Origin of the sequence: Fibrobacter sp. UWB13 (assembly GCF_900177805.1) — a bacterium.
GTDB lineage: Bacteria > Fibrobacterota > Fibrobacteria > Fibrobacterales > Fibrobacteraceae > Fibrobacter.
Genome location: NZ_FXAX01000006.1, coordinates 57,672 through 115,342 on the forward strand (window position 1 = coordinate 57,672; position 57,671 = coordinate 115,342).

Here is a 57,671-nt window from a genome sequence, read left to right on the forward strand (position 1 = left end):
AACCTGCGCCGTTCACATCGCGACCCGGGTCTTCGTTGCCATAGTAGCCGCGGTGATGCGGTCTTGTCGGAGCGTTAGCGCCATTGCGGTTGAAACCGACAACGTAGGACTTCTTATTGCTGTTATCGCCGAGAAGGAATGCAATATTCTTTTCGATGGCTTCATCGTAAGAATCGTCTTTTGCAAACTTGGCGTAAAGGGCGTAGAGGTATGCGCCGCCTGCCGGAGAGCGAGTCGGGAATGTACCCGGGCCCTTGGCGTCCTTGTTGAAAATACCCTTGCTGTCCGTGACGTTGAGGTACATGTTGTCGAGGTAGTTCTGCACGCCGGCGTAGTCACCGAGCGGGTTCCACCCGAAAATAAATTCACCGAGAAGGTCCGAGAGCGGGCTTGCATCCGGGTAGCTGAAGCGGGAGAATCCGTTTTTGCCGAAGTCAATCTTGTCGTAGAAATTCTTGGCTTCGGTCTTGTAAGTTTCTTCCTTGGTCGTGCGGTAAAGTTCCAATGCGGCAAGGAACGGACCGTCTTCCCAAATGCCGTTCCACCAGCTGCTTTCGTAGAATCCCTGGGAATTCGTAACGCCCTTGTGCTTCTTGGAATAGGCAAATGCAGTCTTTGCGGCCTTCAAGTACTTGGCGCGTGCAGATTCATCGGGGTCGATACGAGCCATCACGGCGAGCATTGCTGCAGCCATACCCGGCGTGTAGGCGTCATTGGCGTTTCCTGTGATTTCGCGCGGTTCGCCACCGTCACCAGTACCGAGCTTGCTCATGGCACCTGCAGTCACCCACTTCATGTGGTCCTGGTTGCCGTTTCCCTTCACGGTCACGAAGTTGTTTTCGTCGATTGCTGCCTTGACCCAGAAATCGGCTTCATAGCGGAGTTCTTCAAGGAGGTCACGCACGTCGTTAGGCTTGCCGCCCTTGCGGGTGTAATCCTTGCTAGCCTTATAGTCGGTGTAATCGCCAGTGTAGAGGTCGTAAAAGCCTGTCGTAAATTCGGCAAATGCGAGTGCCAAAACGTATGAGGAGTAACCTTGGGACTGACCGTACATCACGTGGTCGCCGCAGTCGAACCAACCACCGCTCACGTCTTTGCCGTTGTAGCTATCCTTTGTAAAGCTGGTCGGATTATTCGTGCCGTCCAAGATCCAGTTCGGACCTTGACCAGAGCGCTGCGCTCCAAAGAATCGTGTGGTCATCCATGCAGCTTCGACGTAATCGTCCGTGCTCAAAGCAGCAAAGCTATCGGTGAATGCGAGGCCAAATACAGCAAGGCCTGCTAAAAAAGACTTTTTTAACATTGTCATCCTCTAAGGTTTCCCATCCACACTGTAGCGTCCACAATATAAAATTTTATGGAAAATTTTCACGCAAAATAAAATTCACTTTTGGGGAATGTATCAAAATGCGCCGTTTATGTAACTTTTTCAATGCAATGAAAAAATATGTTGCGAAAAATTGACAAACGTTTTATATTAATCCTTGGTGTGGGGCTATTGTTTAGCCCTTTTTGTGGTGGGATGTTTTATGAAACACGTCGTTTCTATTTTCGCGTGTGCTGGTCTTTTTGTTGTTGCCAATGCACAAGTTTCTCTTCAGACAGCCTCTGGTGCTTTAGAATCGGCCTATGCCGAATGGGCATCTGATGGTTCCGATAGCTACAACGTCTATTATTCGGGCGCTGGTGCTAGTGACGTCAAGGTGGATGCTCCGCTCATCCGCAAGTACGGTTCCAAGTACCGTGTCGATGTGGTTGGCCTCAAGGCGGGTAACTACACGCTTAAGGTCGCATCTGTAAAAGGTGGCAAGGAAACTGCATCGACAACTTCCAAGTCTTTGACGGTCAAGGCGCATGACCGCGCTGGATTCGCGTTTAGCAACGGACATGTTCCGGGCGCCTATAACGCAGACGGTACGCTCAAATCGGGAGCTGTCGTCCTCTACATTTCGGAATCGACAAAGAACACGGTCAAGCTGGATGTCGTCACGAGCAACAAGGGCGCCGTTACGGAAAGTGTGGGCCTCCAAAATATCTTAACTTCGTTCAAGAAGGGCTATGATAAGCGCCCGTTGGTGATTCGTCTCCTGGGAAATGTGACGGACCCCGAAGTGACCGACAAGGGCGACATCACCATCGATATGGGCAAAAAAGAGGGCCTTTCGATGACTGTTGAAGGCATCGGTAATGATGCGACTGCAAATGGCTGGGGTTTCCGCGTCAAAGGAACCCAGGATTTGGAAATCCGAAACATCGGCATTATGAATGTTGATTCCGACGAAGGCGACAACATCACGCTCCAGCAGGATAACCAGTATATCTGGGTCCACAATAATGACTTTTTCTACGGCCATGCGGGTAGCGACAAGGACCAGGTCAAGGGCGATGGCGCCTTGGATTGCAAGCTATCGACTTATGTGACCTTTAGCTACAACCATTTCTGGGATAATGGCAAGTCCAATTTGCTCGGCCTTAAGGAAGGTGCCGATGGGGGCTATTACATCACGTATCACCATAACTGGTACGATCATTCCGATAGCCGTCATCCGCGTGTGCGTTACTACAGCGCCCATGTGTACAACAACTATTACGATGGCAATGCCAAGTACGGCGCTGGTTCTACGCTCGGTTCGTCCGTGTTCATGGAAGCAAACTACTTCCGTAACTGCAAGTATCCGATGATGACCTCGTTGCAGGGAACCGACGTCTATGCAAGCGGAACCAAGCGCGATCCGACGAACAACGGTACGTTCAGCAAGGAAGCGGGCGGTACAATCAAGGCTTACAACAACCACATGGAAGGCTCTTACACGTTCATTCCGTATGGTGCAAGCAAGTATGTTCTCAAGGGTGCGGAAACTGCAATTGGCGATATTGATTCCAAGGTCGATTTTGACGCTTATGTGGTTAGCAGTCGCGATACTCAGGTGCCGTCTAGCGTAAAGTCCTATTCGGGCGAAAATACGTACAACAACTTCGATACGGACAAGTCCATCATGTACAGCTACACGGCAGATTCTCCAGAACAGGCTGTGGCGAACGTGCGTGCCTACGCTGGCCGTTTGCAGGGGGGCGATTTCAAGTGGACCTTTGACAATTCTGTTGACGATGCGTCTTCGGACGTGAACCAGGCGCTCAAAGACGCTCTCATGGCTTATAAGGGTAGCAATGGGGAAGTGGTGGAATATTCTTCGTCTAGCGTTGCGCCGCAGTCCTCTTCCTCCAGCGTCATTCTGAGCTCCTCGAGCGAATCTCCGAAGTCTAGCTCTAGCAGCGTGAAGGTTGAAAGTTCAAGTTCTGCAAAGTCTTCGAGTTCTTCTGAAACCCCGAATTCTTCGTCCAGTTCCGTGGTCTCTTCGTCAAGTGAAAAAACGCAATCTTCCTCTAGCTCCAGTAGCGAAAAGGTTGAATCCTCGAGCTCTTCGGAAGGGACTATCGGTCTCGCAAATGTGATGCCGACGGTATCTCGCGAAATCTTCTACGATTCCCGCACGTCTAGCCTTGTCATCGGAACCTCAGACGTCATCCGTTTGGATATCGTCGGTATCGATGGTAGTCGCGTCAATTTTGCTGGTTACACGAATGTAGGATACGCACGTGTTGTTGACTTGAGCATGCTTCGCGCTGGCGTTTACATCGTCCGCTTCAAGACCTCTCTCGGCTTGCAGACCATGAAGTTCGTGAAGAACTAGTTATTGGTCATTGGTTGTTAGTCATTAGTCTTTGGTTGAAGGATCTTTTGGGGGCTTAAAAAAAACTATTGACCATTGACTGATGACTACTGACTTTAGTAAACATTTTTAATCAAAATGCCGTTTTTTGAGCGTTTTTGAATGTTTCCAAATTAATTACAACTATAGTAACCCCATATTATATATCTTTCGCTTGGGATTTGTGATTGCGGAGATTGGGTGAACCCAAAAGGATGTTTATGAAAAAAGTCTTCGCATTATTGACGTGCGCTGCCGTGACCTCTGCCATGGCAGTGACTGCTAGCCGTGTTGGCCCTGTGAGCACATACGGTGAACTCGTCGCAAATGGTGGCAAGCTTTCTGGTTCTTGCCCGGAATACTCTCAAAAGGCTGTTCAGGTCAAGGGTATGAGCCTCTTCTGGAGCTCGGGCAACACCTATTCTACCGACTTCTACTCTGAAAAGGGCATCAACCGTTTGGTTGACGACATGGGTATCGAAGTTGTGCGTTTTGCTCTTGGTGCCGCTGACGAAAAGTTCAATAGCTCGGGCCGTTCTTACACGACGGGTGGCGAAGGCTTCCAGAAGGCTTTGCTCAAGTCTGTGGTGAACGCTGCTATTGACAAAGACATTTACGTGATTATCGACTGGCACATCGAAAGCTCTGACGGTTTTACGTCTGACGCTGTCAAGTTCTTTGAATACGCAGCCAAGGAATATGGTTCCTACAACAACGTGATTTTCGAAATCTGGAACGAACCGACCGGAAGCATGGAAGCCGTGAAGCAGCATGCCGATCAGGTTATTCCGGTTATTCGTAAGTATTCTAATAACCTCATCCTCGTGGGTAGCCCGGGATGGTCCAGCCAGCCGAATGCTTGCGCTTCCGCAGGCATCAACGACAAGAACTATGGCTGCACGCTCCACTTCTATGCCGCAACTCACTATATGGGCGATGGCGGTTACAACAAGGCTGCAGAAACGGCTATGGCTGCAGGCGTGCCTGTGTTTGCTACCGAATGGGGTACCGTCAATGCTAACGGTGATGGCCAGCCGGATGAAGGCTCCAGCAACAAGTGGGTAGAATGGATGGCTCAGAAGGGCGTGTCCTGGACAAACTGGAACGCTTCTGCCATGAACGAAACTTCTGCTGCATTTGCTAATGCCGTGTTCGAAAATGGTTTCACTTACACCAATTCTGGTAAGTATGTGAAGGGCAAGCTCGGTGGTGCAACTTATAAGGATTGCGGCCTCCAGAATGGTTCTGCTTCTGAAGAAAGTGGCTTCTCTGCTGGCGTTGCCAATGGCGCTACGACTTCCATTCTCGATGACATGGAAGATGGCGACCGTTATGGTTACCTCGGTGGTGCATGGGCTGCTGTTGAAGACCAGGAAAACGGTGGCGCAAGCTCTATTTCTAACGAAAAGATTGAAGATGACTTTGGCAACACGACCTATAAGGTTGTCTACCCGGTCAGCGGCGATACCAAGAATACGTCCAAGTATGTTGCTGCCCTTAAGGATGTTAAGATCGGTAAGGGTTCCCTTACTTACGGTCCGTACATCAAGATGTTCCTCACGCTTTTGAAGGAACCGGCAAAGGATTCCCCGAAGGCTTATGCAGATTTCTCCAAGTGCAAGACCATCAAGTACAAGTACAAGGGTGCAAGCCATAACTTCGCAATCGAAACGACCGATGTTACCGACTACAACTATCACCGCGTGAACAAGGACGCTTCTGAAGGCTGGAAGGAAGTCGAAATTACGACGGACATGTTGAAGCAGGAAACTTGGGGTGATGATTCTCGCTCCAAGCCGATCAAGATGGAAAATGCAACTCGTCTTTCTTGGGAAATCAAGGGCCTCGAAAAGGTTCCGGACGATATGAACCAACCCAAGTATCCGTACCTCTATGTGGATGACGTGAAGTGCGATGGTCTTTCCTTCACTGCTGTTAGCGGTGGTGCTAGCGAAACTCCGAAGTCTTCTTCTAGTGCTGCAGTTGGTCAGAGCTCTTCTTCTGTTGTTGCGGGTTCTTCTAGCAGCGCAAAGGCAGTCTCTTCTTCTAGCGCAATCGTTCCGGGTTCTTCTGCTACGGTAACCTACAAGACTGTTGTCGATATCGACGATGTTGAAGATCTTGATGAAGTTCTCAAGACGACTGGTACCTGGTACGCTTACACGGATAAGGAACCGGGTGGAAAGTCCTCTATTTCTAACGTCTATGACCAAAAGCTTGGCGGTTATGTGGTTGCCTTCCCGGGTACTGAAGATCCGACGAATGGCACTAAGGGTTATGTTGGCTTGAAGGACATCAATTGGGATCAGGGAACTTATACTGAAGCTCCGTTTGTGGCTCTCGGCCTCAACACGAATGCTGATACCTCCAAGGGTATTGACTTGAGCAAGTGCGGTGCTATCAGCTACCGTTACAAGGGTTCCGCTCATACCTTCAAGGTTCAGGATGGTTCTGTGACGGACTACGCTTACCACGAATATCCGCTTGATGATTCCCAGGTTTGGAAGACCATGGTCATCAATGTCGAAGACATTGCTCAGCCGAACTGGACTCAAGATCCGAAGGACCTCAACTGGGGTGCTATCAAGAAGATGGCTTGGGAAGTCATTGGCTACAAGGGTATTGTCTATCAGCCGACAATCAACTACCTCTATGTGGATGATCTCAAGTGCGTCGAAGTGCCGAAGGTCGGCTTCAAGACGGTTGCTCGCGCTGCTAGCGGCATCAAGGTCGGCTTCAAGGGCAATATGCTCAACGTGAACTTCAGCAAGGCTGGTGAAGCTCGTATCCAGGTGTTCGACATGATGGGTCACGTTGTTGACAGCCGCGTTGCTAACGTCTCTGCCGGTGCAAACCAGTTCTCTCTCAAGAACATGGCTAACGGCAACTACGTTGTGCGTGTGATGATGAACGGTGCAGCAAAGACTGCTCGTATCTCCATCAAGTAAAGACTGATAGCGCTCCTTCACGGAGCGCTTAAGTAACCATCAAAAACGCCCCGGACTTTTAGTCCGGGGCGTTTTTGCATTTCGTCATCCTGACTCCTGTCATCCTCGACCGTCAGGGAGGGAAACCATTATTTTTCGTTATACAATTGCGGGAGGAGCCGGGTTGTCATGCCGGACTATGTTCCGGCATCGCCTTACTCAGAACCTATTGCAAATCGCGCTGCAGCACTTCGCACTTCGCTTTTGCCCATTCCTCGAATGTATCGTCGGCGAGGTGATCCTTTGCCTCTTGCATGAGGTGCAAGTAGAAGTGCAGATTATGGATGCTGGCGAGCGTGTAGCCGAGCGATTCGCCTGCATGGTGCAAGTGTCGCAGGTAAGCACGGCTGAAGTTGCGGCAGCAGTAGCAGTCGCAATTCGGGTCGACCGGCTTGTCGTATTCTTCGGCGTGGCGGGCAGCCTTGTAGCGGAGCACGCCTTCGCTTGTGAAGAGCATGCCGTTGCGGGCGTTGCGCGTGGGCATCACGCAGTCAAACATGTCGACGCCGCGACCAATCAATTCCAGCAAGTTCCACGGTGTTCCGACGCCCATCACATAGCGCGGATGGTCTGTTGGCAAGTAGTCGGTGCAGAAGTCCGCAATCTCATACATTGTTTCGGTCGGTTCGCCGACAGAAAGTCCGCCCATGGCATAGCCATCGGGGCCGAGTTCCGCGATGCGTTCGATGGCCTGCTTGCGCAAATGTGTGTGCATTCCGCCCTGGATAATGCCAAAGAACTGCTGATCGTAACCGTGGATGGGCGGGTGTTCTTTGAGCCATTCCATTGCTTCGGCGGTCCAGCGGAGCGTGTAGTTTAAGCTGTGTTCCGCTTCCTTGACCGTGCTCGGGTAAGGTGTGCATTCGTCGAGCGCCATGATGATATCCGCGCCGATTTCGCGTTGGGCGTTCATCACGCTTGCTGGGCTAAAAAAGTGCTTGGAACCGTCCAGAATGCTTCTGAATTCAACGCCTTCGGGCTTAATCTTGCGCAAGTCCTTCAAACTCCATACTTGGAATCCACCGCTGTCCGTGAGCACAGGGCCGTTCCAGCTCATGAATTTGTGGATACCGCCTGCGGCCGCAATTTTCGGCGTTGTGGGGCGCAAGTACAAATGGTACGTGTTAGCGAGGATAATCTGAGCCTTGATGTCTTCCTTGAGTTGTGCGGGCGTCACGGCCTTAACGGTCGCTTCGGTGCCCACCGGCATAAAAATCGGCGTTTGGATGTCGCCGTGGTCGGTGTGCAAAACACCCAGACGGGCCTTGGATTTCTTCGACGTCTTTTTCAGTTCAAAACGGTTCATGATTGCAAATGTAGAATTTTATGGGGTAGTGTGGAAGGGCGTCAATGCAAATAAAAAAGACTCGATTTTCATCGAGTCTTTTTCTGCGGTCGGACAGACTTGAACTGTCATGAGATTGCTCCCACTAGCACCTCAAGCTAGCGTGTCTACCAATTCCACCACGACCGCGTGGTCCTTAGCGGAACGAACACAAAGATAGTATAATTTTTTGATTTTGGAAACTCTTGTTGCAAAAATAATTGATTTTTTTTTGACATTGTCACCCCGGATTTATTCCGGGGTCGGCGTACGCATTTTTAGTTGCGTTTTAAACTAAATGAAAAAAGACTCGATTTTCATCGAGTCTTTTTCTGCGGTCGGACAGACTTGAACTGTCATGAGATTGCTCCCACTAGCACCTCAAGCTAGCGTGTCTACCAATTCCACCACGACCGCGTGGTCCTTAGCGGAACGGCACAAATTTAGTTTAAATGTTTGATCTTGTAAAGGGGTTTGTGCGCATTTTTATAAAAAAATTTTAAACCCCTTCAACGAGCTTATCAAACACCTGTCCGCGGACTTTGTAATTCTTGAACAGCCCAAAGCTTGCGCATGCGGGGCTCATAATGACCGTACCGCCTTCGCCAATGTTCAAGCTGTCTGCAAAAGCTTCTTCGAGTGTGGGGAAGATGGCTGTCTTGATTCCGGCTTCGTCTACGCCTGCCTTTTTCAAGTCGGCGAGCATGCGTTCTGCCGTTGCACCGATGAGTGCCACGCGCTTCAGGTTCGGGCGCTGCTTTACGAGAATCTCTGAAAGTTCCGTGAAGTCGGCATTCTTTTCAGAACCGCCGAGAATCAACGCAAACGGACGCTTCATGCTGCCGGTTGCTGCAATCGTAGCGTCTGGGCGAGTGGCGTAGCTGTCGTTATAAAATTCAATACCGCGTTTTTCTCCCTTGAATTCCATGCGGAAGGGGAGTGTCTCGTAGCTCTTGAGTGCTTCAAACGCATCGGCGACTTTTACGCCCAAAGCTTTGCAAGCGAGCGTTGCTGCAGCCATGTTTTCGAGCTGGTAGATGCCGCGCACTTTGCAGTCGGCGAGGTACAGCGTCACGCCGTCAATCGTAAGTGTAGCGCCGTCAATTACGGCGTCTCCGTCTCCATTGCTTGCGCCATCGGCGAGGCTTACTGCATACTTTGTCTTGGCAGGACTTTCCGATGCGATTTTTGCGGTCGGTTCTGCGTCTTTCAGATAAACGCATGTGCCTTCGCGCTTTTGCCAGCGCACAAGATTTGCCTTTGCATCGCGGTATTCTTCAACGCTTTTGTGCCAGTCCAAATGTTCTGTTGAAACGCGCAATACTACGCCTACATCCGGCGATACGGACAAAGTCATAAGCTGGAAACTCGAAAGTTCCAAGATGCTAATACGGTCCGGAGTCTCGTCTTCGAGTAAGTCCAATGCCGGCACGCCAAAGTTTCCGCCGATGGCGTTCGCTTTGCCACATTTGTCCAAAATGTGGCTGATCATGCTCACAGTAGAACCCTTGCCGAGTGTTCCCGTGACACCTACGGTTGTTTTTGATTGAGTTTGTTCTAAAAACAGCTGAATCTGGCTCGTCATGAGCCCGCCGTTCATCTGGAACTGGAACAGCTCCTTGCTCATCGGATAAACGCCCGCTGAACGCACAACGGTCACGCAGTCCTTGAGTCCGTCCAAATAGTTTTCGCCGCTGCTAACCTTGACGTTTACGCCTGCGGGCACATCCGGGAGCGTCACCGGGTTCTTGTCCATCACGACAATATCCTTGACGCCTTCGCGGAAAAGGTAACGCAACGTGCTCTGGCCTTCAACGCCAAAACCCAAAATTCCAACCGGAGAAACGAGTGTGTTCTGCATAAAAATCCTTGATGTAATTCCAATTAAAATTTAGCAACCCTTACCAAATGTGGGCGCTCAGATAATCAAAAACAAAAAAATCCGCTCTCTTTCGAGGGCGGACTTCTGAATGCGGTTTGACCGACTTGAAACCAAGTCAATCTAAACTTTTACTTTGCGGCTTTCTTCTTGCCTTTCTTAGCTTTCGGAGCTTCTGACGGAGCAGCAGCTTCAGGAGCCGGTGCGGCTTCGGTCTTTACTTCGGCAGCAGGTGTGGCCGGAGCTTCAGCCTTGACTTCAGCGGCAGCCGGTGCTGCAGGAACTGCTTCAGCCGGAGCGTTGAATGTAGCCGGAAGTGTCGGAATTTCCGGTGCCTGTTCGGCAGCGCTTTCGCGTGTTGCCTTCTGCATAGCGGATTCTTCGACAGCCTGATCCTGCTTAGCCGTGATGAGACCAAGAGCAAAAACCACGATGAAGAAAATCACAGCAACGACACGAGTCAACTTCTGGATGAAGGTCGCTGCGCCAGCGGTAGAAAATGCAGATTGCGAAGTCATACCACCGATTCCTGCCAAACCGCCCATCTTGTCGTTCTGGACGAGAACGAGGAGTGCGAGGAAGAAGCAGAGAAACACGTGGAGGACGATCAATACCCAAAAGAGAGTTGTCATTAGTGACGTTTCCTTTCGTTAAAAGTTACTTAGCTTCAGCAGCGTCGATGATTGCCTTGAAGGTGTCAGCCTTGAGGCCTGCACCACCGATAAGACCGCCGTCGATGTCCTTCTGAGCGAGGAGGCCCGGAGCGTTTGCACCCTTCATGGAACCACCGTACTGGATGCGCATGCCTTCAGCAACAGCTTCGCCGTAGATTTCCTTCACGACAGAACGTGCGTAAGCCTGAGTGTCCTGAGCCTGTTCGTCCGTAGCGGTAACGCCGGTACCGATTGCCCAAACCGGTTCGTAAGCGAGAACGCACTTTGCAGCGTCTTCAGCAGAAACGTCCTTGAAAGCACCCTTGATCTGGAGGCCGAGGATTTCCTTGAGGATGCCGCCGTTGCGCTGGTCGAGAGTTTCACCAATGCAGATGATCGGCTTGAGGCCAGCTTCGAGAGTCTTCTTGACCTTGAGGTTCACGGTTTCTTCCGTTTCGTGGAAGTACTGACGCTGTTCGGAGTGACCGATGATCACGTATTCAGCACCGATTTCCTTGACCATGTCAATGGAAACCTTACCCGTGTATGCGCCCTGGTCCTTCCAGTGGATGTCCTGGATAGCGAGCTTCACGTTCGTGCCCTTGATGACGTCTGCAACCTTAGCAGCGGCGAGGTAGGTCGGAGCGATAACGACTTCGGTCTTCTTCACGTCCTTGACGGCTTCCACGATATCCTTAGCGAGCTGAACGGATTCGCTAACGGTCTTGTTCATCTTCCAGTTACCAGCAATGATATACTGACGCATAATTAACTCCTTGAGAGGTTTAAAATTTAACGCGCGTAAATGTAGAAAATTTTTGAGTTTTGACGAGTGTTTGCTCGCATAGACTCTTGTAATTTGCATAAAAAAAAGCCCCTCGGCGGTTCAACCAAGGGGAGCAGTGCTTTTTTAGTTCATAGTCATTAGTTATTGGTTGTTAGAATAACTGTTGCGGCTTTACCGCCAATATAAACTAATGACTACTGACTATTGACCAACGTCAAACACTAGTGATCGTACGTGCTCGAACGGCTAGAAGACGGCGGAGGAGATCCACCATAGCGGTCGCCTTCGATCTTGTCGAGAACCTTTTCGCCTTCGTAACCCTTCAGACGAGCCTGTTCCGGATACTTCCAGAAGAGACGTGTGATGAGTTTACCTTCACGAGTGAAGTATTCCCAGACCATGCCATCAGCAGTTTCGTGGTCGGGAGGTCCCCACAGGAGGTTCACCATGTCGGTCGTCATGCCTTCTTCGATGTACCCCTGCTTGAATGTGTTCTGCAAGTGCTTGTCGATGCCCATGCTTTCCTTGGAAATGAAGTACTCGCGTTCGTATTCGTTTTGGCCGACGCCGCGTTCAATCAGCACAGGCGACGAATACTTGCTGTTCGTACATCCAAAGAGCATGAGTGCACCGAAGGATATAGCGCACAGATGTGAAAATTTCATTGGATCTCCTTGTATTTGATGACCACAAAATAAGAATTTATTGCGCGAGTAGCTAAATAATTTTTAGATTTTACACTGAAATGAATAAGATTAACGCTTTGTTTAAAATTATTTTACTTAATGTTGCGTTTTTGGGCGCCTTGAGCTTTGGTGCTGTCTGGGTGGACCAGTCTAGTTTGGTCGGATTGCGGTATGGTCCGAATTTGTCTTGGGGAGGCATGGCGAATTCTCCGATTGTCTGGGGACAGTGGGTGCCGCAGGCAAATGTCGGTATGCAATACACGTGGCTTGAACCCTTGCAGCCCTTGAATTACGGTGAATCTATTGGTCTTGCTTCGTCGTACCTCAAGATGGACGCCTCTATTGAGCTTTCTCCGTTTTACGGTGGATTCCGTGCAGGACTTGGACTTAGGCCGTTCCAGATAAACCCACAAATTGAATTTGGTTTTGCCTACGAAAGCTATTTTTATTTCAAGTCCAATCTCGAAATGGTGAATGCCGATGTCAAGGGGAAGGGGCATATCGCAGAGACCTGGAATTCCGATTACATCTTCGATCATGTAGGCAAGTCGGATTCGTCCGATTTTGACTACGCACAGCTTTTTGACATGAGCGTTGATTTTAGCTACTACTTACCCCATGGAGGCGTTATCGGGCTTGGCGCTCATTATGTGTTGACCGATATTAGCACAGATTTCGAAGGTAAAAGCTACGATTACGAACGCAATATTCCAGTGTTCAGCCGCGACTACATTGTTGAATTTCAGAGCTTTGGACGCTTCCCGGTATCAGATTTTATATCCATCCTTTACGAAGGCTGTTATATCAAAACGGGACTTTTACGCAGTGGTGGTAGCGTAAAAAAAGAATCCTTGAGCTACCGAATGGTGCTTCTTGGAACTCATTTCACATGGAATGAGGGATTACGTAATTTTATTGTCAAATTTGGTGGCTGGAGCCGCGATAAAAAGCGCTTTTACAATGGTTCATTCGCTCAGCAGCTTTTGATTCAGCTTGAGTATAAGGGGTATTTTTCGTTCCCCTTCCACAGCAATTTTTCCAAATAACTTAGGCACCGGGAGCAAAATCTTTGGTTTGACAGGTTTTTGCACCGGGTCCATTTCTAGAGCCTGGGCAGGGTAGGCGGATCGAATCCAAAGGCTTCCGCTGTAATCTTCGCTAGACATGCTTGCCAAGGTCGGGAGCATGTCGCCCGCAAAGGACTTCCAGTTCGTGATAGAAAAATAGCGGGGTTTCTTCGGGGCTCCGCGCATTACGGCTTTTTCCGGATTGGGGAGGGTGTCAACGACTAGACTCCACCAGGTATTCGAAACTGCCGTTGAAAATACATTGGGATTTTGCTCCAGTTTTGTAGAGTCAGGGCACTTGAAATAACCGTTTGCCAAAAGTTCCAAATCGTCAAGCTTGAGCGGTGTATTGCCGATGTTTTCTCGGAGATGATGGAGACCCAGCTGTCGTTTGATTTTTCCTCCTTCGAATTCCATGTAGCGAAATTTGCCGGCTGTAATGTAATTGAACGGGCGGCTGCCGCTGGAATTTACAAAGAAGGTGTCGAGAGCATCGTTGTGATGTCTCCATTCGATTTTGATGTTAGTCTTGTTTTTTTCCTCGTTTACGAATTTCCCTTCGACATTGATAATCATGGCTGAATTCGTTAAGAGGTGCGGGCAAACTTTTTGCAAGCTGCTGTTGGCCATTGTTGCTACGGCTGAAATACAAATGGCGAAAGCTGTTAATTTTATGCCTCTAATCATAAAATCGAATATAGATAAATTTTTGTATAAAAGAAAACCCCGACCCATCCCAATGGCTAAAAGGAAAGGTCGAGGTTTGTGTTTTTCAGGAAGAAAATGTTCTTTGTCATGCCCGCTACTGAGCGGGCATCTCCTTGTTAAGCTTCTTCTTGGATCGCTTCGCCTTCTCCGTCGTCGCCAAGATCGACGGCATCGTTTTCACCGAGCTTGAAGAGTTCCACGTCCTTCATGCTTTCACGAATCTTCTGTTCGATTTCGTTGCAGAGGTCTACGTTGTCCTTCAAGAACAGGCGTGTATTTTCACGACCCTGACCGATGCGTTCGTTGTTGTAGCTAAACCAGGAACCACTCTTCTGGATGATGTCCAGTTCGCAGGCGAGGTCGAGAATGGAGGCTTCGCGAGATATACCCACACCGTAGAGAATGTCGAATTCGCACTGGGTAAACGGAGCGGCAACTTTGTTCTTCACAATCTTTACGCGGGTGCGGTTACCGATGACTTCTTCACCGTTCTTGATAGCGGCGATACGGCGGATGTCGATACGCTGCGTAGCGTAGAACTTGAGCGCGTTACCACCGGTGGTCGTTTCCGGGTTGCCGAACATCACACCGATCTTCATACGGAGCTGGTTGATAAAGAGCATGCAGGTGTTCGACTTGGAGAGAATGCCGGTAAGCTTGCGGAGTGCCTGGGACATGAGACGAGCCTGGAGACCGACGTGGTTGTCGCCCATTTCGCCGTTAATTTCTGCCTGCGGTACAAGAGCTGCAACGGAGTCCACGACGATGATGTCGATAGCGCCAGAACGCACGAGCGTTTCGGCAATGTCGAGAGCCTGTTCACCGGTGTCCGGCTGGGACACGAGGAGCGATTCGATATCGACACCGAGCTTGCGGGCGTAGACCGCGTCAAATGCGTGTTCAGCATCGATGAATGCAGCAACGCCACCAAGCTTCTGGGCTTCGGCAATCGCATGCAATGCGAGAGTTGTTTTACCGGAAGATTCCGGTCCATAAATTTCGATGATACGTCCGCGGGGGAATCCGCCTACGCCGAGAGCCATGTCGAGCTGGATGCAACCCGTCGGAATGACCGGGATATCTTCGACTGGCTGTTGACCGAGGGCCATGATGGAACCTTTACCATAATTCTTTTCGATTTGGGCAATTGCCGCTTCGACTGCTTTGGCTTTTTCGCTGGAAAGGTTGCTGGTGGGTGTTGTTGTTTTCTTAGCCATATAGGACTCCGTTTTTTATCTTTTTTCTGTTAATATACTAATTAGTGAACTTTTGTGCAAGTGCTTTTTTGACCATTCAGTAAAAAAAGAAGCTTGCTCATTATCATATACACGCTTTTTTCACGGATTTGTTCACGGTTTCCTGCAAAAATTTCGCAAAAAGCTTCATTTTGCAAACTATTGGCGACACACATCCAAACCGTACCGACGGGTTTTCCTGGTTCTGCTCCGGTGGGTCCCGCGATTCCCGAAGTGGCGACCGCCCATTCGCAGTGGAATTTTTGGCGAGCGCCTTCTGCCATGGCTTTAACGGTCTGTTCGCTGACTGCACCGTATTTTGCCAAGATTTCCTCGTCCACACCCAGCAAGTCGTGCTTGACTTCGTTTTGGTAGGCGACGATTCCACCCTTCAAAATCGCAGAAGAGCCCGCTTCGTTGACAATGCTCGATGCGATAAGCCCGCCCGTGCAGGATTCCGCCGTTGCCATCATCTCACCGCGCTTGATCAGTTCTTCCTTGATTTTCATGGCTAGTTCGTGAATTTCGTGTTTGATATTGATTATCTCGTTCATCGTTATACCCATAAGTTAAAAACATTAAATGTCAAAAACAGACAATTTGATGGATTTCTTAAAAAATGTTATTCCTGCATTTCGCTTTGTCATTCCCGCCTCCGAGTGGGAATCGCCATTTGCCGCAAAAATTAAATAAATTCAAGCTCTTGCAACTCCAGGCTCTGGCGCCGCTCGTATAAACTTTTTCTATATTCGCCGTCAATGACTTTAAAAACCACCATAATGGCGCTTTTTATGCTTTGTGCCTCGCTTTTTGCTCAGGCTGTAGCGCCCTCTGTTGCCCCCGATACGGCTCAGGGGCGTGCTGCTGTATCTGCTGGTGGTAATGTCGAAACATCTGTAGCCGATGAAGACGATGAATCCGAAGACGAGGAGCCTACGGAAGCTCCTGCCGAAGCTGATTTTGAAGTCTCTACGACTCCGCTTTTAAGGGGCAAGACGGGGATTGAAGCTATTGATACGCTTCCCGTGAATGAATGGGACATCCCGACAAAGCGCAATTCTCTCAAGTACGCGATGCTTTTCAGCCTTCTTCCCGGTGGTGGTCAATATTACACGGAACATTACGTCCGTGGCGGGTTCTTGACGGGCATCGAGGGTTTGCTGATTTATGACGTTTTCTTCAACAGGTCTTATCAAAAAGATCGTCTTTTAGATCGTGCCCGTCCCTTCCAGGATTCAGTTCTTTATTTCTCGTCTCGGCTTTTGAATGGTCCTCGCGATAGTATTCAGTATTATCATGGAAAGCGTGTGGAATTCCTCGAGCGCGTGCGTGCCCAGAGTGACAAAAAAATGGAACAGGAGGATGTACGTAAGGCAGAAGTCGCATGGCTTATCGGCATACACCTTTACGGCATGTTTGATACGTTTGGAATTTGGTTCAACAACAACCATCGAAGCACGGAATATCGTGATATGAAGACTGCGATGCTGTGGGCGCTGTTGCCCGGTGGCGGACAGATTTTTAATCGCGATTTTGGTAAGGCGGGCCTAGTCTATATGGGCATTCTTGGCGCTGTGGCGAGTGTAGCCACTTCGCAGAACATGGTCAATTATTACCTTGATCGTAAGCACTTGATTGAAAGGGAGAATACGTCATCTGAAGAATATGACCGCATCAAGGAACGTGTGACGTACTATCGAAAGAACCGCAATACGTATATTTGGGGTGGTGCGTTAATTTACTTGTACTCTATCGCCGATGCCGCTGTTGATGCGCTTCTGAGCGATTTCGACAGCCCCTTGCACATGGCTCTTCTTCCGAATTTTGAAGGCGGCGCCCAAGCCGTCATGACTTTGGATTTTTAAGCCTTTTCCATCTTGAGCGAGGGCATTGGTATGCCGTCGTGAATTTTCGTAAACGTTCCGTGGTACATCCCGTCTGCATTACGAGTAAATTCAAAACGTGTTACCATGGCGTACGTAAACATTCCCTCAACGAAGACCTCGTCTGGCAGTCCGCAGCGTGAATGCTGCAATGAGGCGATTACGCCTGCGTGCGTGATGCACAGGAATTCTCCATCGTCTGGGAGTGAGTCCAAGAACTTTCCTGCACGCTCGTCGATGTCATAAAAATTCTCGCCCTCGGGGAACCTGTATCCACGGAGGTTGCTCGTCCAAGCGTGCATCTCTGAACGGGGGACTGCAGTCAGCTTTTGACCTTCCCATGTTCCGAAATTGAGCTCGATGATAGCGGGTTCCTTTTCGACAGGGAGTTCTAGCAACTTGGATGCTTTGTCTGCAAACTTGGTGCAGCGGATAAGCGGACTCGAAAAAAGACGGGTCGGCTTTGCTTCTGCTTCAACCAAGGCTTTGAGGGCCTTGTCCGATTCTTCTTCGAACGTGGGGGAGACGTCAAAGTCCAGTCTTCCGTAGCAAACATCTTTTGGGTTGTATGGCTTAGTATGTCGAATCGTCCAAAGAATCATAGATAGGCTCTTAGGTGATAGGTCGTGGGGTTTAGGGCAAAAAAAAAACGCCCTTGCCGGGCGCAATATAAAAAATCCTAGGCTACCTGAGCACATAAAGATCCGCAAGTCCGTTGCTGCTTTCGCCCTGGCGAGTTGCCCGCAAATAATCATTGCGCAGGGCCTAGGACTACAAAATATAGAATCAAAACGCTATTTTTTCAAGGGTTTTATGTTATTTATGAAACGAATCACCCCATATAATACAAACTCTGTGTGATAACTCTCAAAAAGTGGTCGAAATTACCCCGATTTTTGTACTTTTCTTCGTAACTAATGTTTTACTGTTAAATATTTGTTACTATATTCAGTATTAGGTGTTTGAGGTAGTAGACTTTTTTTGTTGGGGTCTGTTATGAAAAAAGGAAATTTAATTTTGAGAACAGTTTTGAGTACTGTTTCGGCCGTACTAGGGCTGGCAGTATGCGCTTCGGCTGAAGATGTGCCGGAGGTTGAACGCGACACCGTCTTATTGTCTCCGCTTCATTTTGAAAAGGATGGTGCCGCCGTTACCGATGAAACCGAGAACCAGCGCCTCTGGAATGAGCTTATGAAGTATAAGCTCTGGGGCACCGATTCTGTTATCTTCAATAAAGGTCTGTTTAGAATCGCTGATCCGAGTGGCTATACGGGAACGGCCAAAGGTAAAGTCTATTTCCGCAATGGATACCACACGCTAGGTGGTCCGATTGTTTCTGGTAACGATATTGAAATCAGTTATCCTGGTATGGGTGCCAATTTCGACTCCCTACTGGTTGGACCGGTTCGTGCTGGGTGGCTTGTGCTTCCGGGTTGGTATGACGCTGCTGGTGTGAAGTATGAAGGAACTTATTGCTTTGAAGGACAAGTCTTCTTTGATTCCCCAGATCGCTTTGCAAATACAAATGGTGATGCTGCCACAGTAATGAGACGCTTTATTGCAAATGTTCATAAAAGTGGTGGTAAAATTTATGCGGACTGGGATAAGGATATGGCTGTCCCTGGTATGACTGATGTTGTTGTTCCTGGTTTGCCTGATTTGTTTGTTAACAAGGATGCTAACGGTAATCCTTTAGAAGCCCTTGATGGTCATTTTTCTGATTGCCCTGAAGAAGTCCCTCAACCAGAAAAGAGTCTTTCCGTTCCTGAATTAGATTTGTCGGGAATTTCGTGGGAACCTGCTGTTACTTTGACTGAACCTTACGAAGAAACTAAATATATTCAGGTTCCGCCTATTACCGCTGCGGATTTAGCTCAATCACCGAAGCACGTTTGGTTTGACAAGTATGTGGAGAAAATTCAGGCTTCTAGCCATACGGGTAAAAAGCTCTATATCTTGATGCCTTCGAACAAACAGAATGCGAATAAAAAAACAGGCCGCTTGACGCGTGTGTTCTCAAGGGATGGCTTTGATTTTAATAATTCTGCCAATGACTTGAGAATTCAGGTTGTCTATGTCAATGATGATGCTACTTGGAACGAAACAACCCAATCTTGGGATAACTTTGATTTGAGCAAGGCTACGGTTGTCCCGGATTCTAACTATGCGGGTAATCTTTTGTTCTATACGCCTGCTGATGTGAAATGGATGCCGTTCAAGGCGAGTTCTGGAGAAGCAGGTGACGGCGCTCATTTCCAGGGAACATTTATTACTTCTGGTACGTTCATGATTTATGACCACTTAAGCATTGCTGGTCAGCTGATTGCTGGCAAGTGGCTTTGGTTTGAATCTGAATTTAATGGTGAATTCCATTACGTTCCGTTCAACTCTCCCGAAATCAAGACTGACGTCTTTGTCAAGGACGTCTTCAAGGAAGATGATAAGACTTGGTATGACATGCAGTTCTACTTGACCGATACTGCCCATACCGAAGTTTCTTTTGACTACTGTTTCGCCTTCTTCGGCATTGATGCGGATACGACTGGCGGTAAGTATGATAGGTACAAGAGCTCTACAGGTACTTTTGCTGAACCTGCTGATTTGGGTGAAAGTGATGATGAACATGTGATGCCGCTTTGCAGCAAGGGCGAATCGAGACATATTGTCATCAAGAAAGGTCAGCGTCGCCCGACGGTGCCGAAATACTCCGCTTATCTCAAAGTCATTGAAGATGATAAAATCGAAGATGATGAATACATGTTGTTCAAAATCATGAACTTGAACGGTGCCGTCATTTCTGGTAATAAGTTCGATGGCGGTCTCTTGGTCAAGATCATGGATTCCGATAACAAGCCTCCTAAGTTTGTCGATTTGGACAAGCTCAATCTCGCTGTTCCTGAAAATGCAACGAAGGCTAGAGCGGGTAAGATTAAGGCTTCCGACGAAGAAAATGATGGATTCAAGTTTGAAATTGTTGGCGGCACAGCTGAGGATTTGTTCGAGATAGATCCGTCTTCTGGTGTAGTGACTATGAAGGCTGGTGTCGAACCGTTCGATTATGAAACTTGGAAGGATGCTGGAACAAAGTACAATATCGAAGTCGAAGTCTGCGATGAAAAGGCTACGGGATATAGCGCAATGCTTTGCGATAGCCGTGTGTTCAAGATTAGCATTACCGATGTCAACGAAACGCCTTACTTTACCTATAAGGCTACCGACAAAAAAGAAATTAAGATTGCTGAAGATCAGCCGTTCTCGACTGATGCTGTCAAGTTTGCAGATACGGACATCCACAATACAGACGGCTTGTTTACAAACAACGAGGTTATCGCCATTAATGGTGATACCGATTATTTCGATGTGACCCCTGCTGGCTATATTTATCCGAAAAAAGGTGTTGTTCTCGATTACGAAACGAAGAACTCCTACACCATTACGTTGCGCGTTCGCGATGCAACGGTTGATGACAATGGCAAACTTGTGTATCCGGATCTTTATGACGATATGGAATTTACCATCGTTGTAACGGATGTTGATGACGGTCCGAAGTTTGACTATAAGGCTTACAATGGAACCGTAGATGAAAATTCCATCGCGGGCACTGAAGTCGATATGGATAATGCCATTAATGCCACGACAACTCAGACGGGTGCCGTGATTACATACAAGCTGTTGGATGAAACCGGATCGTTTGAAATTGACCCGGGCACGGGTGTGATTACTGTGGCAAAGGGCGCTGTGCTTGATTATGAAACCAAGAGCACCTACGAAATGAAGGTCGTGGCTTCTGATGAAGACAAGTCCAAAAAGAATCAAATCGTGCAGACGGATACGGCAACGGTTGTCATCAAGCTTAACGACTTGAATGAAAAGCCGATCTTTGTCGAACCGACCAAGACGTTGACTTTCCCGGAAAATAAGAAGGGATACGAAATTGGTACGCTTACCTTTGATGACCTTGATACGGCATCGAAGTTCCGCAACAACAAATTTGAGTGTCTCGAATGCGATGAATTGGGCTTTAATCTGAATCCGGAAACGGGTGTTCTGACAACGACTCGCAAGTTTGACTATGAAACTGAACCCAAGACATACGAGTTGACCGTAATTATCCAGGATGCTTCGGAAAGGGCTGACCTTGTCGCTACGGGTACGATTACCGTTGAACTTACGAACGTCTACGAATTTACGGAACTTGTATATACTGTTCCGGAATCGGATTCTGTCGGTACGTCTTTCAAGAAGTCTCTTGAAGTGGATAATGTCGAAGGCGCTAACGGTGACCTTAAATTCTACATCCTCGATGGTTCTAAAGAAGTAAGTGCCACCAAGGAATTCAAGCTGAATTCCAAGACGGGAACCTTCTCTGTAGCATCTCCGCTGGATTATGAAACGACAGAATCTTATTCTGTAAGAGTTCGCGTCAAGGATACTGAAGGCGGATACTCCGATACGACTGTGACTATCAAAGTCATTGACGTCAATGAAGCCCCGTCTGTTGTGGTTGATACAATCTACGTGTCCGAAGACCAGGTCATTAAGGATCCGTTCAGCACTGTTAAGACGGACAAGGATGACCCGGATACCAAGAATGCTGATTTCCGCAACAACGTCTATGAAAATACGGACAAGAACGATGTCGTCTTTGTTAAGTCTAATGGCGATGTCATTCTCCTGAAGCCCGTCGATTACGAAGTGGATTCCGTCTATACGATTATGGTCCGCGTGACGGACAAGGACGACAAGACTCTGACTTCGACGAAGAAGGTCGTGGTCAAGGTTAAAGACGTCTATGAAAAGTCTGTCGTCGAAATCACTCGCGTCGAGAATAAGGATTCTGTCTACCTCAAGCCGACTACAATTTATGTGAACGATTCCATTCTGAATGTCGAATGGACGAGGGATGGCAAGTTTGCCTCTAGTGTCGATACGGTTCAAGAAGGTTGCCACCTCATTATCAAGACGTACAAGGACCCGACCAAGAACGACCCGGGTGCAGACACGGTTGAAGTTTGCTACAGCACCGCTGCTCCGATTGTAACGGTTTCCGCCAATGGTGAAGATGTTACTGCAGATAACATTTATACCGTTGTCGAAAAGGCTACAAAGAATGATAGCGCCGTCTATGTGAACGAGAAGAAGAACGATATCAAGGTAACGGTCAAGGATACTGCTGCCAATGTGTCTAAGTCGTTTGTTGTGAACGTAAGCCTCGATACGGTTTCTGTTTCGTCTAAGGAATTCAAGAATGTGCAAAAGATTGCTGATACTGAAGTTGCCCGTAAAAAGGATCCTGCTTCGGGAATCACTTCTGTTCCTGAAAATGGCGATTACTACAAGAACTCTTATACCGAAACGGTTAACGGCGTTAATGTGACGGTCTCTTACTACACGGATAAGAATGGTAAGGATGTCAAGAAATCTGTAATCACTTCTTCGGGTAAGACGAAGGATATTGCCGTTATCGAAGTCTCTTATACGACGAAGATTGATGGCAAGGACGTTACAATCTCGTACTATGCAGATGCCTCTACTGGTGAACGCGTGACTCTGAATACGGGGCTCACGGATAGTGAATCTGTACTTTCTGCGGATGGCGAAGACGTTACTGGTTCGTACAAAGTATCTTATACCTATGAAGATAAGAAGGGCAATACTGTCGAGGTCTCGTACTTCTTGGACGAGAAGGGCAAGATTGCTAAGAACAACGAAGGTAACATTGGCTATAACGTCAGCTACACCTATGTGAACATCTACGGCAATTCTTCGACGAAGGATGTATTCATTGTTCTTGACCAGAAGGGACCTGTCGTAAAGATCGAGTCTCCGACTGAAGATCAAATCCTTACATCGAATTTTGCAAATGTCAAGTGGACGGTCAATGGCATCGAGCAAGATACGCTTAATGTTCAGGGCCTTGACAACGGTGTGAATACGATTATCCGCGTGTTCCGTGACAAGGCGGGTAACGAATCTCGTGATTCTGTTCATGTCATGGTCAAGAACGTCAAGAACATCAATATTGACGTTGAAAAGCCGGTAACGCTTGTCAGCCGTGATTCTGTTGAAAAGTACTACAAGGAAAATCCGCCCAAGAAAGACCAGAACTACGGTGTGACATTCTATAACTACAAGAAGGGTGAGGAAACCGAAGCTCTTGTGGGTATCGACGGCAAGGCTAAGGATGGCTCTGGTGACGTTCCGTATCCTGGCTTTGATGGTCACCTCGGACCGACTCTGGCAGTCGACGCTCGTGTGCCTGTCGTAAGTGCTGTGGGTGGACTGGCAACGCTGGACGATATCGTCATCAATGGCGGTATGATTGCTCTGGACGGTGTGGATGCAGCCAACAGTAGAAAGGTTTCTGTCGAAGAATACGTTGAGAAGTATTGCACGGACGAATTTAAGAAGTCCATGACTTCGGACTATAGCAAGATGAACCTCTACTGGACGACGCTCAAGGTTAAGATCTGGGTGTACTCGAACACGGGTGTGTTTGCGGATTACTACAGCTTCGATTACGACCTTGACGATCCGGATTATGTGAACGATGCTGGTCTTTTGAAGTTCTACTTCGAAATGAAACCCGATGAAAATGGTGACGTAAGGACTAAGGATGGACGTCTCTATGGTACGGGCGCCTACCTCTTCAAGACCGAAGTCAAGATGACGTCGAAGCTCCGTTGCGATCTCCCGACGAGTCCTGACGAGGATAGTTCTAACAAGAAGAAGAACGCCGTTATCAAGTCTAGCGATGAACTTCTCAAGTCGTTCGGTTACAGACGTCCCGTTAATAAATAGTTGAAACGATTGTTAATAAATTGAAGTTTGACTGTCACCCCCGGTTCTCTTGCCGGGGGTGTTTTTGTGACCATTCATATAATACGCATGATACGCTTTTCGCAGAATAGTAGCTCAAAAACGGCGGAAATGGTATTTTTTTCTTACATTTTTACAAGATTTCATATTGCTTTCGTGAACCTCGTTACTATATTTCATAGTAAAAGTGTTTGGATGATTTGGGAAAGAAACTGTGACAAATTTCTGGAGTGGATTTTGTCGTAGCAAAAGGAGCATAAGGATATTATGTGGTTTGGCAAATTAAGTCTTAAAGCTGCAGCCCTGGTCTTGGCCGGAGCATTCTCTTCTGCATTTGCTGAGGTTGGTCCGTTAGATATTAGTGCCGATGACTGGAATTACCTCTCCAACTTTAAACTTTGGGGAACTACTGGTATTGATACCCGTAATAGACCTGAATTTTATGATTCTAGGTTCTACGATCGTAAGAACGAAAATGATTTTAGCGGCTACACAGGTGTTGACCCCGATACGCTTGGTTGGGTTGGTACCGCTAAGGGCGATTTGACAACAGATGAAGTTGGGTGGTTTGATGGTCCTGTTATTGTTGGTGGTGCAGTAACTGTTCCGAGTGATTATGCGGAAAGCCGTAGGGCATATCTTTTGACTGGTCCTATTCGTACTACGGGTGGCATAGGTAGTGCTAGGTCTAGAGGTACCATATGCCAGGGTGCAAATAGAGCTTCATCGGGTGCTTGCGCTAACGTTCCTGAAGTTCGTTCAAATTTGAGTGTTCCTGGATTGACTGGTGCAACTTTGTCTGGAACATATAATGTTAGTGGCAGAACTGTTCTTAATGTGAGTTCTTATTGCGATGATAATCAAATTTGTGATATCTTCTTTGATAAGATTTCTTTTGGTAATGATAGCCGATTGGTTGTTCAAATGCCTGCAGAGGGGCAGCCTACACGTATTTTTGTAAATAGCATTAGTTTTGGAACTCATCCTGAAATTGTTGTGGCTTATCAGGGAAAAGGTGACTTAAAGCTGGATGAATACGATGGCAACTTGCTGATATATTCTAAAGGTGATATCAACTTTGATAATACAGATAATGTGCCTATAATGGGTACAATTGTTAGTAAGGGGACTATAAAACTGGGACGCAATATGATTTTTGCGGGACAGTTTATTGCTAATAAAATTGAAGTTGGTAACGAAATTAAAGCAGAAACTTTTGTCTTTAAAAAGTTTGACCCGAAGATTGAACTTTTCATAGGAAACAAGTCTAAAAAGATTAAAGAAGGCGATAATGTTTCTTTGGATGTTGTGCTCAGTGAAACTTCTAAAAATGATGTGACGTTTAATTATTGCTTCTATTTCCAATCTGCAGCTGGCGTTGATGGTGTTTATGCCGGGCATAAGGATGTTGATACTAAAAATCTCCCGATTTGTGGAACATCCACAACCAAAGCAACAATTCCTGCTGGAAAAACGAGTGCCACGGGAATCAATATCAAGCCTTTGGTTGATGGTCTTGTTGAAGAAGATGAACAGCTTTGGTTCCAAATCAGTGACCTTAAGGGTGCGGAAACGAATTCGGATTATGAAGCCAATAAGGGGTACAAAATCTACATTGTAAGTAATGATGCGGCTCCGACAGTCTCTAGCGAGCTTGTTATTAATGTCAATGAAGATGACTTGCATCAATTTACGGCGTCTGAATTCAAGTTCCTGCATGCAACACAAAAATTTGCATCCGTTATTATTACGAGTCTTCCGCCTTCGACAAAGGGTGTAATTGCTAAATTAGATAAAAATGGTACAATTACTCTTAATGATGGATCTAAGGCAACTCCTATTAAATTGGAGTCTACGGGTACTACTATTACTGTTGCTGATTTAACTAAGCTTGTTTATCAGCCTGCTGCTGATGACTTTGGTGACAACTATACGACTTTCAAATATAAAGTTGTTGGCGATGGAGTGGGTGACAATACATCTATCGAGTATAAGGCTACGATTAATGTCATTCCGGTAAACGATCAACCTTCTGCCAATAATTTCAATTTTTCTGTCGCTGAACATCCGACCAAGGATGCTATCGTTGGAACGGTTACTCCGAAGGATAAGTCTAACGAAATCGATGTGGATACCTATGTCTTCACGAAGGTTTCTGGCGACTCCAGATTTGTTGTGACATCTAATGGTACGGTAAAGGTAAATGGTAGTGTTTCGTTCAATGCAAAAACCGAAAGTAAGTTTGTCATCAAGGCTACGGTTAAGGATGATGCCGGAACTGAAAAGACGAAGATTGCAGGTCCTTTGACTTCTGATCAATTCACAATTACAATCAAAATCAACAACGAAAACGATGCTCCGGTTATTGCCGCTCAGACGTTCTCGATTCCTGAAAAGAATACCGATGGCTCTGATTGGCCGAGTGGTACGCTTGTTCCCAAGGGAACTGTAGTTGCAACGGATGATGATGGTGATAATTTGACGTTTACAGCACCGTCAGATGTTCCGTTTGGTTTCAAGAAGGGAACGAACCAACTCATTGTTACGGATGGTAGCGCACTCGATTACGAAAAAAAGACTTACTATACCTTTAAGGTAACTGTGACGGATGGCAATGGTGGTTCCGCTTCGGCAAACATTACAGTGAACATTACGGATGTGAATGAACCGCCTCCACCTCCTGATGTGAAGAAGGAATATTCCATAAAGGAAAATTCTGCAAAGGGTACTACTTTGGGAACCTTTGTTGTCAAGGATTATGATAAAATTTCTGGAAAACTTGAAACTCTGAAGTATACATTGACTGGTGCTATTACGGGTGCCGCTGGCGCTACGACAACTTTAAAGAACAAGACCTTGGCTGATATCTTTGAAGTTGTGGAAGTTGATGCTAATGGTGGCGATAGGGAAGTGGCAATTCGTGTCAAGAATCAGGCCTTGCTCGATTACGAAGCCCTCTACAATGCTTCTAATAAGACTACTTATCCTGTGACCATTACCATTAAGGATAATGCTAATCCGGCTGTATCTGTTTCGACCAAGATTGCTATTCAGGATGTGAATGAAAAGCTTACTGCAAATGATGCCGCTTTTGTCTTGAATGAACATTCTCCGGTGGGTAGCCCGGTTTGCGCGACGTATAACGCTGATGGCGACTGCAAAGTTGTTGCAAAGGTAACTGCTGAGGATTTGGATATTTATAATCCTGCATTTAGAGATTTCACATTTGCAATTTCTAAAAACAATTCCGGAACTATGGCTACTGATGCCAAAAAGTTCGGTGTAAATCCGTACGATGGTAGCTTGTACACTACAGATGATTTTGATTACGAAACTGGCAAACATTCATTCAAGTTCTTGGTGACTGTTTCTGATGGTCAATTCTCTGATGACGCCGAAATTACCGTAACGATTAACGATATCGAAGAACCCAAGATTATTGTGAATACAGAAGGTTCGGCTGTCGTTCCTGAAAATACAGGAACAGGTACCGAAGTTGATAATTTTGCGGAAATTGATGATGAAAATGTAAGACAGCAGTTAAGTACTATTGTTGGTAAGCCTACCTATGACATTGATGATGCGGCTAGTGCCAATGCTGCGGGGCTGTTCCATATTGATGCCCGTTTGGGTTTTATTACCGTAGAAGATGGTTCAAAGCTTGATTTTGAAGCTTTGTACCCCAAAAATACATATACTGTTGCTATTGTTGCTAAGGGAACGGATAAGTATGGTGCTTCTGTTGTGGTTAATATCAATAGAACTATTGTCGTGACGGATGTTAACGAAAAGCCGACGATTGAAAATACGGACCCGATTAAGGTTCCTGAAACGGCTACCAGCAAGGACGGTTCTATTGGTCAAATTGAAGCTTCTGATCCGGATTTCTGCTCTGTAAATAGCACGTATTCTTGCAAGAATGGGTTGCATGAATATGGTTACAATAAGTTGACTTATAAGGTTGAAGAAGTTCTCCCAGTTGACGGAAGTACAGATTTCCCATTTGATATTGATCCTAACACGGGTAAGATTTCTGTTGCCGTTGGTAAGGAATTGAACTATACAAAGCAAAGCGAGTACAAGTTCATTGTCAAGGTAATGGACCGTCCGTTGATTGCTGGTGTGCCTTCTCAATCCGCCACAGCCGAAATGACCATCGTTGTTACGGATGTGAATAGACCGTCTAAGTTCGAAGTGGTGACTAACCCCTATGAAGTTGAAGAAAATGTTAGCGTCCCGACGGTTTTGGATGGTGGTAATATTGTTATCTATGATGAAGACGCGGCTGATGTGAATAAGCTCAAAGTCACCATTACTGATAATGATGCAACAGCAGCTCTTGATGCTGCAAAACTTTTCAAAGTCGTTCAGGTGGGTAAGACTGATGCAGAAACGCTTTTGAGCACGTTTGTGATTCAGACCGCTGATGACTTGGATTACGAAGAACTCTACAAGAAAGTCGAAAAGGATGCTGTATTCAATATTACTTTGACGGTTGAAGATACCGAAGGTAATAAGACTTCTCAGGATACGAAAATTCGCGTGATTGACGTGAACGAAGAACCTGCATTTACTAAGACTTCTTATACCTTTAGCATTGCTGAAAATACGACTGAGACGACTTCGCTGGGCGTTGCTGAAGCTACTGACCCGGATAAGTACAATACCAAGTTTAACACGTTGTCTTTCTCGCTTAAGGGTGAAGAAGCCGCTCTGTTTGATATTGACGAACGTTCTGGCGAAATCTTTACGGTCAATAACGCAAAGTTTGATTACGAAACCAAGCGTCAATACAGCTTTGAAGTGGTCGTTAAGGATAAGGATTTCACAAAGAAGGTTCCTGTAACGGTCAATGTCACGGATGTTTCTGAAGGACCTAAGTTCACGGATATTCCGACTTTGACGGTTGATGAAAATACTTTGAAGGGTACTAAGGTCGGCGAAATCTTGGCTACGGACGATGACTGCAAGGCTTCGTTTGCTGCAACCTGCAAAAAGCCGACGTATACTATTACAGCCTCTGACGTAGCCCCCAATGATTACAAGGCATTTACGTATGTTGACGGTGTCATTAAGGTCGCTAAAGACAGTATTTTGGACTTTGAAGGACAGAGTGAATATACCGTTCATCTCGTGGTAAAGGATGGTTCTGATCCGACACTTTCTGATGGTGTTGACGTTAAAATCATCATCAACGATGTGAACGACGCTCCGACTTACGAAGAAAAGGAATACGTCTTCGAAATTCATGAAAAAGCACCTAAGGGCGAATTTGTCGGTTCCGTTGTTGCTGATGACCAGGACCACTGGGCTGTTCTCCACTATGCGCTTACGGATTATGAAGCTAACTCTGGAGACGCTTCCATCTTTGATATTGATGAAGAGGGCAATATTTACTTGTCTTCTAAGTCTTTGAACTATGAAACGCAGAAGCAGTATCAAGTTTGGGCTACAGCCACGGATAATGGTAAAGACAAGGGCTTTGAAAATTATAGTGCAACGACTCTTGTTACCATCAAGATTATTGACGACCCGGATGGTCCGGAAATTATTGATGATGGCAAGAAGAGCTATGATGTTAAGGAAAACACCGTTGAAGAACCGATTAAGGATACGGAAATCGCTTGCTACGAAGTCAGGGATGAAGACAAAGGTCAAGTTGCAACTCTCGTTCCTTATGTGACGGACAATGGTGACACGGATGCAGACCGTCTGTTTGATGCAAAAATCAAGAAGAACGGCTCCAAGTACGAACTTTGCCTTATTGTAAATGATGTTAAACGCTTGAATTACGAATCGATCGCTCATACTCATTCTATCAATGTGAATGTGATGGATGCAGATAAGCTGACCGCTCATGTTACCAAGACCATCAATCTCATTGATGTGAACGAAATGCCTATTATTTCGGGTAATGCAACGTTCTCGTTCTATGAAAATAAGGGCAAGGATTATGTAATCGGTCGACTCTATTCTGATGATGTCGATACTTCCAAGGTATTTACTCAGAACAAGTTTACCGCTATTGGCGGCGATACGGAACTCTTCGATATTACTGAAGATGGTAAGATTATTACTAAGCGTAATTTCGACTACGAAGAAGAAAAGAACCATACATTCGAACTAGAAGTCGCTCTGTCTGATAAGGATGTCAAGACGGCGTATCCGAAGCTTACCACGACGACGACGATTCAGATTACGCTTAAGGATTTGCCTGAAGTTCCGGAAATCACAAGTAAGGAATTCGAAGTCAAGGAAAACTCTGATCCTGACGTCCTTATCGGGGTAGTTGAATCGAGTGACCCGGATGGCAACGACAAGCTGCTGTTTGAACTTGCCGAAGAAAGCCCGTATGTGATTGTCAAGCCGAATGGCGAAATCCGAGTTAAGGAAGGCGCCGATATCGACTACGAAAAGATGCAGGAATTCACAATCACGGTAACTGTCAGGGATGAAGATGGCCTTGAATCCGATGGCGATATTGTCATCAAGGTTATCGATGAGAACGAAGCTCCGAAGATTGAACCGCAGGAATTCACGTTCCCTGAAGATTCTAAGCCGGGTACCAAGAAAGGTCCTGTCGAGGCTAAGGATCCGGATACGAAGAATCCGAAATACAGTGACTTGAAGTTCTATCCTGTCGAAGAAAATGAAAAGTTCGAAGTCAAGCCGAATGGTGACATCGTCTTGAAGGGTGAACTTGATTATGAAGATGAAAAGTCTTATGTCATTACGGTTCGTGTGACGGATGGTGAATTCGAAGATACGACGGATATCACGGTCAATGTCGGCAATGTCATTGAAAAGTCCGATGTTGAAATTACACGTGCTGAAACCGGCAATTCTGTCTACCTGAATCCGAAGAAGGATGAAACGATTTACACGAACAAGGATGTCATCTCTGTGGAATGGAAGCAGGATGGCAAGACGATGTCCAGTCTGGATTCCTTGAAGGAAGGCTGCCAGTACATTATCAAGTCTTATAAGGCTCCGAATAAGGATGTTGCAGGTGCCGATACGATTGAAGTGTGCTATAGCACCGCTGCTCCGATTGTCGATATCGATGCTTCTAAGACCAAGGTTACTGCAGAGAACATCTATACGATTGTTGAAAACGTCGATAAGAAGGACTCTTCTATTTACGTGAACAACAAGAATAAGGATGTCAAGGTTTCTGTGAAGGATACGGTTTCTGGGTATTCTGAATCCTTCAAGGTCGATGTTGTCCTGGATACGGTTGCCGTGTCGAGCACCACTGTGAAGGATATGGTGGATATCTCCAAGTCCGAAATTAAACTGGAAAAGAATCCGAAGTCCGATGTCTATGAAAAGCCGATTGGCGACAAGACCAAGGTTTCTTACGACAAGGTCGTGAATGGCGATACGGTTACGGTTTCTTACTATGTTGACGAAGATGGCGAAATCGTCAAGACGGCTGTCTTTGATGAAGATGGCAAGAAGACGATGACCGAAGTCATTGAAGTGTCTACCGAGGTTGAAGTCAAGGGCAAGAAGGTCACTGTTTCTTATAAGGCTGATGCTGAAACGGGCAAGATTCTTTACGCAGACTCCGAAGGCAACTTGATGGTCGAAACTCCGAAGAGCTCTTCTAGCAAGAGTGATTCTAAGGATAAGGACGAAGTTGACCTGAAGACCGGTGTGGGCGCCTTTACCGTCACCTATGATGCAAAGGGTGAAGAAGGTAACAAGACGATAGTTTCTTACGTCATTGACGAAAAGGGCAAGGTCGTAGCAAATGACGAAGGTGATAGAGGCTATCTTGTGACTTACACCTTTACCAATAAGTACGGCAATACTGCTGAAAAGTCGGTCTTCATGGTGCTTGATAAGCTTGCTCCGATTGTCAAGATCCTCTCTCCGAGTGATGGCGAAGTTGTCTTTGCAAACTTTGTCGATGTAGACTGGTGCATTGCTATTGACGGCGACGAAAAGAACTGCGTCAAGCAAGATACTTTGAACTTCCAGAGTCTTGAAAGAGGCGTAAACACGATTAAGCGTATCTATCGCGATAAGGCCGGTAACGAAACTATCGCAGAAATCAACGTGATGATGAAGAAGGCTAAGGATGTCAATATCAACCTTGAAAAGCCGATGGTTATCGTTTCGATTGATTCTGTGAACAAGTACTATGAATCGAATCCGCCTGATGAAGATCAGAGATATGCTGTTAGCATCCTGAACCCGAAGACTCAGAAGGAAAAGGAAGTTGTTAAGGGCAATGTCGATGAAGTCAAGAAGGGTTCTGGTGATGAACCGTATCCGGGTTACGATGGTCATATCGGTCCGACGGTTACGATTGACATGAAGTTGCCGATTGTAAGCGCTGTGGGCGGTCTCGCTACTTTGGACGATATCATTATCAACGGCAATATGATTGCTGTGGATGGTGTTGATGCCGATGGTAGTGAAAAGATCTCTGTAAACGAATACGTTGAAAAGTACTGCTCTTCTGAATTCCAGGAAGAACTGGGCAAGGACTACAGCAAGGCAAGACTTTACGCAACAACGGCTCGTGTAACGCTCTGGTTCTACACGACGGGTGGTGTGTTTGTCGATAAGTACCAGTTTGATTACGAAGTGGATGATCCGGATTATGTCGATAAGGCTGGTCTCGTGAAGTTCTTCTTCGAAATGAAGCCGGATATCAATGGTGAATTGAGAGACAAGTCTGGACGTCTCTACGGTACGGGTCCGTACATCGTAAAGACCAAGGTCGATCTCCGTTCTCAGCAGCGTTGCGTGGTTCCGCCGATTACAGAAAAGTCCAAGGTTGGCGATGTGCTGAAGTCTAGCGATGAAATGCTGAAGCGCTTTGGTTATCGTCGTCCGGTGCTTCGCGGAAACGAAAAGGGCTCCAAGTCTTCTTCCAAGAAGTCTTCCTCGAAGAAGAAGTAAGGCATAAAGCTTAGATTCAAATCCCGGTCCTTCGACCGGGATTTCTATTTTTTGGCAAAAAAGAGGTTATCACATGGGTGTCGAAGAACGTTCTACATTGGTGTTTGCAAGTGGTGTCGGTCGAATCAAGGAAGAAAAGCCAAAGGCTGTCCGCCCGCAAGGGGATGGCGTAGTCCGCATTACGCTGAAGCGTCTTGGCGGTGGCAAAATGGCAAGTGTTGTTTCGGGCGTGCCGATGGAAGAAGACGAGCTTAAGGATTTAGCCCGTGTGTTGAAGCAGAAGTGCGGTGTTGGCGGTTCTGTCAAGGATTTCAATATTGAAATCCAGGGCGACAAGCGTAACGTGCTAAAAGCTGAACTCGAAAAAAAAGGCTTTACAGTTAAGCTTGCGGGCGGCTAGTATGTTTTACATCATCTTTTGCAAATTCTTGCCCAAAATTTTTGCAAAAAAAGTAAATTTATTGTAAGAAAATAAGTAAAGAGGTCTTATGTTTAAGCAACTGTCTTTGTTGAGTTTGCTGCTTGCTTTAATCGTTCCTTCGAACGCCTTGGCTGCTAAAGCTGGACAAGTTCGCCATGTCGATCCTACTGCCGAAAAGAGTAAGGGTAGCTGTGCAGATGATGCTACATGGAAAGTTGTGACTGTTGGCAGTTTTGATCCTAAGACCTGCTTTAAGACTTCTGATGGTGGCGCTGTCGAATTGCAGTTGAATGGCGATAACAGCAGTATCAAGATAGCTGAAAATTCGGTTGTTTTTTTGGATTCCCTTGTTGAAAAGAATGCAGACGGTTTCTACGTCACTAAGCCTCATATCCAGAAGGGATATATTGGTTTTAATGTCGAAAAGAATAAACACAATAAGGTGGACTTCAGTACGGGGACGGCTGCGGCTTCAATCCGTGGTACGAAGGGCTTTATCGGTGGTGACTCCCTTTCGTTCATGGCTAGCTTGGAATCCGGTAAACTAGCCATTTTCCCAACAGGTCAAGATTCCCTTGCTATTAGCCAAGGTGAAACTGTAATTGGCAGGGAAAAGTTTATTATCCTAAAGCTCAAGTCTTCAGGCGATATGGAGTTTGCGAAAAAATTGATTAAACTCCTTGCGGATACGACAAAGTCTATCGATGAACTGGCAGCTGCTGCCATCGCCGCAGACCAGGCATTCCAAGAAAAGCTTGCTGAGAAAAAAGCGGCTGAACAGGAAACGCAAGTCGCTGTAGATACGACTCAAAAAGCCGAAGAGGTAAGTTCGTTAAAGGCTCCTCGAATTAGCTATACCGGTTACGACTCCTTGCGTTGTGTTGCAAATGTTTCTATAACGGATGTTCCGAAGGATACAGAAACGATCGTGCAGACGCTCATGGACGGAACTCCGATATCTGAAGTCAACGTGAAAAATAGTTCCTCAAAGCGCTTGAAATTGCAGAGTGGCGTTCATGAATATGAATTTATTGTAGAAAACAGTATTGGCCGTAGCAGTGTCCAGCAAACGCTTGGCTGCTATCCTTTAAAGCCCTTCTCTATTAAGGTCTTTGGTCTTCCACATGAGCACTTGCAGATTCCGCCTCCGCCTCCGGGAGTTGAAGATGTCATTATGGAGACTTTGCAATTCCAGATTCGTATTCCTGAAAACGATCCGAACTTTTTGAATAGAGTCTTGGTGCGTCAGGACGGAACGGTTATTCTGAAGGAAACTTTGTCCCAAATCCAGAATCTTGATTACCAGATTCCTGTTGAGCTGAAACGCGGCCACATGAACCGCTTTGTTATCGAAGCAATTCACAAGAGCGGTTATGTTGTCAAAACCACTAAGGTTTATGAGGTTGAAAAATGATTTCTAGGCAACTCGTTTTAGCTTCTTTTGTTGCAATTCCTGCTTTTGCGCAGTCCGTTGTGGATTCCGCTGAAGCACCTCAGTCAAAATCTTCTTGGTCTGTAACCGGATCTGTTGGTGCTGAATTTGGTTACCATTCTGTGGTAACGGGTAAGAATGAAACTGATTCAGTTTTTTTCAGTGGCAATGATTCTATTTATCCGGGCCAAAAGTACCGAAATTATTTCCAGGTGCCTGGTATCTTTGGGGCATGGAATGCATTTGTCCAGATGGAATCCGCTTCAGGACAAAAAATTGAATTTGCTTTAGATGCATCTAGCGATAAATGGAATCGTTTTAATCCGAGGTTTGTACAGGCTTTGTACGAAGATCGCCATCAAAAATTGGTTTTGGGCGACCAGTTTGTTTTGGGCGGTGACTTGTATTTGGCGAGTATTGATTTATTCGGTGCTAGTTATGATTTTAAGTTGAATCCGGATAATTCTAAAAATCCGTTGCTTGTGTTCAGCGTATTTGGCGGAGAAAACCAAGCGCCTAAACTGCCCGGCGAAAAAGACCCGGATCAGTACAACAAGTATACCGAGCTTGATGAAGTCGAAGCTCAAAAAATGTTGATTGGCGGAAAACTCCTTTGGAATGCAACGAAGGATTTTGATGCTACGATCGGTTTTATTGGCAGCAAGGATTACTTGGAAGATCCGTATTTCCGTGATGGATTTTCTCGGGATGTAAATCTTTCCAATCCGATGTTCTCTTCGAGGACTTTCTTTGGAGAAGTGAACGGTGCTGTTCTTGGCGGTCGCGGAAAGTATAATGTCCAATTGGGCTTTGGCGGTACCGATACCGTGAATGTCATTGCTCACCGGGCTGTGAACTCTGTGTTTGAAAAGGCTGGGTTGGATGTTTCTCGATTTGCTCAGTTGCGCCGCTTGATGAACAATACTTCGCAGGTAAACCGCATGAACCGCGATGAATTGGAACTTATCTTTGGCGACAATACCGAGATGAGTGTTGACGACATGCGTAAAGAACTCCTTCGCGTATTAAGTGTTGCACAAGGGGCTTTGAAGAAACATCGCAATGAAAACAATGATGATCCGACGGATTGGACGGCTCAGAATCTCGCTCTTTCGGGTTCTTACAACTGGAAGAAAAAATCGACGATGATTGACGCCTACTTCCGTTTTGTGGGGCGCAACTATTACAGTGCGGGTTCTCCGGACTTGTTGCAGAATTCTCGCCAGTTAGGGTTCAAGCTCGACCAGACGATTAAGGATTTCTGGAAGTTGAACTTTGGCTACGAATTGAATATTGAAAATGCATCGGGGCATGGAGATGCTTATAACGTATTCGGTTTTGCCGAAGGCTCTAAGCTTGGGCTTTTGCCTGGTGCCGATGATGATTGGCTCGAAAAGCATGAACGGGATGTTCCGAGAACGCTTTACATTCATGATTTTAAATTGAAGAATACCTTTAAGGTTCGTGATTCTATCGAGGTCACAGCTCGTTATGCTCTTAATTATCGCACTCGTAGTACCCCGCGGAGACTTCGCGGCAATTTCTTTGCTAATTCGGGAATTTATTCGGATTCCTGGTTTGACGTTCAGAAGGGAAAGCCGACAATCGATGTGGATACGGGCAAAGACACGATCCAGATTGACTCTGCTCGTTGGGCAAAGTATGCCGCTTTGCAGGGTGAGGAATATTTAGCCTCGCAGTTTGAAGAACGTTTGGCTAAACATACTGTTGAACTTACGGCTACATTCAAGTTCCCTAAAAATGTATTGAAGATTGGCGGTGTCTGGACTTATCGTACTGATATGTCGAGATTCAATGAGAGAGACTTGCTCAATGGTTTTGATTTCTCTGACGAAACTTATGGACTCCTTGGTTACTATTTCCATGGTGGCGATTACTTGGATGCCCGCTATCCGATTTCTCTTACGACGACGCTTGACTGGCTTCGCAATACGGTTGCCTTGACGCCGAGATTCAGGACTTATAATCGTAATGATATGGGTGAATTTGAATGGACGCTCTTGGATAATGCTTCTTTCAGGTTAAAGCCCGGATTCTTGGATCTCATGTTGCACGGAAAAGTTCGCCAGAATTTCATGAGCCGCAAAGAAGATGGCAAGGATGTTGACGAGATGGAAATGGATTTGGATTTCTCGGCTGGTTTGAAGTTCCAGTTTACGGAAAGACTTGGAACCGAATTCATGTTGGGAACTTTCGTCAACTACCGTCCTGATAGCGAATCTGAAGATTACCGAGATATTTACGGAAGCGTATCCGTTAATTACGATTTCTAGTTATGCATATTGGTTGCCATCTCTCGTCTTTGGGAGGCTTCTTGGCGATGGGCGAGACTGCCCTTTCCATTGGAGCCGATACGTTCCAATTCTTTACGCGTAATCCGCGTGGCGGTGCCGCAAAGCCTTTTGATAAGGCAGATGCCGAAGCTCTGAATGCTTTTATGGATGCCCATAGCTTTGCGCCGATTCTTGCCCATGCTCCTTACACGTTGAACGCTTGTGCGGCTGATCCGTCACTTAGGCAGTACGCTCAAGACGTGATGAAGGATGACTTGTTCCGCATGGATCATTTCCCACGAGCAATGTATAATTTCCATCCCGGAAGCCATGTGAAGCAAGGTGCCGAGGTCGGAATTGAACTTATTTCCCAGCACTTGAATAATATTCTGCATAAGGATTTGAAGACAAAGGTGCTGCTGGAGACGATGGCAGGGAAGGGGTCCGAAGTAGGGCGCACTTTCGAGGAGTTGCGGGCGATAATCGATCGCGTAGAACTCAGCGAAAAAGTTGGCGTTTGTTTGGATACATGCCACGTATTTGATGGTGGTTATGATATTGTAAACCATCTGGACGATGTGCTTGAATCTTTCGACAAGGTTATTGGACTCAAGCGTCTGCATGCTGTTCATCTGAATGATAGCAAGAATCCTATGGGTAGCCACAAGGATCGTCATGAAGTGATTGGTGGCGGAAATATTGGGCTCGAGGCTCTTGTGAACGTGGTAAATCATCCGTCGCTGAAAGGACTTCCGTTCTATTTGGAAACTCCGAATGAGTTGCCCGGCTATGCACAAGAGATTGCCTTGATGCGCAGTCGTGAACGCTAAAAAAGTTGAACTTTTTTACGCTTATACCTTGACAAAAGAATAGAAATCATCTATATTTGTGCCCGTCGATGCTTCATAGCTCAGTTGGTAGAGCCCGCGACTGTTAATCGCGTTGTCCTTGGTTCGAGTCCAAGTGAAGCAGCTCAAAACCCTCGATCGAAAGATCGGGGGTTTTGTGTTTTTGCCCCAATAACAAAAATTGAATAAAAACGAAAAATGCGTGCAATACCCTTGACAAAAGAATAGAAAACGTCTATATTTGTGCCCGTCGATGCTTCATAGCTCAGTTGGTAGAGCCCGCGACTGTTAATCGCGTTGTCCTTGGTTCGAGTCCAAGTGAAGCAGCTCAAAACCCTCGATCGAAAGATCGGGGGTTTTGTGTTTTAGGTTAAATCGCGTCAGTCATGGCGGACTTGATCCGTCATCTCTCGCTTCAGTTGTAAAAAATCCCGGGCGGTGAAACCGTCCGGGATGAATTGTTTGATTTTGACAGGTCGCGCGTTTGGTTGGTCGCGAAAATTACCTGCTGTATGCAGTCCAGCGTTTCTTGAATCTGGGTTCGTCGATAACCTTACCCCAGATGAATCCACGGCGGACGCTTTCCCGGCTTATAGAGCGCTCAACAGAGCGCTTTTTAAGCGGGTCTGTAATCTCGGCAGGTTCTCCAGAATAGCCGTTTTCGATATCGCTTTTGCGGGCGGCTTCGTCTGCTTCTTCGCGAGCCTTGCGGGCACGTTCTTCGAGAATCTTGAGCTGGCTTTGTTTTTCGCTTAACGCCGAAGACACATTTGCGTGTGGCTTCATGGACTCAAGGTGCTCGTGTGATAACAGGTTGTTCAGCTCTGCGACATCTTGTACGAGAACGTCATATACGCCTTCTCCCATATCATGACCGATGATGCGGTGGAGCTGAAGTTGAGAAATCATCTCGATAGCACTACCTTCGGACATTTCGAATTCATCCATCAGGTATTCGACATCGATAATGTCTAACTGGACGATGTTCTCTGCAACTTCTCGCATGGTCACATGGTTTCCCATGCGATGATTGCTCTCGGGAATGGGTGGGGGCATTGGAGATTCCATCGTTCCTTGGGAAGCCTCGCGTTGTGCTGCTTCAAACTGCTTGATGTACTCTTGCAGTTTGCGGGCGGCGAATGGCTTTGGCTCCGGAGGAGCGTCCTCGTCTGTCCTTTCGTCGAAATCTTCGTCGCTGGTTTCGTCTTCGAGGTCATGCGAAGAATCCGTCTCGGAATTTTGCCACGGCGGTGGCTGCTGCTGAGACTTCTTCTTTGCATTTGCCCGCTTGATGAGAGCGTCAATGACAAAGATGGCGATGAATATGAGTAATGATTCCATGGGCTAAACCCTTTTGGTCAAATTACTTGTTCACTTCCGGGGCGGTTCCGATTTCTTTACGCATCTGCGTGTCGGCTTCGATGTTCTTGAGGTTGTAGTAGTCCATCACGCCGAGCTTTCCGTCGCGGAGAGCGGTTGCCATAGCCATCGGGATCTGGGCTTCGGCTTCCACAAGTTTTGCCTTCATTTCCATCACCTTGGCCTTCATTTCCTGTTCTGCAGCAAATGCCATGGCGCGGCGTTCTTCTGCCTTTGCCTGAGCAATCTTCTTGTCAGCTTCGGCACGGTCGGTTTCGAGGATAGCACCAATGTTCTGACCCACGTCCACATCTGCAATGTCGATGGAAAGGATTTCGAATGCTGTACCTGCGTCAAGGCCGGAGGCGAGCACCTTCTTGGAAATCATGTTCGGGTTTTCGAGCACTTCCTTGTGGCTCTGAGCAGAACCGATGGAGGACACGATGCCTTCGCCAACGCGGGCGACGACTGTTTCTTCGCCGGCACCACCGACGAGCTTCTGGATGCTGGCGCGCACGGTGATACGGGTAATGGCGTGGAGCTGGATACCATCGAGAGCCACAGCGGAAACCTTCGGGGTTTCAATCACCTTCGGGTTCACGGACATCTGCACAGCTTCGAGCACGTTACGGCCGGCAAGGTCAATGGCTGCAGCTTCTTTGAAGTCGAGCTTGATGTTTGCCTTGTTGGCAGCGATGAGTGCCTGGATCACGCGGAGCACGTTACCGCGGGAGAGGTAGTGGGCTTCGAGCAAGTTAGTATCGACCGGGAGACCCGCCTTGCAGCTAAGGATTCGGGCTTCCACGATGACCTGAGGCGGAACCTTACGGAGGCGCATACCGATGAGCTGGAAAATGCTCACGTTTGCCTTGGAGAACAAGGCCTGGAGCCAGAGGCTAAAGAACTTGCCGATAAAGGCGAGAACGATGATGACGACGATGGCGGCAATGATAATGCCAACGGTAAGAAGTGTATCCATTTGTTTTTCTCCAAGTTAGTTGTTTTGTTTAAAATCTATGTTAGGCGCGGGTCACCCAGATGTGGGCTTCTTGCACGGATTCGACCTTGACGTTTTCGCCGGCTTCGATGATTTCGCCGTGGGTCTGTACGTCGAAAAGTTTTGTACTTCCATCCGGCAGAGTAAAGCTTGCTTGGCCTACAGGGCGGAGGAATGTTTTGGCTGTTCCGACAGTGCCAATGGCGACTTCTTGCACAGCTTCGGTCGGGGAGACGGCTGTTTCCATGTCGGTCTTGAGCATCGGTGTCCAGCCTTCGGGTAAAAGCGGAATGAGGTACTTGCTTGCGGCAATCGGGATGATAAGTGCAATCGCTGCACTCCCGAGAACGAAGAACAGCCCGAATAGCCATGGGGTGGCATCGAATGTTGTTTCGACGGCTTCTGGGACGTATTCCGGGATGTTTGCCGTATCAAAGCTCATGATGAGTGCGATAATCATGCAGGCGATGCCGCCAACGCCGAATAGGAATGTGCCCGGCATGACGAATATCTCGACTAAGAACAAAATCACGCCTGCCACAAGCAGAATTGCCGGGATGTAGCCGTCGAGCTGCGGTGCGAACTGCCCGAAAAAGACGATGCCGATAAGGATGATACCGATAATGCCGAACATTCCAAATCCAGGCGTCTTAAATTCTATATAAAGTGCACCGAATCCGAGAATCAGGAGGATGCCTGAGATAGCGGCGATGGCGCTTGCGATTTTCTCGCCGGTGTTCGTTTCGACTTCGCTTTTGCGTTCGATGGCGAGTTTTGTTTCAAAGTCTTCGCGGTTCTTGAATGTACCTCTGGAGAAACCGAGCTCTTCGGCTTCCTTGTCGGTCATGGTCAAGAGTTCGCCTTCTTTTACGAGAATCTTGGGCGCGCCCCAGAACTTCTTTTCGGTGCTGTCGAGGACTGCAAACTTTTTGCCTTCAATGATAAGCGTGGTGTCGCGCTGTGTCGGCGTTCCCTTATCAAGCGTGGCGGTAAGCTCAAGTACTTCGAGTTCCGGAGTCACAAACGAGGAGGCTAGGAGCTCGGGGTAGTTGTTGCGCTGGGCGAGGTTCCTGAACTTTGCGCGGAGCGGGGACTGGATCTTTTCACCGACGATTTGCGGTGTACCGTCGCCACCTTGCACAATCGGGGCGCAGTCGCCAATAGTTGTGGCTTCGAGCATGTAGAGGCGTTTGCAGGCAAGTGCGATGAGAGAACCGGCGCTTATTGCCTTCTTTTTCACGAGAGCGATGGTTTCGGGACCCTTGACGGCCATGATGGTATCGACGAGGTCGAATGCCGCATCGAGGCGACCGCCGAACGTGTTTATTTCAAAGACGATGTAGTCAGGTTTCTTTTCGAGAGCTTCACCAATAGCTCGGGCGCAGAATTCGTACATGGCGGGGTCGACGTCGCCTTCCAGTTTAATCCAGACCGCCTGTTTTTTGGGGGCTGAAATCTCGGTTTTTGCGGAATCGACCACTGGTGTTGTGACGGTTGTCGTATCGGCGAACGTAAATGAGGCTAAAAATGCTAAAAGGAGAAATAATTTGGGTAATAATTTCATATCGTCAATGTATAAAGATTTGTTTTCGTATGGACACATTTTTGTGAAAAAAAGCACGTTTTTAAAGAAAAACTAGTTCAAATGCATTTATTTTTTGAAATTTCCCGTCGAAACGCGTTTTCAAAATGTATAATATACTTGGAAATGTTACAAAAAACTTATGAACAATAATTTTTTTAAAAGAAATCTAATTGTATCGCTGCTCCTAGTTGCGTTTTTGTTTATTGTAACAAACGTTTCTTTTTTGTACATAAACAGGCAAGCGATTGACGATAGCTGGGACTCCCTTGACGAAGTTGCCTATGCTTCTGAAGCGAAAATTGGATTTTTGGGACGTTCTCTGTTGAGCGCCTTGTCCAATATTTCGACTGTGGTGGGGATGGAAGAGAATCTCCTGTCTGAAAACATGATTCGTTTGATCCGCGGATCCCGTATTGGTCCTCTGGTTTCTGTGGTTCGCTTGTATTTGCCCGATGGTCACATTATTGCAGACCATGCGGTTGTTTTTGATTCTTCGTATATAGAGAACTATCAGAAAATCGTATCTCCCAAGCCGTACATTTCGAAAGTGGGTCGCGATGTTGTTCATTCCGAAAATATCGTGTTTGAACAGATGGTGCCTGTCCGTCGTAGGGGACAGGTGGTGGCTATGCTTTCTGCTGTTTCCGAAATCAAGGCGCTATATGGCTATGTCGCGTCAAATGCGTTCAAGGGTAAGGTTTCCCTGATTGTGGTTGACCGTCGAGATGGTTCCTTTGTTGTCGAAAAAACGGGAAAATGGAAGAATTTTAATGATCTGGTAAGGACTATCAATCCCAAGAGCGGTTATTCTCTGGATGAATGGGCTGCTAACGTGATGAAGGGTGAAAGTGCGCATTTGTCGTACGAGGAAACTTCGTCGGATGAGGCTAAGCTTTTGGTGGCTCTGCCTTTGTTTGGTGGCAGCTGGACTCAGCTTTTGTATGTCAACGAAAATATTGCATTTGCCCGTGTCGATAAAATCCGCAAGTTCTATATCGGGCTTTCTGCCATTGAACTTCTCGTGATTCTCTTGTATTTGCTCCGTATGGTGTGGAATGCCCGCCGTATGGCAGAAGCCGAAAGTAACGAATATTCTGAAATTGCAGATGCCTTGAGCGGAACTTATGAATGCATTTTCTACGTGAACGTTCTGGACGATACATTTGACACGTTCCATTCCGACAGGCTTATGGATAAGCTACACGAAGAGGTTCACGGAAAGGACTTCTTCTTTGAATCGATATCGAGCTTGCGTCATAATCTTTATGAAGACGATCTTGAAGTTGTCATGCACTTTATGGAAAAGGGTTCCTTCTTAAAACGTCTTGAAGAAAATCCAAGTGCATCTGTGGAATATAGGCTTGTCATTGATGGAAATCCGCGATTCTATCGAATGAAGGCGATTAAGTCCAGTAAGGACGAAAACCACGTCATCGTGGCTGTTGAAAATATCGATTCCGAAGTCAATAAGGCTATTGCACAACGCCAGGAAATGGACCGTAACAATAGGGTGATTGAGTCCCTGGCTTCTGACTTTGACTTTGTGAACTACGTAACGATTGGCGAAGATGCTTCTTCGGACTTTGTTGTGACGTACCGCGCCAGTTCTGTGCTTTTGAAGGCAATCCCTGGATGGTCTTCTGAAAAGAGTTTCTCTAAGAGAATGGATCTGTTGCTCAAGTATCTTGTCTGTGATTCTGACAAAAATCAGTTCCAGGTGCAGACGAGCCGCGATCGCCTTGTCTCGACGTTGAAGAACGAATCGGTGATTCATGTCAACTTCAAGATCAAGCTTGAAGGCAAGGAAGTTTGTTACCAGATGAAGATTATTGCCGACAAGGATGAAATTGGCAATCTCAAGGGTATCGTTTTTGGTCTGCACAGTGTCGATGAAGAAATCAAGAAGCAGATGGAAATCCAGTCGAACCTGAAGCAGAACCTTGAAATTATCGACATTCTTTCGGAAGATTATTCATCACTCTTCTACTTCAATCTTGTCGATAACACAAGCGGTGTCCTTGCTGTTCGTGAAGATATTAGGGCTGCTTTAAAGGATCCTTTTGCCAACTGCGAAAGGCTGGAAGATGTCTTTAAGGCGTTTGTCCTGGATATGGCGCACCCGGATGACCGTGAAAAGCTTATCGGGCTTGCTTCTAGAGAGTATGTGGCCGGACAGCTTATGCACCAGAAGCGCCTGACTATTGTATTTAGGCACCTCTATGGTACAGAATACAAGTATACGCGTCTCGTGTTTGCCAAGGCTGAACCGATTGATGTCCCGCCGAAGCTTATCGCTGTTGGCTTTGTCGAAGTGGATGCCCAGTACCGTGCAGAAACGGAACACCAGGAAAATATTGAACGCATTATGAGCCTTTCGGACCAGTATGAAGTCGTGTTCGATGTCAATATCGATACGGGCTTGTTTAGCGTTTCGTTGAAAGGCGGAAAGTTCAAGGATGTCGTTAATGAAGAGACTGGAGAAGGCGTTGACTTCTTTAAGGACAGGGTGAAGGATGTCCGCAAGATTGTCTATAAGGACGATGTGGATTTGATTTTCCATGCTCTTAATCGAGATAATGTTATTGCTCGCTTGCAACATGAAAACTCGTTCTTCCAGGATTATCGACGCGTAACTAGCGAAGGCCTTAAATGGTACCGCATGAAGGTGACCAAGATGGGTGACTGGTCTAAGAACCGTCGCGTACTCGTTGGGCTCTTTAATAACGATGTCGTTTATCGTAAGGAAATGGCGCAGCAGGCGGCTTTGGAACAGGCGCTTGAAATGGCGAAGTCCGCATCGCGCGCAAAGACGATGTTCCTTAACAACATGAGCCATGATATTCGTACTCCGATGAATGCTATTATCGGTTATACGGAACTGGCGACCATGCATATTGGCAACAAGGAGCAGGTCAAGGGATTCCTTGGAAAGATTGAACTTTCGTCGAATCACTTGCTGTCGCTTATTAACGATGTGCTTGACATGAGCCGTATTGAATCGGGCAAGCTGAACTTGAATGCAAAGCCGGAACACCTGCCCGAGATTATCCATACGCTCAAGGATATTGTGCAGGCGGATATCAATGCAAAGAAGTTGCAGTTCTTTGCCAATAGTATCGGTGTCCACAATGAAGATGTTGTCTGTGATAGGCTCCGTTTGAATCAGGTTTTATTGAACGTGGTTTCGAATGCTATCAAGTACACACCTGCAGGTGGCTCTATCTGGTTCTCCGTGGAGCAGAAGGAATCTCCGGAACCGGGCTTTGGGGCTTATGAATTTAGGATCAAAGACTCGGGCATCGGCATGAGTGAAGATTTCTTGCCGAAGATTTATGATGCCTTTACGCGTGTGAACTCCTCGACGGTTTCTGGTATTCAGGGAACTGGCCTTGGCATGGCGATTACAAAGAACATCGTCGATATGATGAAGGGTTCCATTGATATCAAGAGCAAGGTGGACGAAGGAACCGATGTCGTTATCGACTTTAAGTTCAAGCTTGCTGGGACTAAGCAGGAATCGTCTCGCATCAAGGAACTGGAAGGCAAGAGGGTTCTTGTCATTGATGATGATGTGGACTGCGCTAAGAGCATTCCGCAGATCTTTAAGGAATTTGGCGTTGATGCGGAGTGTTGCTATTCCGGTGCGGATGCCTTGAAACGAGTGGAAGCATCGAAGAATGAAGGACGTTCTTATGATGCGTTCCTCGTGGACTGGCGCATGCCGAACATGGATGGCATGAAGACGACGAAGATGCTTCGCGAATTGCTGGGGAATGATATCCTCGTGATTGTGATGTCTGCTTATGAATGGTCGGATATAGAGGACAAGGCGACTGAAGTTGGAATCCACAACTTTGTGAGCAAGCCGGTGTTCCCGTCAGATGCCCGTGATACGCTGATGCGTAGTTTTGGGCTGATGCAGGCGGAAACTCCTGTGTCGGATAAGAAAGTCAGCTTTAACGGTAAGAAGGTGTTGCTTGTCGATGACAACGAACTGAACCGTGAAATTGCTCAGGAAATTCTGGAAGACTGCGGAATCCTTGTGACGACGGCTTGCGATGGCGAGAAGGCGGTGGAGTACATGAAAAATGTACAGCCGGGCGCCTGCGACTTGATCTTGATGGATGTCCAGATGCCGATTATGGATGGTTACGAGGCAACGCGGCTTATCCGTAAGCTCGATAACAAGATTGCGGCGGATATCCCGATTATTGCTATGACGGCAAACGCGTTTGCTGATGACCAGCAGGCGGCTTTGGATGCCGGCATGAACGAGCATGTGGCAAAACCCGTGAACGTCAGCAAACTGAAGGAAGTTCTGTCAAGATTCTTGTAGAGCAGTAAGACAAGGGCTTGGAAAATTGACTGGATCCTTCACTATCGTTCAGGATGACGATTGTGTTGACGTCATTCTGACCCTGAAAGGGGAAGAATCCAGTTAAAAAGACCCTTTTTCCTGCATTTTCTAATAACTATTAACTATTAACTAACCACTAATTTTCTATATATGAGCTCAAATTGCATTTTTGCCTGGGTCCTGTGACCAGATTCGCCAATTCCACTGGTGCTAGAGCAGTAAACTCGGACAAAAACATGTAATGAAACAAACAATCAAAAAAAAGGAATGGCTACAATGGCTACTATCACAAAAGAAAAGGCTGCAGAACTCACCGCTAAGTTTGGTGCTAACGAAAAGGACACCGGTAACGTCCGCGTTCAGATCGCTATCCTCACGGAAAAGATCAAGAACCTCACCGAACACATCAAGACCAACAAGAAGGACTTCCACTCTCTCCGCGGTCTGTCCATGATGGTTGCAAAGCGCAAGAACCTTCTCAAGTACTACGGCGAAAAGGACATTATCGCTCAGCGTGCATTGATCAAGGATCTCGGTCTCCGCGGCTAATTCTCTGACTGGAGATTTTTATGTCAACAGAAGCTTATCAAGCTAAATACGGCAAGATGCTCGACCCGAAGGAAGTGTCTGTAAACCTTCCGGATGGTCGTGTCATTACGTTTGAAACAGGCCGTATCGCAAAGCAGGCACGTGGTTCTGCTGTCGCCAAGATGGGGGACGCGTTTGTCCTTTCTACCGTTTGCTACGGTGAAGAAAAGGATGGTGACTTCTTCCCTCTGACAGTTGAATACCGCGAAAAGTCTTACGCTGCCGGACGCCTGCCTGGTGGCTATAGCAAGCGCGAACCGGGTCGTCCGAGCGATGAAGAAATTCTTTCTGCTCGTATCATCGACCGTCCGATTCGTCCGATGTTCCCGGAAAACTTCACTCGTGAAGTCCAGGTCATCGTTCAGGTTCTTTCTTCCGACAAGAAATTCGCTCCGGACGTTCTTGGCGTAAGTGCTGCATCTCTCTCTATCGGTCTTTCTGAACTTCCGTTCGAACAGCAGGTCGCTGCTGTTCGCGTGGCTGTGGTCGATGGCCAGAACATCGTGATGCCGACTTATGACCAGGTTGCCGTGGCCGATCTAGACCTCGTGGTCGCCGGTACGGAAGACTCTGTGTGCATGGTCGAAGGTGGTGCTTACGAAGTGTCCGAAGACACGATGATTGGCGCTATCCTCGCTGGTCACGAAGTCATCAAGCAGATGTGCAAGGCCCAACAGGAACTGGTGGACCGCTGTGCTAAGCCGAAGATGGAACTCAAGCCGAAGTTTGTTGGTGAAGAACACGACAAGCTCGTTGCTACGGTCAAGGAAGTTGTCTGGGACGAACTGAACAAGGACGTCCACTCCAACATGGTGAAGACGGACTTCTATCCGGCTATGGCAGACCTCTGCGCTCGTATGCTCGAAGATCCGCGTATCCTCGCTATCATCGGCGAAGGCGAAGCACAAAATGCTCAGCTCGCTGCAGATGCAAAGGGCATCTTCAGTGACCTCGAACGCACGGCTATGCGTGAAATGATTTTGAACGAAGGCGTTCGTCTTGACGGCCGTACCACGACCGAAGTCCGCCCGATCGAAATCGAAATGGGCGTGCTCCCGCGTGCTCATGGTTCTGCAATCTTCCAGCGTGGCGAAACCCAGGGTCTCGTCATTTGTACGCTTGGAACAAAGGCTGACGAACAACGTTTCGAAAGCTTGCAGGGCGAAGGCGCAAAGAGCTACATGCTCCATTACAACTTCCCGCCGTTCTCCGTCGGTGAATGCAAGAAGCTCGGTCTCTCTCGCCGTGAAATTGGTCACGGTCACTTGGCCGAACGCTCCCTCGCTGCAGTTCTTCCGCTCCCGGAAGACTTCCCGTACACGATCCGCGTGGTTTCCGAAATCATGGAATCCAACGGTTCTTCTTCCATGGCCTCTGTTTGCGGTGGCTGCCTCAGCTTGATGGACGCTGGCGTTCCTATCAAGGCTCCGGTTGCAGGTATCGCCATGGGCCTCATCTCCGAAAAGGGCTCCGTCAAGGAAGGCGGCAAGATCAAGATCTTGTCCGACATTACCGGTACGGAAGACCACCTCGGCGATATGGACTTCAAGGTAACGGGTACTGCTGAAGGTATCACTGCATTCCAGATGGACATCAAGATCCGCGGTATCACCCCGGAACTCATGCGCGAAGCTTTGGAACAGGCTCGTCAGGGCCGTATCCATATCCTCGGCAAGATGGCTGAACTTGGTCTCCCGGCACCGCGTCCGCACGTTTCTGAAAAGGCTCCGACGATGCTCAAGATGCGCATCCCGACCACGAAGATTCGTGACGTTATCGGTTCTGGTGGCTCTGTCATCAAGGGTATGCAGGCTCAGACTGGCTGCACCATCAACATTGACGACAACGGCAATATCGACATCGCCGCCCCGACGGGTAAGGCTGGTGAAGTTTGCCGCCGCATGATCGAAGAACTCACTGCAGAACCGGAACCGGGTCGCAAGTACAAGGGCAAGGTGAAGACGATCCAGCCGTTTGGCGCATTCGTCGAAATCCTCCCGGGTCGCGATGGTCTCGTTCACATCTCTGAACTTGCCGACCGCCGTGTCGATAAGGTCGAAGATGTTGTTCACGTCGGTGACGAAGTCGAAGTGCTCTGCCTCGGTGTTGACCCGAAGGGCAAGGTGAAGCTCTCTATGAAGGCTTTGCTCCCTCCGAAGGCTGCCCCGGCTGCTGAAGCTGCTCCGGAAGCACCTGCTGCCGAAGCTCCGACTGAAGCTTAGTCTTGGTTTAGTCCAAATTGGCTCTTTTATGGAAACGCATGGTTTAGGCTATGCGTTTTCTTTTTTATTTTTTGTATGGAATTTTTTGCAAAGAGGACTTTTTTAGGAGGCGGATTGCTCTTTTTTGCAAAAATAGATTACCTTTATAAATAGTTACATACCAGTTGCGGATATGGGTTACATCTATTTAACATTGATGTTTGTTTTGTCTGCTGTCAACTTGGCAGTGCTTTCGCTTCGTTTTCAAAACCAGCGAAATAATTACGTTTATTACGCCTTCTATGCGATCCTTGTCGCGAATTTTGGTCACTGGCTTTTAGGTTTTTCGGAATCCGTTGAAGGGGCGATTATTGCCAACAAGGTGAACTACCTTGGTGGGTCGTTTTTGCCGATGTTCATGTTCTTTGCACTTTTGCAAGTTTGCAAGATGAGCATCCCTAGATGGCTGCATTTGACCCTTATCTTTATGAGCTTTGCCATTTGTGCATTGGCGATGACGGTTGGTTATTTCCCGGCATATTACAAGACTGTGGAGTATGTGGTTCAGGCGGGTGTCGGTAACTATGTGGCGACATATGGCTGGGCTCATGGCTTGTTTAATGCGTTCCTGGTAAGCTATGTAATCCTGGATATCTGGATTATCATTCGAGCCATTTTGCATCAGAAAATGGTTTCGCTCAAGAATATCATTGCCATGATTATTGGCGAAATTGCGACAATCATGTCGTTCTTCTTGGCTAGATTCTTGGGAAGCGACATGCTCATTATGCCGTTTATCTATGCCCTTGACCAGATCCTCCTGTTGTACATTTGCAACAACGTCAAATGGTACGATATTACGGAATGTGTGATTGAATCGATTGAAACGGAAAGTTCCTGTGCGTACATGTCGTTCTCCATTGATGGCGCCTATTTGGGTGCAAACCGCATTGCTATGGACTTTTTCCCGGAACTCGTCAAGATGAGAGTGGATGCCCACTTGAAAGGCGAGACGGAATTGCAACAGCACATTATTTCGTGGATCGAGAAGTACAGAAAATCAAGGATTTTGACAGACTACTGCCAGATGACCGAATTCAACTATTCGGGGCGCCACTACAAGTGCGAGGTTAAAGTTTTGAGACAGGTCCACGGGAAAAACGTGTTCCTGTTCAGAATCGAAGACAATACGCAGGAAAGGCAGTATATTGACGCTCTTGGACGTAGCAATTCCATGTTGCAAAAGAACATGGTGCAGACTGAGAACGAAAAACTCTCGGTGCAGGAAAAGTGGATTGTCGGTATGGCGCAGATGGCGGAAAGCCGTGCGGGGAACATGGACGGTCACATCAAGCGTACGAGCGAAGTTGTGAAGATCCTTGTTTCGATGATGCGCAAGAAGGGCTTTGATAACTTGTCCGATAAGTTCCTCGATGTGCTGATTGCTGCCGCTCCGATGTACGATTTGGGTAAGGTTGCCATTGACGATGCCGTGTTGCGCAAGCCGGGACGTTTCAACGTTGATGATCGTGAAATCATGAAGACTCATGCCGAGAAGGGTGCTAACATTATCGAGAAGCTTCTCTCTGATGTGAAAGACAGTTATTTTGTCAGTGTCGCGAAGAACATGGCGCTTTACCATCACGAACGCTGGGATGGTCAGGGATACCCGGAGCAACGCTCTGGCGAAAATATCCCGATGGAAGCTAGAATTATGGCTCTTGCCGATGTGTACGATGCTTTGGTAAGCAAGCGTTGCTACAAGGAACGCATGTCGTTTAGGGAAGCTCGTGATGTGATTTTGGCGTCGATGGGCAAGCAGTTTGACCCGCATTTGAAGGATTCGTTCTTGGAATGCCAGGATCAGTTGATGGATTATTACTGTTCTGTTGATCATTGATTGAACTTGTTTGAGAGAGTGGTATGTTTGTTATCTATTACTTGATTGCGATGTGTGTCTTCTCGGGAGTGAACGCCTGTTTGCTCTCGTGCTTTTATCGCAGACCGCTAAATACTTATTTTACGGCATTCTTCTTTTCGATTGTTCTTGCCGATTTTGGTTACCTGTTCCTCGCTCTTTCGACAACGATTGAGGGAGCGATTGTTGCAAACAAGGTGTGCTACCTTGGTGCATGCTTCTTGCCTTTGTTCCTGTTCCTCTTGATTTGCCGTCTGTGCTCTTTTGATTTGTCCAGATGGATCAAACTGCTGATGTTCCTGTATAGCGCCTTTGTATTTGCGCTTTCTTGTACGGTGGGCTTTAGCGATGTGTTTTATGAATCGGTTCGCTACGTTGTCTTAAATGGTTTTGGCAGCTATATGCCGACATATGGACCGGGGCATGTATTGTGGGATTTCTTGCTGTACTTTTACATGGTGGCAAATGTTGTCGTGATTGTTGTTGCGGCAAAGAAAAAGCGCAATGTCAGTTACAAGACTTTGATTGCGATTGCTGGGCTTGCTTTTGTTTCCATTGGTGCGTTTATCTTGACGCGTAATTTGGAAAACGACACTTTGCTCATGCCGCTTGTGTACTTGATTGATGAACTGGTTTTGCTTTACATTTGTGCGTTGGTCAAAATGCACGATGTGATGAACAGTGTGCTTGAATCTCTGGAAGCTGAAAATACGGCGGCGTACTTGGCGTTCTCTCCGAAAGGTCAGTATTTGGGATGCAATGATATTGCAAGTCGCTATTTCCCGGAACTCTTGGATTGCCGTGTAGACCATGCATTGCCAAGTGATATTGAAATTGAAGGCATCTTTAAAGAGGGAATGGAACAACTGAAGGGCGCTAATGGCGACAAGGTTTATCGCTTCACTTACAAGGATCGCTATTTCAAGGCGGTGATGCGCAATGTGCGCCAGAACAAGAAATTGCAGATTTTCCTGTTCCGCATTGAAGATGAAACAAATATCCAGCGCTACATTGAACGCTTGGATGCGAACAATACAGAGCTTGCCGCATTGATCAAGAATAACAAGGATCAGATTCGCTTGTTCCAAAACCAGATGCTTGTTGGCATGGCAGAAATGGTTAACAACAAGGATGGCTTTACGGGAGCTCATCTGAAGCGTACAAAGGAAGTGGTCAGTATTCTTGTCTCCAAAATGCAGAAGGACCCGGATCTCAATTATTCGAAAGAATTCTATGATGACATGATTGCTGCAGCACCGATGCATGATATTGGAAAGATTGCCATTGATGATCACGTGCTTTGCAAACCGGGCAAGTTTACGCCTGAAGAATTTGATGAGATGAAGACGCACGCCGAAAAGGGCGCTATCATTATCAAGAATTTGCTTTCGAATTTCCAAAGCGAACTGTTTGTGGAAATTGCAAAGAACATGGCTGGTGGCCACCACGAACGCTGGGACGGCAGTGGCTATCCGTATGGACTCAAGGGTGAGGCAATTCCGCTGGAAGCTCGCGTGATGGCTGTTGCGGATGTGTATGACGCTCTCGTGAGTAAGAGGTGTTACAAGGAAGCGTTCTCCTTTGATGATGCTTACGATATCATCGACAAGTCGATGGGCAAGCACTTTGATCCGAACCTCAAGAAGTATTTTGACCAGAGCCGCGAGGAACTCGAAGAATACTATCGGAAGGAATGCGAAGCGGAAAGGGCTGCTGTCGAAAAGGCTAATTAATTGACGCATTCAGCGTGATTATTGATGGCTCAAAATTGGAAAAAATTCTAAATTTGAGCCATGCTAGATTTTACTACACTTCCGTATGTTGATGACCGTTTTAAGGCGGTTCGCAGGGAAACTGTTCAGGTCCGCGTGGGCGAGGCCTTGATAGGGGGCAACGCCCCCATTTTAGTTCAATCCATGACGACGACCAAGCCGAAGGACGTGGACGAAACCGTCCGCCAGACGCTTGCTCTTGCTAAGGCAGGATGTGGCTTGGTTCGCATCACGACTCCGACTTTTGCCGATGCCGCTGGGCTTGAAGAAGTCATGAAGCGCGTGCGCGCTGCCGGTTGCACGGTGCCTGTTTCTGCAGACATCCACTTCCAGCCGAAGGCTGCTTTTGAAGCGCTCAAGTGGGTCGAAAAGGTACGCATCAATCCGGGTAACTTTGTAGATACCGGCATTTTGACACTTGACCAGCAGACGGACAAGTTGTTTGACGAAGGCAAGGAAAAGGTTGCCGAAGCATTTACTCCGTTTGTACAGGAAGCTAAGCGTCTCGGTCGTGCAATTCGCATTGGCGTGAATCACGGCTCGCTTTCGGCTCGTATGATTTACCGCTATGGCGACACCGTGGAAGGCATGGTGGAAAGCGCCTTGGAATATTTGGCGGTTTGCGAAGCGGAACATTTTGACCAGGTGGTCTTGAGCCTCAAGTCGAGCAATCCGCGTGTGGCAATTGCCGCTTACCGCTTGCTCGCTGCTCGCTTGAAGCAGGAAAACTTCAAGCCGTATCCGTTCCACGTGGGTGTGACGGAAGCAGGTGCAGGTGCAGATGGTCGTTTGAAGTCTGCCGCTGGCATTGGCGCTTTGTTGCTCGATGGCCTTGCCGATACGATTCGCGTTTCGCTTACTGAAGATCCGGTGGCAGAAGTTCCTGTCGCCCAGGACCTGATTGAAGCATGCGAACTCAAGGCTGACGCTCCGAAGTTTGATGTGCCGGTGTTCAAGAAGGACCCGTATCATTATGAACGTCGCGAATCTTCTGTGGAGAAGATTGCTGGCGTGGAAATTGGCGGTAGCCTTCCGGTGAAGGTGGGCGTGAAGTCTGATGCCGCAAGCCTCACGGGCGAACGCCGTGGTCCTGAATTTGCTTTGGCTGGCTTTGATGCTTCTGCCGGTGCAAACATCGTGACGTTCAAGGACGCTATGGATGTGGCTGGTTTTGCTGCAAATCCGGCGAGCGTTCCGGCGGGCTCTATTTTCTGCTACACAGGTAGTGACATGGTCTATGGCGTGCGTGCGCTTGCTTCTGCTTTGGCAGCCGCTGACCGCAAGGACCCGATTCTGCTTTATGCAAAGATTGGTAGCTCGGACAAGGACATGCTCCGTGTTTCTGCCGACTTTGGAAGCCTCTTGACGGATGGTCTTGGCGATGCCGTTGTGATTGACGGCTACAAGGGCGCTAAGGAATCTGTTGCGCTCGCATTTGATATTTTGCAGGCTGCCGCATGCCGCCGTAGCAAGACAAACTTTATCAGCTGTCCGGGCTGCGGTCGCACGCTGTATGACATTCGCACGGTGCTCGGCAAAATTAAGGAACGCTTTGGTCACTTGCAGGATATTTCCATCGCAGTGATGGGCTGCATTGTGAATGGTCCGGGCGAAATGGCGGACGCCGACTTTGGCTACGTCGGTGGTGGTCCTGGCCGCATTACGCTTTTTGAAGGCAAGACCGCAGTGAAGAAGAACATCCCTGAAGAAAACGCGATTGAAGAACTTGTGAATTTGCTCAAGGAAAAAGGTCGCTGGGTGGAACCGTAAAAGTTTTAACTTAAAACAAAGGAATGAAAAATGGCAACTATTAAGACAATGAACAACATTTCCAAGAAAGGCTTGGGCTTGTTTGGCCCGTTCTATCAGGTTTCCGATTCTATCGAAAATCCGGATGCTATCTTGGTGCGTTCTGCTCAAGTTGATACCGACAATTTTGACGGCCTTTTGGCTGTCGCTCGCGCTGGTGCAGGCGTGAACAACATCACGATTGACAAGGCTTCTGCAAAGGGCATTTGCGTGTTCAATACTCCGGGTGCAAACGCAAACGCTGTTGCTGAACTCGTGATGACCGTGCTCGGCATGGCTGTCCGTAACGCAGACAAGGCTGCTGCTTGGGTCAAGGGTCTCGACGTGAACGATCCGGATCTCGCAAAGACTGTTGAAAGCGGCAAGAAAAAGTTTGCTGGTATGGAACTTGCCGGCAAGACTCTCGGTGTTGTTGGCCTTGGCAAGATCGGTGTGCTCGTTGCTAACTATGCTCGTTGGAAGAACATGCGCGTGATCGCTTACGAACCGTATCCGAACGCAAACAACATGCATGAACTTTCTAACAAGGTCGAAATTGCAGACCTCGACACCGTGATTGCAAATTCTGATTTCCTCACGGTTCATGTTCCGTTCATCAAGGGCGTTACCGAAAACCTCCTCAACCGCAAGAACCTCGCTCAGTTCAAGGGTTCTTACATCATGAACTTTGCTCGTGGTGGCATCGTTGAAATGGATCCGGTGAACGAAATGCTCGCTTCTGGTTCCCTCCAGGGCTACCTCTGCGACTTCCCGACTGCAGAACTCATCAAGAACGACAAGGTCACTTGCTTCCCGCACCTCGGCGCTTCTACTGAAGAAGCTGAAGAAAACTGCGCAGTGATGGCTGTTGAAGAATTGAAGGACTATATCGAATACGGTTGCGTCCGCAATTCCGTGAACTTCCCGGCTCTCGTCGATCATCCGCATGCTGGCATCAAGAGCCGCGTGGTTGTGATCAACCAGGACGTTCCGAACATGATTTCTGAAATCACGAAGGTGTTCGGTGCAGAAGGCATCAACATTGCTTCTTTCAGCAACAAGAGCAATGGCAAGATCGGTTACAACCTCGTTGATGTTGAAAGCAAGGTCGATGATTCCATCGTTGAAAAGCTCTCCAAGCTCGACAAGGTCATCAAGGTCCGCGTAATCCACTTCTAGTCATTGGTCAATGGTCTTTGGTTATTAGATTTCAATCAGGCGGCGAAGCCGCGATTGTTAAACTAGTGACTAATGACTAACAACTAATAGCTAAGAATACATCGCTTCAATTTGTTCGGCGTACCGTTTTTCAGCAACGGTGCGCCGAATTTTTAATGTGGGCGTCAAGAGCCCTGATTCAATCGTGAGCTCGTCACCGACCAAAGTCCATTTGCGAATTTGTTCCCAATGGTTAAGTTTTTGGTTGATATGCTCGATATGGCGATTGATGGAATTTAAGATAAGCGGCGACTTTAGCGCATTTTCGACATCGTAATCTTCATTTTGTGGCTTGAGCATACGGCGGGCGCCTACTGGGTTTAGCCAGATAATGGCTGAGGCGAACTTTCGGTCGTTTGCAATGACAAGCGCCTGCTCCACAAGCGGATGGCGCGTGATTTCAAGCTCAATAGGGTTAGGACTTACATATTTCCCAGTACTTGTTTTTAACAGTTCTTTGATGCGACCGGTGAAATAAAGGAATCCGTCATCGTCAAAGTAGCCTTGGTCTCCTGTATGGTAGAAACCATCGGGGGTGAAAATATTGCCGTTTAAGTCAGGGCGATTGTGATAGCCTTTAAAGACGCTTTCTCCACGAACTTGGATTTCGTTGCAGTTCCCAATTCGCACGGTGAGATGTGCAAGTGGCTTACCAATGGAACCGGGTCTAATAGCTTGTTTGCAATTTGCAGAAACGACCGGAGAACATTCCGTCATGCCGTAGCCTTCGAAAACGGGAAGACCGATGTTCAAAAGGAAACGCAAAATAGATTTGTTCAAGGCACTGCTGCCCGAAATAATCATGCGGAAATTGCCACCGACGGCTTCGCGCATTTGTTTGTACACAAGTCGATTGAAAAGCCAATGGAGAGGTTCGAATTTTCTATTCGGGTCTTTTATCTTTGCAATTTTAATGGCTTGTTTGATCAGGAATCGCTTGATGCCTTTAGCTCGATCCGCTGCTGTTGTCATGCTTTCGTAAAGGCGCTCGAGAATGCGCGGGACGACAATCATGATGGTGGGGCGAACTTCGCGCAGAATGTGCGAGAGATTTTTTGGATTGTCACCAAAGTAAATTGTAACGCCGCTGAGCGTGTAGAAATAGACCGCCATGCGTTCGAGAACGTGCGCTACTGGAAGAATTGTAAGGCAGGTATCTTTTTTGTTGTCGAATCGGAACATGGGTTTGATGTTTTGAATTTGTACCAACATGTTCCTGTGAGTGAGTTCCGCGCCTTTGGGACGTCCTGTAGAACCGCTTGTATAGATGATACTGAAAATATCGTCTGAATTTATTGTAGAAAGTTGATTGTCAACCCATTTGGCACGTGCTTGGTCGGCGAGAGCGTCGTATCCTCTTCTAAGGAGTTCTTCCCAGTAAATTCCGTTATCGGGGAGAAATGATTCGCTGTCAATGCAGATAATCTTTGAAAAAAGAGGGATTAAATCGTAAAGGGGTTCATCAAGTTCTTCGAATGAATTGATGATGAGGATCTTGATGTTGCTATCGATGCTTTGGTAGGCAAAGTTTTCCGATGAAATGTTTGGGAAAAGCGGAACGACACGTGCGTGGTTCAGTTGAATGGCAATGTCTGCGATAATCCAGTTTGGAGAACTTGGCGCAATGATGCCGACGCTTTCTTTTTCTTTTAACCCGAGTGAATTTAGGGCTAGAGCAAGTGCTTGGGAGTTGCGTTTGAGAGTTTCTCTGGAATAGTGGATCCACTCACCGTCTTTACGGTGATACCATCCTTTAAAATCGGCTCTGTCGCAGTTCGCAAAGAACATGGACGGCAGAGATTTGAATTCCAACGACTCCATACTTTTAAAATAACATTCTATTTTGCAATAGCTCATTTTTTTTGAAAAATTTCAGTATATTATGGATATGCTGAAAAAGTTGAGCGATTACGAAAATGAACTTTTGAAAATGGTGGAGGCTGGGGTGCCTTTGACGGCGGAACAGCTCTTGTCGGTGCGGACGCACATCGGCTTTTTTCAGCATGAGCGCTTGGTTCACGAGCTCGTGATGATCTTGTTTGCGCTTTTGACTGTTGGTGGAATTTTATTCTTGGTGGTTGTGCCGGAAATCCCGGTGCTTGCGCTGGACGTGCTTTTCTTTGCGCTACTCGTGCCGTATGTGAAGCATTACTACGGGCTTGAGAATGGGGTGCAGCGGTTGTACGACGCGTATGAAAAGTTGGAAAAATTGTAGATGAAAAAAAAGCAAGTCCGTGAG

General features: G+C 47.2%; 32 protein-coding genes, 4 tRNA genes and 1 other RNA gene (1 of these 37 only partly in view). 20 read left to right on the top strand and 17 right to left on the bottom strand.

The genetic code is table 11. The features are described from left to right. Positions 1–1,303, bottom strand: partial view of a glycoside hydrolase family 9 protein gene (locus tag B9Y77_RS15320; RefSeq protein ID WP_176221787.1) — the 5' portion only. The gene continues 518 nt to the left of window position 1, outside the view; the window shows 1,303 of its 1,821 coding nt (coding positions 1–1,303); its start codon is at positions 1,301–1,303; its stop codon lies off the left edge, out of view. A 226-nt stretch (positions 1,304–1,529) separates the two neighbouring features. Here B9Y77_RS15320 and B9Y77_RS15325 point away from each other — a divergent pair, with 226 nt between their 5' ends. Both B9Y77_RS15325 and B9Y77_RS15330 read left to right on the top strand, forming a co-directional pair. Beyond that, positions 1,530–3,692 (top strand): pectate lyase family protein, encoded by a 2,163-nt coding sequence (locus B9Y77_RS15325; protein WP_085492286.1) that lies wholly within the window; start codon positions 1,530–1,532, stop codon positions 3,690–3,692. A 239-nt stretch (positions 3,693–3,931) separates the two neighbouring features. Beyond that, positions 3,932–6,658: a cellulase family glycosylhydrolase gene (locus B9Y77_RS15330; RefSeq protein WP_254900076.1), complete on the top strand. Its 2,727-nt coding sequence runs from the start codon at positions 3,932–3,934 to the stop codon at positions 6,656–6,658. A 205-nt stretch (positions 6,659–6,863) separates the two neighbouring features. Here B9Y77_RS15330 and tgt read toward each other — a convergent pair whose 3' ends face one another. The 7 genes from tgt to B9Y77_RS15365 all read right to left on the bottom strand — a co-directional run bounded on the left by tgt (position 6,864) and on the right by B9Y77_RS15365 (position 12,005). Further along, entirely contained in the window at positions 6,864–8,003 is a 1,140-nt protein-coding gene (gene tgt / locus B9Y77_RS15335; RefSeq protein WP_085492288.1) for a tRNA guanosine(34) transglycosylase Tgt, read from the bottom strand. Positions 8,004–8,087: 84 nt separating this feature from the next. Then, a tRNA-Leu gene (locus tag B9Y77_RS15340) sits at positions 8,088–8,171 on the bottom strand. A gap of 183 nt (positions 8,172–8,354) precedes the next feature. Next, positions 8,355–8,438 (bottom strand) — tRNA-Leu (locus B9Y77_RS15345). Positions 8,439–8,520: 82 nt separating this feature from the next. Continuing rightward, complete coding sequence (gene murD / locus B9Y77_RS15350; RefSeq protein ID WP_085492289.1) at positions 8,521–9,882, bottom strand: UDP-N-acetylmuramoyl-L-alanine--D-glutamate ligase; 1,362 nt, start codon at positions 9,880–9,882, stop codon at positions 8,521–8,523. A gap of 149 nt (positions 9,883–10,031) precedes the next feature. Next, complete coding sequence (gene secG / locus B9Y77_RS15355; RefSeq protein ID WP_085492290.1) at positions 10,032–10,532, bottom strand: preprotein translocase subunit SecG; 501 nt, start codon at positions 10,530–10,532, stop codon at positions 10,032–10,034. Positions 10,533–10,557: 25 nt separating this feature from the next. Then, on the bottom strand, positions 10,558–11,319 hold the full coding sequence (tpiA, locus tag B9Y77_RS15360) for a triose-phosphate isomerase (RefSeq protein WP_073442932.1): 762 nt from the start codon (positions 11,317–11,319) through the stop codon (positions 10,558–10,560). A gap of 242 nt (positions 11,320–11,561) precedes the next feature. After that, on the bottom strand, positions 11,562–12,005 hold the full coding sequence (locus B9Y77_RS15365) for a hypothetical protein (protein ID WP_073442930.1): 444 nt from the start codon (positions 12,003–12,005) through the stop codon (positions 11,562–11,564). Between the two features lie 80 nt (positions 12,006–12,085). Between B9Y77_RS15365 and B9Y77_RS15370 the strand changes: the two genes are divergently transcribed. Next, positions 12,086–13,072, top strand: a complete 987-nt coding sequence (locus B9Y77_RS15370) for a hypothetical protein (protein ID WP_073442928.1) — start codon at positions 12,086–12,088, stop codon at positions 13,070–13,072. On the opposite strand, the gene B9Y77_RS15840 is transcribed toward B9Y77_RS15370, so the two are convergent. From B9Y77_RS15840 to B9Y77_RS15385, 3 genes are all read right to left on the bottom strand, one after another. Further along, on the bottom strand, positions 12,992–13,780 hold the full coding sequence (locus B9Y77_RS15840; protein ID WP_139829340.1) for a hypothetical protein: 789 nt from the start codon (positions 13,778–13,780) through the stop codon (positions 12,992–12,994). The genes B9Y77_RS15370 and B9Y77_RS15840 overlap by 81 nt on opposite strands. A gap of 137 nt (positions 13,781–13,917) precedes the next feature. Next, a complete protein-coding gene (gene recA, locus B9Y77_RS15380; protein ID WP_085492293.1) occupies positions 13,918–15,018 on the bottom strand; it encodes a recombinase RecA in 1,101 nt (366 codons plus the stop codon). 41 nt (positions 15,019–15,059) lie between these two features. Further along, entirely contained in the window at positions 15,060–15,590 is a 531-nt protein-coding gene (locus tag B9Y77_RS15385; RefSeq protein ID WP_073442922.1) for a CinA family protein, read from the bottom strand. Between the two features lie 204 nt (positions 15,591–15,794). On the opposite strand from B9Y77_RS15385, the gene B9Y77_RS15390 reads away from it, so the two are divergent. Further along, positions 15,795–16,901 carry a DUF5683 domain-containing protein gene (locus B9Y77_RS15390; RefSeq protein ID WP_139829341.1) on the top strand — a complete coding sequence of 369 codons (1,107 nt, stop codon included), beginning with the start codon at positions 15,795–15,797 and terminating at the stop codon, positions 16,899–16,901. Here B9Y77_RS15390 and B9Y77_RS15395 read toward each other — a convergent pair. Continuing rightward, a complete protein-coding gene (locus tag B9Y77_RS15395) occupies positions 16,898–17,521 on the bottom strand; it encodes a histidine phosphatase family protein (RefSeq protein ID WP_085492296.1) in 624 nt (207 codons plus the stop codon). The two genes, B9Y77_RS15390 and B9Y77_RS15395, sit on opposite strands and share 4 nt — an antisense overlap. A 72-nt stretch (positions 17,522–17,593) precedes the next feature. After that, positions 17,594–17,690, bottom strand: an RNA gene (ffs, locus tag B9Y77_RS15400) — signal recognition particle sRNA small type. A gap of 225 nt (positions 17,691–17,915) precedes the next feature. On the opposite strand from ffs, the gene B9Y77_RS15405 reads away from it, so the two are divergent. From B9Y77_RS15405 to B9Y77_RS15440, 8 genes are all read left to right on the top strand, one after another. Beyond that, positions 17,916–23,720: a cadherin domain-containing protein gene (locus B9Y77_RS15405; RefSeq protein ID WP_085492297.1), complete on the top strand. Its 5,805-nt coding sequence runs from the start codon at positions 17,916–17,918 to the stop codon at positions 23,718–23,720. Between the two features lie 285 nt (positions 23,721–24,005). Continuing rightward, positions 24,006–32,654 (top strand): cadherin repeat domain-containing protein, encoded by an 8,649-nt coding sequence (locus B9Y77_RS15410; protein ID WP_085492298.1) that lies wholly within the window; start codon positions 24,006–24,008, stop codon positions 32,652–32,654. A gap of 73 nt (positions 32,655–32,727) precedes the next feature. Continuing rightward, positions 32,728–33,054 carry an SUI1 family translation initiation factor gene (locus B9Y77_RS15415; protein WP_085492299.1) on the top strand — a complete coding sequence of 109 codons (327 nt, stop codon included), beginning with the start codon at positions 32,728–32,730 and terminating at the stop codon, positions 33,052–33,054. An 88-nt stretch (positions 33,055–33,142) separates the two neighbouring features. Beyond that, positions 33,143–34,489 carry a FecR domain-containing protein gene (locus B9Y77_RS15420; protein ID WP_085492300.1) on the top strand — a complete coding sequence of 449 codons (1,347 nt, stop codon included), beginning with the start codon at positions 33,143–33,145 and terminating at the stop codon, positions 34,487–34,489. Next, positions 34,486–36,801 (top strand): hypothetical protein, encoded by a 2,316-nt coding sequence (locus B9Y77_RS15425; RefSeq protein ID WP_085492301.1) that lies wholly within the window; start codon positions 34,486–34,488, stop codon positions 36,799–36,801. Before B9Y77_RS15420 ends, B9Y77_RS15425 begins: the two co-directional genes overlap by 4 nt. Before the next feature lie 2 nt (positions 36,802–36,803). Then, on the top strand, positions 36,804–37,631 hold the full coding sequence (locus B9Y77_RS15430; RefSeq protein WP_085492302.1) for a deoxyribonuclease IV: 828 nt from the start codon (positions 36,804–36,806) through the stop codon (positions 37,629–37,631). A 69-nt stretch (positions 37,632–37,700) separates the two neighbouring features. Continuing rightward, a tRNA-Asn gene (locus B9Y77_RS15435) sits at positions 37,701–37,773 on the top strand. Between the two features lie 130 nt (positions 37,774–37,903). After that, positions 37,904–37,976 (top strand) — tRNA-Asn (locus B9Y77_RS15440). A gap of 174 nt (positions 37,977–38,150) precedes the next feature. Here the strand turns inward: B9Y77_RS15440 and B9Y77_RS15445 are convergent. From B9Y77_RS15445 to B9Y77_RS15455, 3 genes are read right to left on the bottom strand one after another with little or no spacing between them, the layout of a single operon-like run. Continuing rightward, on the bottom strand, positions 38,151–38,990 hold the full coding sequence (locus tag B9Y77_RS15445; RefSeq protein WP_085492303.1) for a hypothetical protein: 840 nt from the start codon (positions 38,988–38,990) through the stop codon (positions 38,151–38,153). 22 nt (positions 38,991–39,012) lie between these two features. Continuing rightward, positions 39,013–39,987: a flotillin-like protein FloA gene (gene floA / locus B9Y77_RS15450; RefSeq protein WP_073442902.1), complete on the bottom strand. Its 975-nt coding sequence runs from the start codon at positions 39,985–39,987 to the stop codon at positions 39,013–39,015. A 40-nt stretch (positions 39,988–40,027) separates the two neighbouring features. Beyond that, the gene (locus B9Y77_RS15455) at positions 40,028–41,569 is read right to left on the bottom strand and encodes an NfeD family protein (protein ID WP_085492325.1); all 1,542 of its coding nucleotides are present in this window, start codon (positions 41,567–41,569) and stop codon (positions 40,028–40,030) included. Between the two features lie 217 nt (positions 41,570–41,786). On the opposite strand from B9Y77_RS15455, the gene B9Y77_RS15460 reads away from it, so the two are divergent. The 7 genes from B9Y77_RS15460 to B9Y77_RS15490 all read left to right on the top strand — a co-directional run bounded on the left by B9Y77_RS15460 (position 41,787) and on the right by B9Y77_RS15490 (position 55,393). After that, the gene (locus tag B9Y77_RS15460) at positions 41,787–45,926 is read left to right on the top strand and encodes a hybrid sensor histidine kinase/response regulator (protein ID WP_254900077.1); all 4,140 of its coding nucleotides are present in this window, start codon (positions 41,787–41,789) and stop codon (positions 45,924–45,926) included. Positions 45,927–46,223: 297 nt separating this feature from the next. Then, positions 46,224–46,496: a 30S ribosomal protein S15 gene (gene rpsO, locus B9Y77_RS15465; protein ID WP_014547011.1), complete on the top strand. Its 273-nt coding sequence runs from the start codon at positions 46,224–46,226 to the stop codon at positions 46,494–46,496. 20 nt (positions 46,497–46,516) lie between these two features. Continuing rightward, entirely contained in the window at positions 46,517–48,757 is a 2,241-nt protein-coding gene (pnp, locus tag B9Y77_RS15470; RefSeq protein ID WP_073442896.1) for a polyribonucleotide nucleotidyltransferase, read from the top strand. 172 nt (positions 48,758–48,929) lie between these two features. Next, positions 48,930–50,636: an HD domain-containing phosphohydrolase gene (locus tag B9Y77_RS15475; RefSeq protein ID WP_085492305.1), complete on the top strand. Its 1,707-nt coding sequence runs from the start codon at positions 48,930–48,932 to the stop codon at positions 50,634–50,636. 23 nt (positions 50,637–50,659) lie between these two features. After that, entirely contained in the window at positions 50,660–52,387 is a 1,728-nt protein-coding gene (locus B9Y77_RS15480; RefSeq protein ID WP_085492306.1) for an HD domain-containing phosphohydrolase, read from the top strand. 60 nt (positions 52,388–52,447) lie between these two features. Next, on the top strand, positions 52,448–54,196 hold the full coding sequence (ispG, locus tag B9Y77_RS15485; RefSeq protein ID WP_085492307.1) for a (E)-4-hydroxy-3-methylbut-2-enyl-diphosphate synthase: 1,749 nt from the start codon (positions 52,448–52,450) through the stop codon (positions 54,194–54,196). Positions 54,197–54,226: 30 nt separating this feature from the next. Further along, positions 54,227–55,393: a phosphoglycerate dehydrogenase gene (locus B9Y77_RS15490; RefSeq protein ID WP_014547018.1), complete on the top strand. Its 1,167-nt coding sequence runs from the start codon at positions 54,227–54,229 to the stop codon at positions 55,391–55,393. 90 nt (positions 55,394–55,483) lie between these two features. Here B9Y77_RS15490 and B9Y77_RS15495 read toward each other — a convergent pair whose 3' ends face one another. Then, a complete protein-coding gene (locus B9Y77_RS15495) occupies positions 55,484–57,253 on the bottom strand; it encodes an AMP-dependent synthetase/ligase (protein WP_254900078.1) in 1,770 nt (589 codons plus the stop codon). Positions 57,254–57,320: 67 nt separating this feature from the next. Here B9Y77_RS15495 and B9Y77_RS15500 point away from each other — a divergent pair, with 67 nt between their 5' ends. After that, positions 57,321–57,647, top strand: a complete 327-nt coding sequence (locus tag B9Y77_RS15500; protein WP_139829342.1) for a hypothetical protein — start codon at positions 57,321–57,323, stop codon at positions 57,645–57,647. Positions 57,648–57,671: the final 24 nt, after the last annotated feature.

What these genes read in the sequence shown, in the direction of transcription:
- B9Y77_RS15365 (WP_073442930.1), bottom strand. Translation starts at nt 12,005, where the DNA reads ATGAAATTTTCACATCTGTGCGCTATATCCTTCGGTGCACTCATGCTC.
- B9Y77_RS15395 (WP_085492296.1), bottom strand. Translation starts at nt 17,521, where the DNA reads ATGATTCTTTGGACGATTCGACATACTAAGCCATACAACCCAAAAGAT.
- B9Y77_RS15325 (WP_085492286.1), top strand. Translation starts at nt 1,530, where the DNA reads ATGAAACACGTCGTTTCTATTTTCGCGTGTGCTGGTCTTTTTGTTGTT.
- B9Y77_RS15495 (WP_254900078.1), bottom strand. Translation starts at nt 57,253, where the DNA reads ATGGAGTCGTTGGAATTCAAATCTCTGCCGTCCATGTTCTTTGCGAAC.
- B9Y77_RS15455 (WP_085492325.1), bottom strand. Translation starts at nt 41,569, where the DNA reads ATGAAATTATTACCCAAATTATTTCTCCTTTTAGCATTTTTAGCCTCA.
- B9Y77_RS15390 (WP_139829341.1), top strand. Translation starts at nt 15,795, where the DNA reads ATGACTTTAAAAACCACCATAATGGCGCTTTTTATGCTTTGTGCCTCG.
- B9Y77_RS15445 (WP_085492303.1), bottom strand. Translation starts at nt 38,990, where the DNA reads ATGGAATCATTACTCATATTCATCGCCATCTTTGTCATTGACGCTCTC.
- B9Y77_RS15330 (WP_254900076.1), top strand. Translation starts at nt 3,932, where the DNA reads ATGAAAAAAGTCTTCGCATTATTGACGTGCGCTGCCGTGACCTCTGCC.
- B9Y77_RS15430 (WP_085492302.1), top strand. Translation starts at nt 36,804, where the DNA reads ATGCATATTGGTTGCCATCTCTCGTCTTTGGGAGGCTTCTTGGCGATG.
- murD (WP_085492289.1), bottom strand. Translation starts at nt 9,882, where the DNA reads ATGCAGAACACACTCGTTTCTCCGGTTGGAATTTTGGGTTTTGGCGTT.
- rpsO (WP_014547011.1), top strand. Translation starts at nt 46,224, where the DNA reads ATGGCTACTATCACAAAAGAAAAGGCTGCAGAACTCACCGCTAAGTTT.
- B9Y77_RS15480 (WP_085492306.1), top strand. Translation starts at nt 50,660, where the DNA reads ATGTTTGTTATCTATTACTTGATTGCGATGTGTGTCTTCTCGGGAGTG.
- tgt (WP_085492288.1), bottom strand. Translation starts at nt 8,003, where the DNA reads ATGAACCGTTTTGAACTGAAAAAGACGTCGAAGAAATCCAAGGCCCGT.
- tpiA (WP_073442932.1), bottom strand. Translation starts at nt 11,319, where the DNA reads ATGCGTCAGTATATCATTGCTGGTAACTGGAAGATGAACAAGACCGTT.
- B9Y77_RS15840 (WP_139829340.1), bottom strand. Translation starts at nt 13,780, where the DNA reads ATGATTAGAGGCATAAAATTAACAGCTTTCGCCATTTGTATTTCAGCC.
- secG (WP_085492290.1), bottom strand. Translation starts at nt 10,532, where the DNA reads ATGACAACTCTCTTTTGGGTATTGATCGTCCTCCACGTGTTTCTCTGC.
- B9Y77_RS15420 (WP_085492300.1), top strand. Translation starts at nt 33,143, where the DNA reads ATGTTTAAGCAACTGTCTTTGTTGAGTTTGCTGCTTGCTTTAATCGTT.
- B9Y77_RS15425 (WP_085492301.1), top strand. Translation starts at nt 34,486, where the DNA reads ATGATTTCTAGGCAACTCGTTTTAGCTTCTTTTGTTGCAATTCCTGCT.
- B9Y77_RS15490 (WP_014547018.1), top strand. Translation starts at nt 54,227, where the DNA reads ATGGCAACTATTAAGACAATGAACAACATTTCCAAGAAAGGCTTGGGC.
- B9Y77_RS15410 (WP_085492298.1), top strand. Translation starts at nt 24,006, where the DNA reads ATGTGGTTTGGCAAATTAAGTCTTAAAGCTGCAGCCCTGGTCTTGGCC.
- B9Y77_RS15415 (WP_085492299.1), top strand. Translation starts at nt 32,728, where the DNA reads ATGGGTGTCGAAGAACGTTCTACATTGGTGTTTGCAAGTGGTGTCGGT.
- B9Y77_RS15500 (WP_139829342.1), top strand. Translation starts at nt 57,321, where the DNA reads ATGCTGAAAAAGTTGAGCGATTACGAAAATGAACTTTTGAAAATGGTG.
- recA (WP_085492293.1), bottom strand. Translation starts at nt 15,018, where the DNA reads ATGGCTAAGAAAACAACAACACCCACCAGCAACCTTTCCAGCGAAAAA.
- floA (WP_073442902.1), bottom strand. Translation starts at nt 39,987, where the DNA reads ATGGATACACTTCTTACCGTTGGCATTATCATTGCCGCCATCGTCGTC.
- ispG (WP_085492307.1), top strand. Translation starts at nt 52,448, where the DNA reads ATGCTAGATTTTACTACACTTCCGTATGTTGATGACCGTTTTAAGGCG.
- B9Y77_RS15385 (WP_073442922.1), bottom strand. Translation starts at nt 15,590, where the DNA reads ATGAACGAGATAATCAATATCAAACACGAAATTCACGAACTAGCCATG.
- B9Y77_RS15475 (WP_085492305.1), top strand. Translation starts at nt 48,930, where the DNA reads ATGGGTTACATCTATTTAACATTGATGTTTGTTTTGTCTGCTGTCAAC.
- B9Y77_RS15405 (WP_085492297.1), top strand. Translation starts at nt 17,916, where the DNA reads ATGAAAAAAGGAAATTTAATTTTGAGAACAGTTTTGAGTACTGTTTCG.
- pnp (WP_073442896.1), top strand. Translation starts at nt 46,517, where the DNA reads ATGTCAACAGAAGCTTATCAAGCTAAATACGGCAAGATGCTCGACCCG.
- B9Y77_RS15370 (WP_073442928.1), top strand. Translation starts at nt 12,086, where the DNA reads ATGAATAAGATTAACGCTTTGTTTAAAATTATTTTACTTAATGTTGCG.